Consider the following 57671-nt stretch of genomic DNA (forward strand, 5'->3'; position numbering starts at 1 on the left):
ACCGGCGAATCGTCTCTGTTGATACAGCAAACTCTCTCGCTAATTCTGAAACTTTTACTTTCCCTTTAAACTCTACCTTCTCAAGAATTGTTCGCTTTCTTTCTTCACCTACTACAGACATAGCCTCACCCCATTTATATCTACCTCATAAACTGCCTTACTTATACAAAGTTATAATTTTCTTTGTAAGTAGAAACCTCTTCATGAATATGAATACCACGCTTTTCTAATTCGTCAAAAATGATTTGTGGATTTTCAAAAGCTTCTTCAGGAGTAATAACACCGACTTTATTAACTACTCCTTTTGCAATTGACTCTGTAGCGACTCCGAATGGGATTCCAACATTTCTTGTATAAGCTCTTAATTTCTCCCAACCTACTACAGAACCGTCAGATAGCGGATGTGTATGATATAACACATGCCTTTGTTTTTGATTATTTTTCATACCTACTACTTCTACATGAAGTGCATAACCATAAAGCTCTGTTTCTTGTCCTTCTTTCGATTTTAGTAGATACTTCGAAATACAATCCATAATACCTATTTCTTCACCATTTATTTCAATTTGATCATTACGCAATATACCATAATCATATAAAGCACGAATGAGCTGCATATTTTGCTCAGGCCAAGTACCTCTCGTTTCTATCAGCCCAACACCTTTGTCCTCCAGCGCCTTCGCCAACGTAATCGTTTCTGAATGCGGGATTATATACTGCGTTGTTTTTCCGTAAGGCGCTGGTAATTCAATTTCTCTTGGGCGCGCAAACGGAGGTACTTGCTGAAATTCACCACCTTCATACACTGTACGCGATGGTAAATGTGGATCATATTCATATGTCGTTGTTTCTGTAATTGATGCTGAAAAAGCAATTGGGCGATATGAGCCATGGCTTACTCGAACTGACTCTACAGTATCTAGCTGATTTGCTGCATGCATAGCCATCATTTGTGTTACACCTGGCGTCATACCAAAACCAGGTAAACATGTTTTTCCGTTTTGAACAAATATAGAATGGGATTCATTCTCTTCACCAAATCCATTCAAGTTCACACCGTGACAGCCGGCATCTGCAATACAACGAGTGGACAATCCATTTAACTTTATCGTCGTGCCATCCATTACAATGTCATAGCCTTTCATTTTTGCAACAGTATCCTCATGATTTGTCACATCGACTTTTACAAAATCAACGCGAGGATCATTTAACCACTCTACTACTTTTCGGCCTTCCTCTTCATTAAAATCGGCGACCGTAATCGTCTCAAAAGATGAAAATTGAACTAAATCTACAATTGCTTCACGACAAATTTTACCTGCTCCACCTAAGCAAAATACTTTCACCCTATAACAACCCCTTTAGCAATACTATCAACTAAACGATTAATGTCTTCTTCATGTACATCACCGATATTTCCAATACGGAACGTATCTACTTTCGAAATTTTCCCTGGGTAAATAACAAATCCGTACTGCTTTAATTCGTTATATAATTGCTGAAATTCAAATCCTGCTTCTGGATAAATGAAAGATGTAATAATAGGAGATTGATATTTTTCATCTACTAGTGGCTTAAATCCGATTTCTTTCATTCTATTCACTAATAGTTTTTGATTGTTATAATATCGATTGTAACGTGCTCTTACTCCGCCCTCTTTTTCTAGTTCCAGGAGCGCTTGATAAAAAGCGTGTACAACATGTGTAGGTGACGTAAAACGCCATTTTCCATTTTGATTTTCCATCGTTTCCCACTGATCGTATAAATCTAAAGATAATGAACGTGCCTGTCCTTGACACTTCAACAATTCATCACGCTTTGCGATAACAAAGCCGAATCCAGGCACACCTTGAATACACTTATTCGCACTACTAATTAGAAAGTCAATTTGCATCTCAGCGATATCTATTTCAATACCACCGAAACTACTCATCGCGTCAACCAGTGTAACTTTTCCGTATTGTTTTCCCAATTTACATACGTCTACAATTGGATTAATAATACCTGTAGTTGTTTCACAATGAACAACTACAATATGTGTAATCTCTTTATCTTGTTGCAATAACTGTTCTACTTCTGCAATATTAGTAGGCTCCCACTCTTCTGTTTGACTGACCACCACATCTATATGTAACATCTCTGCCATTTGTACAATCCGCTTACCGTACGCACCATTTGTACAAACTAGCAGCTTTCCGTTTGTAGGAATAACAGAACCGATTACTGCTTCAACCGAAAACGTACCGCTTCCCTGCATTAAAACTGTTGTGTACTTTTCTTCTTCCTTTGTTGCTAACGATACAAGCCTATTTCTTACATCTTGCACCATCGTGTTATATTCAACATCCCACGTACACCAATCATATAACATAACTTCTTTTACAGTTTTTGTTGTCGTTAATGGTCCTGGCGTTAATAATAAGTAGTGATTTTCATTCATGATCCTATGCCCCTTTTATGAAATAATAAGTTCTTGTTTCTCGATATGTTCCATTACGTTTTCGAGTTCCTGCATCGTTTCAATCGTAAAATGTGCCCCATTTTCAATGAAACGATTACGAACTATCTCCATTTTTTCACGAAGCTCTAACAGATCCATATTCTCAACTTCCTCTTCCGTTAAACCGAGCTCACTACTGCCAAGAATTACACCAACTGTCCACATTCCAGCATTTCTACCCTCTTTCATATCTGACACGGTGTCTCCAACTTTTATCATATGATTCATTGGATATACACCAAGCTCCATCGCATTTTTATAGCACATCCACGGATAAGGACGCCCCGCTTGAACATCATCTGGCGTTACAAGAAAATCAGGTTTATATCCTTGTAGTGCTGCTTCTTTTTCTACAATGTCCATCATTTCTCTCGTATAACCAGTCGTTGAACCAATTTTAATTCCTCTTTCACGTAAAGAAGCAATCACTTCTTTTACTCCATTAATCGGCGACGCATAACGCGGTAAAATAGCGAAGAGAATCTCTTCAAATTCTTCATACATCTCCTGAATATCTGCTTCTGTTGGTAATTGTCCGAAAATACGATTCCACTCACTTGCAATACGAGGCATCTCTGTAAGTGCCCTTACATGATCTATTTTTAATAACCCCATTGGCTTACGGGCTTCTTCTGCTGTAATTTCAACACCGCGTTTATGGAAGATCTCCATAAATACTTCCAGTGGTGCAAAACATCCGTAATCAACCGTCGTACCAGCCCAATCAAAAATAACTGCTTCAATTTTCATTCTATTCATCACCCTTCTCACTTATCTTTTTTGCCATTGTGACGTTCGGTTACGAAGTGCTTTCGTTCCCCATTCATATACAACTCTTACTACAATATTTGTAACAACAATAAGTACACTCATTGCAGCTGCTGGTGCTACATTTCCTGCATCATCCATATTTACAATTGATACAGCAGCTAGTTTAAAATCAGCCGCATACAAGAACACAACTGCCGATACAGTTACCATTGAATTTACGAAGTAGTACATAACCATTTCTAAAATGGCTGGTAAACACATCGGTACCGTTACTCGAAAGAAAGTTTTATAAAACGGTATGCTCATCGACTGCGAAACAAGCTCAAACTCTCGGTCTAGTTTCTTTAAAGCCGTCGTTGCCGTAACGAATGTTACAGAGTAGAAATGAATGATATTTACTAATACTAAAACGGCAATTGTGCCATATAAAGCATGAAACGGATTTGTTATTGAAAGTCCTAGAATTTGAATTGTTGGTTGACTGAAGAAAAAGACATATCCTAATCCAAGTACTAATCCAGGAATCGCTAACGGTACAATTGAGAAGAAATAACCTACTTTTCTTAAAAATTGTAGCTGTTCTATTTTTTCAATCGCATAAGCGAACACAAATGTTAAAATCGCCCCGATAACTGCCGTAACGGCTGAGACAATTACACTATTTTTAAATGCTTCAAGTCCGTCTCCTGTCAAACTTGAAAAATTAAAATGCTCAAATGTAAAACTCATATTATATGGCCATACTTTCACACTTGCAGCAATACCAACTGCCACAAATAAAAGAATGATCATAAGCGTTACTACGCTACAATATACGAATGAAATAACATCTCTTTTCTTATTATTTATTATTCTGTAAGGTACTGCTTTTGAAGATAAGAGATTCGCCTGTTTCCTTTGCGTAATACGATCAACTGCAAATGCGAAAATAGCTGGGATTAATAAAATCATTCCGACAGTTGCGCCCATGGACATATTTTGCTGTCCAATTACTTGCTTATATACGTCAGTAGCAAGCACATTATATTGTCCACCAACAATTTTTGGTGCCCCAAAATCAGTGAAACTAAGTGTAAATACAACGAACATCGCACTAATTAATCCGTATTTCACACTAGGTAAAGTAACCGTAAGAAACTGCTTCACTTTACTTGCACCTAACATATTAGAAGCTTCATATAAACGATAATCAGAACCTTGGAAAGCAATTAATAAAATAAGGAATGCTTGTGGAAATGTATACATAACTTCAGCCATTACAATTCCTACTGGTCCGTATAACGGTATTTGTATTCCTTCAAATAAACCAAACATCCCTTTTGTTATTAATCCTTGATTACCAAATAAATATGTAAGCGCAATACCGTGCATCATCGTCGGTGCGAATAATGGTAATAATGCTACGTATTGAAATACGCGCTTTCCAAAAACATTGGTACGAGCAATCGCATATGCATAAGCGAACGCGAGTGTAACTGAAATAATTGTTGTAGCGCCCGAAATCCATATCGTATTTTGTAATGATTGTACTAGCGTTGGTGTTGTGAAATATTTACTGAAATTCGCAACACCAACGAAAGCTCCGTCTTTATCGTAAAAGGCTTGTGTAAATAGTTGTAATAGAGGCAATACAAGCATGATAAAAAATGAAAGAAGCATACCAATAATTAATAGTCTTTGTATCCACTCTTCTTTACCGATACGTCTTTTAATCTTTTTTTTCGCACTTTCCACCTTTAAATTTTCTAGCATCTCCATCTATACAATGACCTTCTTTCCATATGACAACATATGATTTTCTGAGAAAGAGATTTGAATTGGCTTTCCTTTTCTAATAGCAGTTTCCTCTACTTCTGATGCCAATATATCCACTACAATTTTCTCGTTATAAAGGTGTGTTTTCTCTTCTATAACCCGCACTTCCGTCCGGTATACAGAGCCGCGAAATTCCATGCTTTCTACAACTGTTTTAATACCATTATTTTGTACAACTGTTACATGTTCCGGACGAATTGCATGTTCTTCGTTATTTTTCGAAAAGAAATTAATAGAACCAATAAAATCTGCCACAAACGGATTGGCTGGTCTTTGATAAATCTCCTCTGGTGTTCCAATCTGCATAATTTCCGCATGATTCATTACAACAATTTTATCAGCCATCGTTAATGCCTCTTCTTGATCATGCGTTACCATAATAGTTGTTACTCCCACTTTTTCTTGCAAATCGCGCATTTCTCTACGCAACTTTTCACGCACTTTTGCATCTAAAGCTGATAACGGCTCATCGAGTAACAAAATATCGGGAGACAGAGCGAGCGCACGTGCAAGTGCCACTCGCTGCTGTTGTCCACCAGACATTTGAGCAGGATATTTATCTTTTACATTCAGCAAATCAACAAGTTCTAACGCCGATAGCGCCTTCTCTTTTACTTCTGCTTTTCCATATTTTTTTGTCTTTAAGCCATATTCAATATTTTCAAGTGCTGTTAAATTCGGAAATAATGCATACGATTGAAACACCATTCCGAAGTTCCTCTTTCCGGGAGGTAATGCTGTAATATCTTTTCCATCCACAGCTATACTACCTGTTGTTGCCTCTTCTAGCCCTGCTAAAATTCGAAGCAATGTTGTTTTCCCACAACCACTTGGGCCTAATAAACATACAAACTCATTTTTTTTCACAGTAAAAGAAATATCTTTTAACGCTGTAAATGCATCAAACTGTTTTTGAATGTGTTGAATTGATAAATATTCGCTCATTTTTTCTCTCTCCCACTCACTTACTTTTTCGGTTCTGCTTTTTGGCCAAACTCTTTTTCCCATTTTTCTAAAATTTTGTCACGATTTTCTGCTGCCCACTTAAAGTCATTCTTTTTATATAACTTTTCTGTCACATCTTTAGGGAATCCATCTGGAAGTTTATAATCATTTTTAATTGTCGCAAATCCATTTTTCTCGAAGTATAACTTCATTACATCATCAGTAATTGCCCAATCTAAAAATGCTTGCGCTAATTTATCATTTTTTGCATTATCTTTTTTAATAAGTGCGTTCGCTTCTACTTCCCAACCTAATCCTTCTTTCGGCAATACAACTTCAACTGGTGCACCTTTTTGTTTCTCTTTCAAAGCACTATAAACCATCGATACACCCACTGGATATTCACCTGCACCTGCTAATTTCGCTGGTTTTGAACCTGAATGAGTATAAGTTGCCATATTATCATGAAGTTTCTTCATGTAATCCCAGCCCTTATCTTCTCCCATAATTTGTAGCCATGCAGAAACTGTTAAAAATCCTGTTCCAGAAGAAGCTGGATGTGGCATAACTAGTGTTCCTTTATATTCTGGTTTCGTTAAATCTTCATATGATTCTGGCATCGGTAAATTTTTCTTCTTCAATTCTTCTTTATTCACAGCAATCCCCGTCATAAATGCAGTATTTCCTACCCATTTTTCTGGTTGCTTATCATCTTTAAATTGCGGAAGAACACGATCTGCTCCTTTTGGAGAGTATCCTTTTAACATATCTTTTTTATCTAAAGCTAATAGACTAGACGCTGCAGTTCCCCATACAACATCTGCTTGTGTATTTTTTCCTTCAGCTAGCAATTTCGCAGTAATTACTCCTGTTGAATCACGTACAATGTTCAACTTCACATCTGGATATTTCTTTTTAAAAGAATCAAGATAAATTGGTACAAGTTCTTCTTCGATCGCTGTGTAAACAGTTAATGATCCAGATAATTTATCATCTTTTACTTTCGCCCCAGCACTTTCTTCTTTCTTTGCACCACACCCCATTAATAACGAAAATACCATTCCAGTTGCTACAGCTTTAAAGATTGTTTTTTTCACTGTCTCTCTCTCCTTTTACAAATCTTATGTACAACTCAAATATAAACAACTAGTGTAAAAGCAGTATTAAACCAACATTAATCTTTTGTTTGTTGTTTGTTTTTGTGCAATACGTTGCTACTTCTATGTTTTTTCGCATTTTTCTGCCAATATCCAACGTGAAATTTACAAATAATTAAAAAAACCTTTATAATCCCACAAAAAAATGAGGCGTTTGTAAAAAACGCCTCATTTTTGTTTACCTTTTTTTGAATTACGATTTGCGTACTTCGCACTATTTTCTCCTTCATACTCTACTGCAAATTCTGCATCGGGTAAGCTTTCTTTCGGAGTTTTATTATTATTAATTGCTGCATTTTGTTTTACTTTCCTTTTTACCAACATACTCACCTGCTCTCACTAAATAACTTTCTATTCTAGTTTGAAACAACTTAAAGTAATTATTACTGGGAAGTGTTAACAAGTACATAAGAGCTTATATATGGAAATACTACATACGAACAAGCCATTACAAAAAGGAGCGATGACTTTGAAGGAGAAAGATACGATCCAATCGCCAATTTTAGACGAAACGCTCCCTCATCAAATGAATTTTCCATCTTTTAAAGGCACGGGCAAAAAGATGCAACAACCTTTTATAAATCAATATGATGTTGTAATTGGAGACAGTAAATACGATTCCACTAACAGTCCTCTTAATAATTGGAGTGATGAGGTAGATCCTGCCATTATGGCTGGGGAAGAATGGATACATCCTACAAATGATATTGGGTGGATTTCAGAAGAAAATCAAGAACTACTAAAAAACGAAGTTGATAAGAAAAATGATGCTTTTATGCATCCTCAATTTGGAATTAACGACTAAAAAACCATTCTACCTAACATAGGTAGAATGGTTTCATACTATCCAATAATAATTCTCTCTTTCGGATATTTATAGCGAGGTGGTTGCTCTCTTCCGCCACTAGCTAATATAAATGTTAAAATACCGACGCGTCCGATAAACATAAGTACAATGAGTACAAGTTTACCAACAGTTGTTAATTCAGGAGTAATACCTGTTGATAGTCCCGTTGTCCCGAAAGCCGAACAAACTTCAACTATTAAGTTCATAAGTGGTACATTTTCTGTAATGGATAAAATAAAGAGCGCCGAGGCACATAATAAAATCCCCATCGTCATAACGACAGATGCTTTCAACACATCCTCTTCATGTAGCTGACGTTTGAAAACTCGGACTGTTCTCCCGCCCCTTGCAAATGTATATAACGATAATATACTAACAGCAAATGTTGTTGTACGTATTCCGCCCCCAACTGAGCTTGGAGATGCTCCAATGAACATTAATATACTCATAAATAAAAGCGTTGGTTGTGATAATTCACGGATGTCCATTGTAGCGAGTCCACCACTTCGCGTCGTCACAGATTGGAATAGCGTATAAAATACAGTTTCATGCCATGACTTTCCTACTAAAAAATGATTTCGTTCTAATAGAAAAATCATAATTGTTCCAACAATAACGAGTGCAAAAAATGTCGTTGTCGTCAATTTTGTAAATAATGAAAAGCGAAATAGTTGCTGTCGCCTTTTACTAAGGAATTGCTTGACTTCCATTAACACCGGAAAACCAATAGCTCCTAAAATAATAAGCAACATATGAATCATTTGAACAATGTAATCTTTTTTATACGGAATAAGTGATTGTCCTGTTAAATCAAATCCTCCGTTCGTTGTTGCACTCACAGCGGCAAAGAAACCATGAAAATAAGCTTCTTGCCAAGTCGGGAAATATAGTAAAAATCTTGTACCTAACAGTATTGCTCCAATGAGTTCTATCGAAATAATTACAATTAAAATAGAACGCATTAATTCTACAAGGCCCGATAAATTTCCTTGGTTATGGTCTGCCATAATTAACCTTCTTCTTTGCAAACCAATCTTTTTACCCGTTATAATCCAAACGAATGTACCAAGTGCCATAATTCCTAATCCGCCTAATTGTAAAATCAAGGCTAAAACAATAATTCCTGCTGTTGTAAACGTATCTGAAATAGTAACAACAGAAAGTCCCGTAACACTTACAGCACTAACAGATGTAAACAGCGCATCTATAAATGTCCATTTCACACCAGGCTTCGTAACAAATGGAAAACTAAGTAAAATTACCGATACAACTACCGCTAGTAAATAAAATACAACGATAAGTTGCACGGGACGTAATTTTTGTAAAAACTTTTTTATATCTCTCATTCCATCACTTCGCTACCTTTTTCTATCGATTAAATAAAGAAAAATCATCACTTTCTTTATTTGTAAATAACTGCTGAAATAGTTTCGCAAATACCATTCCGTATACAGTTCCATTTCCCCCATACGGCAGTGCGTAATATAAATTATGTATTTCTTTATCTTCTTTTAAAATAGGGAGACCATCATGACTGCCACCAAATGCTGCTGCCCAATAGTACTCTGCCTGTATATTTTTATACTGTGGGAACATTTCTTTTACAATGTTAATAAGGATATCACGCTTATGCAATAATTTCGTATCGCCGATTGTTTGAATTTGCATCGCTTCATCTAATCCACCTACAATAATGCGGTTTTGATACGTTCGAAAATATAAGTAAGGCCGCGCTGTTTCCCAAATTAATGATTGCTCATGCCAGCCTTCAAAATGATTTAGCTTATTTGTCACAACGGCATAAGACGTTTCTACTGTTGTGTTTTTTTCTTTCTTTCCAAAGATTTCTTCATAACCTGTCGCCATAATAATATTCTTTGCTACGATTTTATTTCCTGTGTTCGTGTAACAAATCAAATCATTTTGGATTTGTTTAATATGTAATGCCTCTGTATGCTCATATATAGTAGCACCCATTTGTTTCGCTTTATGCAAAAGACTATGCGCTAATAAATATGGATTCACTTCTGCATCACCGTTTGTATATAACGCTGCTTGTTTTGCAAATGAATAACGCTTCTTAATATCAGACTCTGTAAAATATTCAACCGGAAACCCATAATGGCGTAACGTATTATATTCTTCTTGTAAAAATGAAATATCTTCATCTCTACTTGCATAATACAAACTATTTCGTGGAATAAAATGGGGATCAATATCGAGAGTTGGCACAACTTTCTCCATTGTTCTAAGCGCTTCATAACAAAGTCTATATGCTCGCACCCCTTTCTCTTCACCAAATGTATGAATAAGAGAGGTCAACGATTTATCATGAACAAATTGTAATAAACCTGTATTTGCAGCTGTGCTACCACATGCAATTGCTCTTTTTTCAATGAGCATAACACGCATTCCAATTTTAGCTAACGAATACGCTATATGAGCACCCGCTTCTCCACTTCCAATTACTAGCACATCACATATCATATCATTTTCTAACGTTGGATAACAAGGTACAGAAACTCCAGCACTCCAAAACAACTTACCAGTCATAAGCTTCATAATTATACTCCTACAATGTATTTTTCTCCTCCCTATGTTTCGTCATTTTCCATAAAAAAATCCAACTAACATACGCTAGTTGGATTTCTTCTTTTTAATTAGAACGCTCTTCAAGCCAATTTCCAACCGTCGGATATGTTTGCTTTACAGCCGTTCCACCATACACAATAGACATATGTCCTGTTGGTAAACATACATACTGTTTATCTGTGCTAGAAATATGATCAAGTAAAGCCTCTACTTGACATGGTAAAGCAATATGATCACGTTTCGCGGAAATATTTAAGACATTCGCCTTAATATTTGCAAGGTCTACCTTTTGTCCGCGAATAACGAGTTCACCCTTCACTAATTTATTATTTTGATAAAAATCACGAATCCATTGTCTATAAGATTCGCCTGGGAATGGAATACCATCACCAACCCATTTTTGAACTAACTTCCAGCTTTCGACGAAGCGCTCATTTTCTGAACGATCGACTAAAGCAACATATGGACCAACGAAGTTTGTAATTGGTTTTAACATCTTATTTCCGAAATCAATCATTTCTGGCGGAATATTTCCGAATGTATCAACCGCTTTATCTAAATTGAAATATTTCTCATCTAGTAAAGGACCGTATAATCCTGTTTCAGAGAAATCAAAAGGACTTGTCATAAAAATCAAGTTACGAATTGGCATGTGCGGATGAAGTGCTGCATAAATAGATGTTAATGTTCCACCCATGCAATAACCAAGTAAAGAAATCTCGTCCGATTTTGCAGTTCTCATTACTTTTTTCACTGCTTTTGCAATATAATCGAACACGAAATCATCAAATTTCAAATGACTATCTTCTAAACCAAATGTGCCCCAATCAAGCATATATACATCAAAACCACGATCTACTAAATATTCCACTAAACTATTTCCTGGAGTTAAATCCATAATATATGGTTTATTAATAAGAGCATATATTAATAAGATTGGAACTCTCTGCGTTTTTTCTTGTTTTGGAATGTAACGATACAGCTTCGTTTTATTCTTCGTCCAAATAACCTCTTTTGGTGTTAAACCAACTTGTGGTTCTGGTTCGCGTAATAAAATTTCGCTCGCTCTTTTCACACGACGATATGCTTTGCGATATTCTTCTGGGTACAACTCTAATTGCTTTTCCCATTCTGTTACGAATGTAGTCATTTTTTTATCCCCTTTTCGGTCGATTTCTTTCTAAAAAAAAGAAGTGCATTCCTGCTATGGATATGCACTTTTTTCTTACTTCATTACATGTATAATCCGCCGTTAATGTTTAATTGCTGACCAGTGATATACGCACCGTCACGGCATAGGTATACTACACCTTTTGCAATTTCATCAGCTTGACCAAAACGTTTTTTCGGGATTTTCGCAACGATTTTTTGACGCACTTCTTCTGGTACTTCTGCTACCATTTCAGTATCAATAAATCCTGGGCAAATTGCGTTTACAGTTACATTTGTTCTTGCAAGTTCTAAAGCTAATGATTTTGTAAATCCTAGCATACCTGCTTTTGCTGCTGAGTAATTTGTTTGTCCAAATCCACCAGCTTGGCCAATAATAGAAGAAATACTAATGATTCTTCCTTCTTCTGCTTCCGATATGTATGGAAGTACTGCGCTTGTCGTATTGAATACGCTGCTTAAGTTCACGTCAATTACGCGCTCCCAATCTTCACGATTTAATTTTTTGAATGTACGATCTCTTGTAATACCAGCATTATTAACAAGAATATCAACTTTACCAAAATGATTCACAGCTTCTTCTACAAGTCTGTTTGCATCTTCTACTTTAGAAACATCCGCTTGAACTGCATAAACGTCATGTCCTTCTTTTCCTAATTCATTTACTAAGTTTTCAGCTGCTTCTTTACTGCTGTTATAGTTAATAACAACTTTTGCTCCCTCTTGTGCTAATGCTACTGTAATTGCTTTCCCAATTCCTTTTGCCCCACCTGTTACGATTGCTACTTTGCCATTTAATTGAACCATTTCTTTTCCCCCTTAAATGAATTTGTGAACGATTGTTATGAATCATTTTGGTACTCATACTAATAGAGTCCATATATTAATTATGTTTCGTTGTTTATTCATGAAAAAGAGATTCTCCCTCTCTCTTTTACACGTTATAAACAATCGCTTTTATCATTTTTTATTTTCTGGCTTATTCGCAGGCTTTACTTCTTCTTTTACAGGTACTTGTAGTTTAGCTAGTACCGCATTTTGCTTTTCTAGTAATTCTAGAATTTGATCAACTTTCGTTTCTAACGTGCGAATATCTTGTTTTACTTTCGTAACATCACGCTTTAATGTAGGAGCTTGTCCTAATGAATCTACTTTCTCTTCTAGAACTTCCTCGATGTTATCAACTTTATTTTCTAAGTTAATAACAAGCGTAGCTACTCTAGCGATATCCTCTTTCGTTGGCACATTCACTTGTTCTAAATAACTTTTTGTCGTATCATTTAATGCTTTTTGATAAAACAAATTCAAGTCTAGAACGCTGCCCATCCAAGCAGAATATTCTTCTGTTTTAATTGTTTCATTGAGCGCTTTCCCCCAAAATGTTTCGGTTTGTTCATAAGCATTTTTCCATGCTTGCAATGGATCGAATTTTTGATCAATCACTTCGCCTACACTCCCTTTTTCGTTTTTGAAACAATTCAACCTATTCACTATTTTCTAATATTCCGAATAAAACTTCAAGTATATATTTTATTTTTCTTTATTTTCTAACAAATGTATTGACATTAAAAACAGATAGGTGTAAATTGCACTTATAAGCAAAAAATTCCATCTAACTGATTCATGAGGTGATGCACAATCATGCTACATAATGAACCAGAACACCCAGAAAGTTTGGAAAAAAACCAAGCGAAACAACCAAACTCCATGCCAAAAAACTTCTTAGTTCCTTTCTTACTTCTCTGTCTAAAAGACTGGAGTCTTCATGGTTACAAACTCATTCAAATGCTAATGGACATCGGCTTTTCTTCTGTTGACCAAGGTAATGTGTATAGAACATTGCGCAAGTTAGAAAAAGAAAATCTCATTTCTTCCACTTGGGATACAAGTGAAGGCGGGCCAGCGAAACGAATTTATTCTTTAACTGAATATGGAGAGCAATATTTATCAACATGTGCGACTTCTTTTGAACATTATCAAAATATGTTGCGGACGTTTTTCACGTTATACACCAATGCATTCTTTCCATTTTCTACTTCTCCAGAAAAGGATGAAAAGGATTCTTCATCTTCACCTGGTGGTAAAGCAGAGTAATCTGCGTTCACAATATGCAAAAAAACATTTGGAGGTCAAACAATGGAAACTAAGCCATACGAATTAGTCGATGCATTTTGGAAAAACTGGTCTCAATCTCTTTCCCTCTTCTCTTCAGCTGGGAAACAATTAGAGCAACTTACTTTAGAAACGTTAAAACAACAACAAGACGCTTTGCATAAATTAACATCAGGAGTAAATGAACTAGAAAAAGAACTACAACAATTCACAGCTCAGTTCAATAACCAATATACAGATTACGTGAAGCAATTAACTGGAAACTCCTTAAATGATCAAATTAACGAGTGGCAAGGGAAATGGAATGAGCTTTCTACTCAAATGCATCAACTTACTGTTTCTCCTACGAAAACATCTTTGTCTATTCTTACTCAAACTAGCGGTCAATTTGAAGAAACAACAAAACACTTTATTGAACAGCAACAATCGCAACGCGAAGAGGTTCAAAAACAGTTAGAAGTTTTTTTGGGAGAGTTCAAGTCCAAACAACTAGAACTCGCAAAGCAGTTCGAGGAAAACTCAAAAAATCTATTTACTTCCATCAAGTAAGAAAAATGTGGCAACTAACTGCAGCACAAACAAAACTCTTTCTTCCTCCTACTACATCAAGATGGCTTACATTTTTCGATATGGAAAAGAAGGAGGACAAAATGAATCCATTCCAAGAAGCACAAACTGTTCCGGAGCTTCGTTATGATGAGATTCAAGTCGGTGATCAAGCATCTCTAACAAAAACTATTACGGATGAGGACGTTATCAATTTTGCAAAATTGACTGGAGATGTAAATCCTATTCATATTTTAGACTCTTTTGCAAAAACGACAATGTTTAAAGAACGTATTGCTCACGGTATGCTCGTTTCAAGTTTTATTTCTACCGTTCTTGGAACGAAACTCCCAGGCAAAAATACGATTTATTTATCCCAAAACGTTTCATTCCGTGCTCCTGTCAAAATCGGCGATACACTTCGTGTAGTGGCAGAAGTCATTAAAAAACGGGATGATAAAAAAATCATTACATTACAAACAAACATCTACAATCAATCCGATGATATCGTCGTGGAAGGTACAGCGACAATATTGAAAAAAGAGTAGCAAATTTGCTACTCTTTTTTCTATCCAAGAACTTCTAAACTCACCGATTACTTCCGTGTATGAGCACGTCGTTTCCACATAAAATAACGGTACCAGTTCAGATAGTACTTAGCTGAACTGGACTACTTATAAGGATGTGTATCAACATGGTAAAAACAAACAAATTACTAGTTCCAGGTGCAGAACAAGCGCTTGAACAATTTAAATATGAAATTGCGCAAGAATTTGGTGTAAGCTTAGGATCTAACACAGCATCTCGTTCTAACGGCTCAGTTGGCGGTGAAGTAACAAAACGTCTTGTTGCTTTAGCTCAACAACAATTACGCGGATAATTATATAACATATGGCTTAGAGGCAGATATTCTCTGCCTCTTTCTTTTTTAACATACATAATAGTTCTTCTTCACATACTAGTAAGAGCAAATTGAAAGGAACGATATGTGACATGAAACGGATTAACATTAGCATGAGCCCTCCCCGTGTTCTTACATTATCTTTTATTACGCTATCAATTATTGGTACATGCTTATTAAAATTGCCAATTGCTACAACAACATCTATTTCATGGCTCGATGCCTTATTTACAACGGTTTCTGCTTGTACAGTTACAGGGCTTGGTGTTGTGGACACTGGAAAAGTATTTACCTTATTTGGCCAATGCGTAATTTTAACGCTTATACAGGTTGGCGGGCTCGGCATTATGAGCTTTGCTGTTTTAATTGCAATTATGCTCGGCAGAAAAATTGGTCTTCAAAACAGAATTTTATTACAACAAGCATTAAACCAAACAAATGTCGGTGGAATCATTCGTCTTGCAAAAGCATTATTTTTATTTTCTTTTGCTGTAGAATGTATCGCTACTTTACTTCTCTCTTTTGAATGGGTGCCAAAATACGGGATTGCCAAAGGTATATATTATAGCTTTTTTCACTCTATCTCTGCCTTTAACAATGCTGGCTTTTCTGTATGGAGCGATAATTTAATGTCCCACTCTCATAGCGTTCTCGTCAATCTTGTTATTTCTTCTCTCATTATTTTAGGGGGAATTGGTTTTACAGTGATTGTAGATATAAAAAGAAAGAAAAACTTTAAAAACCTTACATTGCACTCAAAACTTATGCTCTCTTCTACTCTAATCGTCAATATTATTGCTACAGCTTTTATTTTTATATTCGAGTTCCATAATTCAATTTCCATGAGAGGTTTTACACCCTTTGAAGAAAGTATGGCTGCTTATTTTCAAGCGGTTTCGACGCGCACTGCCGGGTTTAATACTGTTGATATCTCTGCATTATCAAAACCTTCCCTTTTATTAATGATGCTTCTTATGTTTATTGGTGCTGGCAGTGCTTCAACTGGTGGTGGGATTAAGTTAACAACTTTTTTAATTATGTTTTTAGGCGTATTTAAATTTTTGCATGAACAAGATGATATTGTCGTGTTTAAAAAATCCATTAAAGATACGCTCATTGTCAAATCTTTAACGATTACCATTATTTCAATTTCGTTTATTTTTCTTTCTATTTTAATTTTAAGCATCACTGAACGAGTTCCTCTATTAATGAGTGCTTTTGAAGTATTTTCAGCATTTGGAACTGTCGGCCTTAGCATGAATTTGACGCCACACTTAACAATCATCGGCAAAACAATTATTATCTTTATGATGTTTTTTGGAAAGATGGGACCTTTAACATTAGCCTTTTCATTTGCACGTAAAAAACAAAGGAAAATAAAATATCCAAACGAAGATATTTTAACAGGTTGACAACCGTATAAATTATCCATATAATGAGAGTACAATAGCATATCTCCAAAGGGGAGTAGCGTCCAAGAACTATTTCTTGGAAACAAAGTCGTCATTACGTAGAACTCAGTTCTTCCGGCTTTGTTGGCATTTTCATTACATATGTCTAGCAAGACCTTTGCCTATCAACGGCAGAGGTCTTTTTTGTTTTTACCAATTCCTTCCACCGTTGATGCGCAGGAGTATGGGGAAGCTAAACAGTGGGGAACTTCTTCACTTGTTTAGCATTTATAGAAATGAGAGGAGAATGTACATGGATGTATCATTATTATTGGAGTATGGTTGGGTATTACTCATCCTAATTGCACTAGAGGGGATTTTAGCGGCTGATAACGCTCTCGTTCTCGCAATTATGGTAAAACATTTACCAGAAGAAAAACGAAAGAAAGCACTATTTTATGGATTAGCAGGAGCGTTCGTTTTCCGCTTCGGATCACTATTTATGATTTCGTTCCTAGTCGATGTATGGCAAGTGCAAGCAATTGGTGCGATTTACCTTATGTTTATCGCGGGAAATCACTTATTTAAAACGTATGTTAAAAAGAATACACATGAAGAAACAGAAGAAAAAGAAGCAAAGAAAAAACAAGAGAACTTTTGGTGGACTGTATTTAAAGTCGAAGTTGCTGATATCGCCTTCGCTGTTGATTCAATCTTAGCTGCTGTTGCATTAGCAGTGACTTTACCGAAAACAGGATTAGGTACGATTGGCAGTCTTGATACAGGTCAATTTATCGTTATCTTTACAGGTGGACTTATCGGATTAGTTATAATGCGATTTGCAGCAACTGCTTTCGTACAAATATTAAAACGTAAACCAGGACTTGAAACTGCAGCATTCTTAATTGTAGGTTGGGTTGGTGTGAAATTAGCGATTTATACGCTAGCACACCCTGCTTTAGGTGTCCTTCCGCACTCATTCCCAGAATCTACTCCGTGGAAGCTTACATTCTGGATTGTATTAGTCGGAATCGCAGTTGGCGGTTGGTTCTTCTCAAAAGAGGTAGAAGTAAAAGTAGAAAAGAATTTAGACGAAAAAGCGCTGTAATTACAGCGCTTTTTCTTTTTTGTTTCAATTTCCTCTCTATTTTTAGAAAAAATTCCATTATACTACCTTTTGTAATCGCTTTCTTAATTTATGTATGTCCTTTTTGTGAAACATTGCACAAACTTATTGAAAACGAGAACAAATCCATGTACTTTATTCATATAAGGAGTATTTATAGACGATGTACTAAAGGAGCGTATTACTCATGCTAGAACAAGGATTAGACTATGTTGTAAAACTGGCTAAGAGCAAAAAGCAAATGATAGATACAAACCCAATGCAATATTTCATTCGTGCTGCACTTGCTGGTATTTATATCGGTTTTGTTATTGTACTATGTTTTAAATTAGGTAACTTTTTTCACATTGCAGATTCACCAGCAACATATTTAGCTTCCTCCATGTTTTTCGGAATTGCTCTCGTACTTATTATGTATGGCGGTGCTGAATTATTTACTGGAAATACAATGTATTTCACAGTGGCAACTTTACGAAAAGAAACAACGATTTCTGATACAATTCGTAACTGGGTTGCTTGTTATGCAGGTAACTTAGCTGGCGCTTTATTCTTTGCCTTACTATTTTACGCAACTGGCATTTTCGGAGCAATCGATCACGGTCATTTAATGAATACAGTCGTTGAAGGAAAAATGAACACACCTACAATGCAATTATTCTTTAAAGCGATTTTATGTAACTGGCTCGTATGTCTTGCCTGCTTCTTACCTTCTCAAGTAAAAGGTGATACAGCAAAAATATTGATGATAATGATGCTCGTTTTCACATTCTTCTTATCTGGCTATGAGCATAGCATTGCAAACTTATCATTGTTTGCCTTATCTTTAGTTTCACCACATCCTGATACAATTACTTTCGCTGGGGCTATTCATAACTTAATTCCAGTTACAATCGGTAACATTATTGGCGGATCGGTATTTGTTGGTATGGTATATCATTACTTAACAAAGAAAGCACCTGTTGCTAAACAAGAAGAAACTGAATTAGTAGCAGCTCAAACAGAGGAAATTATTCCTTTACAAGCACATATGAAACATTAGAAACTCTAAAGTGTCTGTTATCAAGACCTAATTTAAAAAAATATTATTAAATCAACCCCCTAACATATTATATGTGTCTAATATGTTAGGGGGGTTTAAATTAAATTAATCAAAAAATTGATTTAACTGTTGCATTAAACAAGAAATCTAACATATAGGGGTAGCGACACATTCCCATCAAGTTAATATTTTGCAGCACCCCCAGAACGCAATTTTAGACCCTCTTATAACAGAGAAGATTATTTTATCGTTTTTGGGGTGACCTCTTTTCTTAGCTTGATAGGTATACATCAGGATCCCATGCCTATCAACTCCAGAACAAGAACAAACCGATTGATATACCAATCAATTTGTTTTATTTACACATCTTCTCTTTTAAAAAGTCAATAAAAACAGATTTTGGTCTACCTTTTAAATAGATAAAATCAATACTAATATTAATTTTCACTGAAGGTGCCATTTCTACTCGGATCAACTCTCCATTTTCTAATTCTTGTTTAACACAATGTTCAGGTAAGAAGCTAATGCCCATCCCTTGTATCACTAAATTTTTCGCTGTTTCCATATTATCTACTTCTAAAGATATAGTCGGGCTCACATCATTACTTGAAAATAACCGATGAATCATGAGCCAATCCATTGATCCATAATCAAAGAAGATAAGGGGTTGTTTACTTACATGTTCTATCGTTACTTTGTCTTCTTTTAAAAGTATATGATTTCGTGGCACAAAAAGGCCAATAGGATCATTATAAAGACGAATTGATTCTACTTGAGGATGTGTTTCTGTTCGTACGATGCCAAAGTCAACTTCTTTATTAATAACCTTCTGTAAGATGTCTTGTGAATGACCAGTTACAATTTTCATCCTAACATCCTTAAATTCAGATTTGAAACTAGGTAAAATTTCAGGCAGGATATTATTAGATATCGATGAAGCACTCCCAATTACCAAGTCATATGGGATTGTTACTTGTTGCAACCCATACTTAGCTTCCTGATAAGATTGCAAAATTTTTTGTGCATGTGGGAAAAAATACTCTCCCTTTTCAGTTAAAGAAATCTTATTGCCCTTTCGATGAAAAAGCTTTATATTAATTTCACGTTCGAGTGATTGGATACGTGCTGTTACAGAAGGTTGGGTTAAATAAAGAGCTTCGGCAGCTTTATTGAAACTACCAAGTTGACAAACATATATAAAAGCTTCAATGTTTTCAATATTCATGTTTAAACGCTCCTTACTTTAGCTCTCTATCATCACTTACTATAACATGTACACGTAAAATCGTATGCATCAAACATCCATAAAATAAGAATGCAACAATTCTGCTGCATTCCCAACTTCTAAATTACACTTTTATTATTTCTTTCTCTTTTCTATTAGCTTTTTTAATAACCATTTTAGCTACAATTTCTGTTGGATCAATAACGCAAATATTTTCGGATGATTTCAATACAAGAGGAATCTCTGTGCAACCTGCTATAATGGCCTCAGCTCCGCTATCTTTCAATTTATTAGCAACCATTGAAAGATATAAAAACCCTGTTTCTAAATCTCCACTTTTAATAGCATATATTCCTTCCATCACTTTTTCTTGCATTTTTCTATCAGGCTCAATGACATCAATCCTGTAACGTTGACAACTGTTTTGGTATAGTTCCGTTTTAATCGTCCCATCCGTAGCTAACAAACCTACTTTTCTAAAATTATTTTCTTGCACAAAACGGGCCGTTTCTAAAGGCATATGCAAAATCGGAATATTAACAGATTTTTTAGCCGCTTTATAGAAAAAATGAGCGGTATTACACGCAATAACAAGAAAATCCGCACCAGCGTTTTGCAATCGCTGCGCTGATTGTACAATGTACGGGGTCGGATCTATTCCCTTTCCCAAAATAGCCGTTGTCCGATCAGGTATTTGAGAATAGTTATCTGCAATGATATGGATATGATCTTGATCTTTCATTGCAGGTGTATAAGAAATAATTTTGTTCATTAAATCAACAGTCGCCAAAGGCCCCATGCCCCCAATAATCCCAACAACTTTTTGCATTTTATTCACCACTTTAAACATATTTTGAATGATTGACTTAATTATAAGTTCCTTTTTAAGAGATGAATTATAGAAAGAATCTATACAACAATAGAAAATATGTATTGATAACTAATGTATAAGAGGATTTTGATATCGAATATTACTATCTAACAAGTGATGAGCAAGTATATGCGCTGGTTGATAACTGGTATACGAGTAGAGAGCTTATCGATACGTACAATCAAAAAGAATCTCATCTAATTCTGATTGGTGGGTTGCAGGCAAATCGAAAACTCTTCTTATTATAGTCCGTTTAAATTTTACTTTGGAGTTTTTAGCTCCCTACATATTTCACGATAATATGAGCTTCAATCTCCCCTTTTGCTTTCCCTCTCTCTATTCTTTGCTTCATCTTATGCAAACCGATGACATCATTTGTATGGAAGTGAATTTCATGAACATATAATCCTTCTTTACAAAAAGTTTCTACGAAATCGAGCCCATTACCCTGTCGCCACCCCATATTAAAATCAAGGGAAAGGATATTCACATCATGATTTCGAACGATTTGCATTGCAGATTCTACTGTAGTTGCCAAAACATATCCGTACGGGCAACTTCTTTGATCATCCATATATACATTCATTTTCTATCTCCTCTCTATTTTGCATATGTGACCAACATATAACATATTGCTCCAAGGCTAATAAAAGGTCCAAACGGCATTTGGGTTTTTATTTTTATACGTTTTAACGCTATACCTATTCCGAAAAAACAAAGACCAAAGCAAGATGCTAAAAATAAAGTTATAAAAACCCCTTTCACTCCCACTATAAATCCGAGTAACGAAAGTAATTTTACATCACCTCCGCCAAGACCATCTGGATGAATCCTTTGCATGCAATATAACAAAATGAATATAGTTCCACTACCAGCTAAACTATCTATCCAAGTAACTAACGGTACAAAAATACATTCTAAAATAAGCAAAAGCGCAAACCAAATTAAAATACGATTAGGTATTAACATATATACTAAATCTGTAACTGAAATTATAAGCAGTAAAGAGAAGAGCGATAAAATGATAATGAGTTCCTGTTCTATTCCAATTACATATACAGTAAGAAAAAATAAACTCCCTGTAACGAACTCAAATACTATGTACAAACTTGAGATTTTTCTTTTACAACTCGTACAACGCCCTTTTTGTATACAAAATGAAATGATTGGAATAAGTTCTTTCGGCTTTAACGTATACTTGCAGTAGTGACAATACGAACGCGGTGTAATAATAGATTCACCTACTGGAACCCTCATTGCGATTACCATAAAAAAAGAACCAAACACCATACCCACTAACAATGCATATAAATAAGTGAACATCCCTTCCTCTCCTTTCCAAAAGAACATAGCAAAAAAAGGAGAGAACTTCTACTTCATATTATCTTTATTCTATTAAAAAAGCAGGCCGTTTTCCGGCCTGCTTTCCCCTATTTTATACGATGAAATATACTGCTTTTAATGGTCCATGTACTCCGACAACAAGATTCATTTCAATATCTGCAGAGTTACTTGGTCCTGTTATAAAGTTAATACAAGATGCGACCGCTTCACCTTTTTCTACTCGAGAGTTCATGTGTTGAACTGCTTGGGTAATACGAGGTACAAGTGTTTCACGTGGAATAATAGCAAAATATACAGTCGGTAAAAAGTGTAAAGAACGACCTTGCCCTTTATGACTTTGTACGACAATCGTACCAGATTCAGCTAATGTATAATCACTAAATGCAATTCCGATATTTGCTTTTTCCGCTATACGCATATTCTCTTCTTTTTTCTCAGGATCCCATACATTTACTTCAACATCTTGCTTTGGAAGCTCTTCTTTAAATAAAGAGGTCAATCCATAGGAATCAAAACGTTCATCTGCTGATAATATAATAGGTCCTCCGCCGTTTTCAACGATTACTTTTTGAATATCTTCACGTAAACGGTCGTTTGTCGTTTCCACAACAGTTGTATGAATGTTTGTACATTGATTTTTAAATACTTCTAACAATTCTTCTTGTGAGTAATCTTTTAACGTTTCTACATTCACATTACTTTTCCATGCTGGACGTTCTACGCCTTCTGTTTTACGCGCGCGTCCAAGTTCTTTTGCGATATTATCTAGAAAGGACTCACGGTTTTGAATTAATCCTGTCATTATTTGTCCCCGCCTTTCTTATGATCTTTATACCAATCACGGAATCTTTCTTTACTTGGAGCCGGGAATTCACGAATATCTGTCCAGTTTTTAAGTGGCCCAACGCCTTTTGATACACGGTTGCCAGATGTAAATGGACTCATTGCTGCCGGTGCCATTTTTGATCCCATTTTATATAAAGCCGCTGAAGAAGCACCCATACTAAACATTTTCATTGCTAATTTTTCTGCAAGTGGAGCACGTCCCTCTTGCTCAACGATAACTTGACGATGTTTTAATAATAAATCATGCAATGGAATTTTTACTGGACAAGCTTCTGTACATGCTCCGCATAAACTAGATGCATAAGGAAGCTCTTTGTAATCGTCATACCCACCTAAAAGTGGTGTTAATACCGCACCAATTGGTCCTGAATAAATAGAACCATATGAATGTCCACCAACGTGACGATATACAGGACATACGTTAACACAAGCAGCACAACGAATACATTGCAATACTGAACGGAATTCTGATCCAAGAATTTGAGAGCGGCCATTATCAACAACGACTAAATGAAACTCTTCTGGTCCATCTACCTCTTCCTCTTGAATTGGTCCTGCTACTGTTACATAACTTGTTAATTTTTGACCTACTGCACTACGACATAGTAAACCAACTAAAACATCTAATTCTTCCATTGTCGGAACCATACGTTCCATACCCATTACTGCAATTTGAGTTTTCGGAATCGACATAACAAGATCGGCATTACCTTCGTTCGTCACTAAACAAAGAGAACCAGTATTTGCAACAGCGAAGTTACAACCTGTCACACCAATTTCTGCATCCATAAATTTCTCACGAAGCTGTTTACGAACAAACTTTGTCATTTCGTATGGATCATCTGAATTTTCATATCCAAGTTTTTCTTTAAATACATCACGAATTTGCGTTCTATTTTTATGAAGTGCAGGCGCAATAATATGTGATGGTGGATCGTTATCTACTTGCAAGATATACTCTCCTAAGTCACTCTCTAACACTTCACAACCAATCTCTTCAAGGGCATGATTCATACTAATTTCTTCAGTTACCATTGATTTTGATTTTACAACTTTTTTCGCTTGTTTCTTTTTCGCAACGTCTTGAATATACTTTGCCGCATCCTCTTTCGTTTTTGCAAAGTAAACGTGACCGCCTCTTTTTGATACATTTTCACTTAACTGCATTAAATAATAATCAAGATTCTCTAACGTATGTTGACGAATTTGTTCACCTAGTTCACGCCACTCTTCCCAGTTTCCTAATTCGTCCGCTGCTTTTAATCGATTTGTATATAATCTCGTTTGTGCAGAAGATACCGCTCCGCGCATAAACGAATCTTGAATTCCATCGCCTACGCGATCATTAAATTTTTTCTCACTGATTTTCATAGACATAGCTTATGTTCCCCCTTCATGAGCGACTATTCAGTACCTCAGCAATATGCATTACTTTTACTTCTTTACCTAAACGCTCAATACGTCCGCCAATGTTTAACAAACACCCACAATCTGCACCGATTAAATAATCTGCACCTGTTTCCATTACACTATCTACTTTTTCATCCACCATTTGCTCAGAAATAGGTGTCATCTTAACTGAAAACGTTCCCCCAAACCCACAACAATTTTGCTCGTTTGGCAGTTCTCTTACAGTTAATCCTTTTACGTTTGATAATAAAATCCCTGGTGCCTCTTTTACTCCGAGCAGGCGTGTCATATGACAGGATTTATGAATAGTAGCAATCCCTGGTAAACTTGCACCAACGTCTGTAACTTTTAAAACATCTACAATAAATTGTGTAAATTCATATGTTTTATCAGCAACCTTTTGTGCACGTTTAGCCCATTTTGGATCATCTTTAAAAACATGCGGATACTCATGAAACATTGTCGCACAAGAGCCAGATGGCGTGACGATATATTCTGCATCTTCGAAAGTTTCAATCATATGTTTCATCGCTTCTTTTGCCGCTTCTACATGGCCGCTATTATAAGCAGGCTGACCACAACAAACTTGTGCTTCTGGAAATTCAATTTCACAACCTAAACGCTCCAATACTTCAACTGTTGCTTTACCGACGTTTGTTTCAAACATATCGACTAAACAAGTAACAAATAAAGTAACTTTCATAACTATAATTCCCCCTCATTACAACTCCGCCAACAATCATACGGTCATCAGATGACTAAGATTAGAAGAAGTAGGCTCAACCATGGCCTATCCTCTCCCTCTTCCAAAGAAAACGCTTACTTAATCTCTCTCTATTTTATCAGAAAATTAGATTTTCAAAAGATTAAATTACGAATTTATATCGCTTTTACCTGTGACAATATGTTCTACATTTGTTAAATGATCTAGCATCGCTTGCTGCGCTAATTCCACATCTTGCTTTAACACCGCATCATATATAGATTGATGCTCCTCTAAAAGTCGTTCTGATGTTGTTTGTTCACCATATAAAATAATGCGTCTTGATTCACCAATTGTTTCAGCAATCATCTCTGAAACATGATTCATGAGCTCAAGTAAGATGCTATTATGCGAAGATTGTGCGATTCCCATATGGAACTGAAAGTCTGCTTTTTCACCAGCTTTTTCATCTCCAATGCTTTTTGCCATTTCATCTAACCAATGTTTCATATTTTGCAAATTATCATCCGTACGTTTTGCCGCAGCTGCTCGAACTGCCCCCACTTCAAGCACCTTCCGTACTTCTAATAAATTCAAAATATCCTCTTTCTTCATTAATAACTTATTATTTAATGATTTTGTTAATGAAGAAGAATCGAAATTCTTTACATATGTACCTTCTCCTTGTTTCATTTCAATTAAGCCCATTGCTCTGAGCGCACTTAGCGCTTCACGAACTGCAGATCTGCCAACTTGAAACTGCTCTGCTAATTGATGAACAGGGAGTAGCTTGTCACCAGGTTTTAACGTACCATTTTTAATCATTGTTAAAATAGCTTCAGATACTTCTTCGTAAATTTTTTTTGGTTTAATAGATTTGTACTCCAGTTAAATCACCTCAGTATCTTCCAAACAACAATTGTAACGTTTTATAAGAAATTAACATCCATAACTATTTTAGAACGAATTAGTAAGAAGTACAAATGTTTTGTTCATAAAATAGTCAAATTTTTGATATTTGTTCGATATTAATTAATATATTTCCGTGTAACTATAAAGAGCATGTCTCCGAAATTAGAACATGCTCTCCTCATCTTGTACTTTTAATTTAATAATAACTGTCGTTCCCTTACCTTTTTCACTTTCTATTCTCCACTCACCATCATGTATATGAACAATTTGCCTTACAATTGCAAGGCCTAAACCTGTTCCACCGTGTTGACGACTTCTCGCTTTATCTACTCGGTAAAAGCGTTCCCCGAGATTTTCTAAATGCTCTGTATCAATACCTATTCCTGTATCTTTTATGTGCAATTCACAGGAATCATCAATTTGTTTTAATGTTATTATGATATCCCCGTTTTGATTTGTATAACGTATCGCATTATCTAACACATTATGAAGTACTTGTTGCATGCGATCATCATCAATCATTACGATAATTTCAGGATTTAAATTCGTTGAAATACGAAGTTTTTTTTCTATAAACTGTAACTCATACGTATCAAGTACGTCTTCAATAAGCTGTGAAAAAACGATAGGTTGTTTCTTTAGAGGAAAGTGTTCACCTTCTAGCTGCGCTAAATCTAATAAATCATGAACGAGGCGCTGCATGCGATCTGCTTCTTTATGGATGAGTTGCGTTACTTTTCCCTGCTGCGGCCCCTTTGCCACACCGTCTAAAATAGCTTCACTATATCCTTTAATATAACTAAGTGGTGTTCTAAGCTCATGCGAAACATTAGCTAAAAACTCCTTACGCTTTACATCTTCTGTTTCTAAAGAATTTGCCATTTTATTAAAAGCTTTTCCCAATCGTCCGATTTCGTCTTCTGAAGAAATTGTAATCCGCTCTGAGAAATCTCCAGTAGCCAAATGATTTGCAACCCGTTCCATTTGCGAAAGCGGTCTTGTAATAGCAATAATAATTTTTCTACCAATCCATATTGTAATTAGAATCATAGCAAGTGCTAACGGCGCTAAAATAAGGCCCATATCAAATATTAAATCTTTTATACTTTTTAAAGGAATATAGGAGTATACAATACCAACTAATTTTTTATTATCTAAAACAGGAATGACAACACCCATAATATTGCGATTAAAATGTTCTTCATACCCTATCTTAGTCACAGTTTTCCCATCTAATAGTGACTGTCTATCCCCTTCACTTATAAGAGAATGATGGTGCACATCGAAAGGCAAACATGCACTTAAATCACGCGGATTATACACGAAAAGAACATCTGAACTAGATATTTGATCGTATGCTCTTACTTTCTCTTCAAAAGTGGATACTCCTTCATGTTTATCATATTGCGTAGCAAGACGCTTCCCTTCCATTACTAATGAATCTTTTAAATTTTCCACGTATAGCTTTTCATATGAGTATAAAGATACAAAATAAAGAAAGGAAACTGTTACACATACTGCACATACTACTGTAAGCCAAAGCTTTTGTACCATCGTAAACATACGTTACACCTCAAATTTATAACCTACACCCCAAACGGTTTGAATGTAGTTTCCACTTTCTCCGAGCTTTAGACGCATCGTTTTCACATGCGTATCTACTGTTCTTGTACTTCCTGCATAATCATATCCCCATACCTTTTCAAGCAATTGCTCCCGACTAAATACTTGTCCATTATGTTGGCAAAGAAAATATAGTAAATCAAACTCTTTAACTGTAAGTGACACTGCTTGTCCATCCGTCTCAATTCGTCTACTTTTTTCATTAATAAGAATCGGTCCAAATTGAATCTCTTCTTGCTGTTCTTGCTTTGTATATCGTCTTAAAACAGCTTCCATACGAGCAATTAATTCCCCAGGACTAAACGGCTTTACAATATAATCATCTGCTCCCATACGTAAGCCGTTCACCCTATTCCACTCTTCACCTTTTGCTGTTAAAAATATAATAGGTACATCCGACGTTTTTCGAATCTCTTTACAAACTGAAAGCCCATCCATCTCTGGCATCATAATATCTAGTACAACAAAATCGTAATGATCCGTCTCTAATTTTCGAAGTGCCTCTTTTCCATTTTCAGCTTCTCCCCACTCGTATCCGGAGTTATCTAAGTACATTCCGACAAGTTGCCTCATATCACTTTCGTCATCTACAACTAGCACTTTATATTTACTCATTGTCCTTCCCCTTCTCTCTCTATGAGTTGAAACGGTCCTTTTCCGACTTTAATTGTTTGTTTTATTTTCATATTCTTCATATCCATTACGCATACTTCATCGCTATCATAACTAGCTACATATCCTTCGACACCGCTTTTCAAAAATGCAAATGGATTAGATCCTACTTCTGCAAATCCTACCTCTTGATACGTACTTGCATCAAACTTTCTAAGCGTATTCGAACCGTGACTTAGCGCATATACATACTTATCATCCTTTGTTATATTCACTGGCATAAACGGAGCATGTAAAGAACGTACCATTTCTCCGCTCTGTAATGAATACACTAATACTTTCTCATTCACTTGACTTCCATCACCATGTCCGCCAATCCATATTTCTTTCCCATCAGGACTAATCGTCGCTCCTGTTGATGCTGGGGGAATCATAAAGGATTGGATAGCCTCTTTTTTCTTTGTATCAATTGTTGTTAGTTTCGTATCATAAAAATTTAGTACAGATAACTGATTATGATGCTCTACCATCGTTATCGGTCCTTTTCCTGTTGAAACACCCCCTGTCTCTTTCCCTTCTATCGTAAAGAACCTTACCTTTTGAGCATTTTGATCGGCAGCAAATAATTGTTTTTTGTCTTCTGATACGACTACATTCACAATTCCTTTTCCTGTCTTATATTTGTCCACCTGTCTTCCTTCTGTTAGTGAGTATACATACATATATTCTAACTGCTTGCCGTATACAAGTATTTCCTCATTATTTGGAAGTAGTGCAATTCCTGCCATCGGTTCATTTAATTCCCATGTCGTGATTAACTTTTTAGATTTTTTATCAATAAAACTAATACTGCCTTCTTTTATATTCGTTGTTATAATAACATTTTTATCTTTAGCAATTGGTGTATATGAACTTCCTTGACACCCTACTAATAGAAATAAAAAACAGAGAAGAAAAATAAACTTTCTCAAAAGATTCCCTCCATCTTCGGATGATTTCGTTATAATTGTAAAATAACAAATAAATGTGTGGAAAATGTGAAATCTTCCTTTATTAATAAACTTACATATATAATGTACAACAAATAGAATTTGAGGTGTGCAAATTATGCTTTTTCCTGATTTAGCGAATAAAATTGTACGGGAAGTACGCAGACTGATTACAGAAAATATTATTATCATTAATATACAAGGTGTTATAATCGCAAGTACAGATGCGGAAAGAATCGGTCAATTTCATGAAGGCGCACTCCGCTGTGCGAAACAAAAAAAGACTGTCATTATTACAAAAGAAGATGAAAGGCGACTGCAAGGCGTAAAGGCGGGGATGAATCTTCCTTTGCTATTCCATGATGAAGTAATCGGTGTTATTGGAATCACAGGAGAACCTGAAAACATTTCCCAATATGGAGAAATATTACGTAAAATGACCGAACTATTAATTCATGAAAATTACTTTTTAGAACAGCTAGAACTTGAGCACCGTTCTTATGAAGCATTTGTTTTTGATTGGCTTCAAAATACAGACTGGTCTCCAAGTTTTTTCGATCGTGCAAAAACACTTGGTATTGATTTATATAAGAAGAAACAACTTATTTTGTTCTCTATCGATCAAAATGACACGATGCTTCAGCGTAAAATTTGGCAACACGTACGCAATATATTAACAAAGGAGCATCTATTTGTTCGCTGGGGAAATGATCGATTCATCTTATTTACGGTGATAAGCTCCAAAGAGCAAACTTATCAATTTTTAAAACGATTAAAACAAGACTGTGAAACTTTATTTTCTATTACTTTATATATCGGGATTGGGCAAACAGTTACGCCAAGCAATATGAACTTATCGTACGAACAAGCATTACAAGCTCTTTCAGTATCACTTGAAACGAAAAAAATAGTATTTAATGAAGATTTACGTTTAGAAATGTGCTTACAAGATATTTCTACTGAAACACGGGAACAGTTTCTAGAGCGTACCATCAAAAACTTAGTATCATCTCCTGAACTTATGCACACTTTACGTTTATTTATTGATTATAACCAATCCTATAAGCAAACAGCTCAGCAATTACATATACACATTAACACATTGCATTACAGGTTAAAAAAGATTGAGGAACATACAGAACTTGACCCAAAACAATTCAAAGATTTAAATATTTTATACTTTGCACTTCTATTATTAGATAATCACACAAAAAAGAACGATAAAATAGATTAATCTTTAGATGATTACACATAGAAAGAATCCCCTGACTTTTTTATCATTATAATGAAAGCACTGTTACAACGTTTTTATTATTACTAAATACGTTAACAGTTTGAGGGGGATTTCCAATGTTAGAAAAGCAAATTATTGATTCATTCGTATCCATTGTTGGCGAAGATAATGTAGATACATCCAATATGGGGCGTTTAACTTATAGTTATGATGCTACTCCAAACTTCCAAGCGATGCCTGATGCAGTCATTGCTCCTCGTAATACAAATGAAGTAGCAGACGTGTTAAAAGTGTGTAACACTCATAGAATTCCTGTATATGTTCGCGGGTCTGGAACAAATCTTTGCGCTGGAACGTGTCCACTTGAAGGCGGCATTGTCCTTATTTTCCGCCATATGAACAATATTTTAGAAATTGACGAAGAAAATTTAACAATTACTGTACAAGCTGGTGTTATTACACTTGATATTATTAAAGCAGTAGAAGAAAAAGGTTTATTTTATCCACCAGATCCAAGCTCTATGAAAATTTCTACAATCGGCGGTAACATTAATGAAAACTCAGGTGGATTGCGTGGGTTAAAATATGGCGTAACACGTGATTATGTAATGGGACTTGAGCTTGTCTTACCAAATGGCGATATCATTCGCACTGGCGGTAAATTAGCAAAAGATGTAGCTGGTTACGATTTAACTCGTCTATTTATCGGTTCTGAAGGAACACTTGGTGTTGTTACGGAAGCGATATTAAAACTTGTTCCTATGCCTGAAACGAAGAAAACAATGCTCGCACTATATGAAGATATTAACGAAGCTGCACGTGCTGTTTCTTCTATTATTGCAAATAAAATCATTCCTGCGACACTTGAGTTTTTAGATCAACCGACAATTGAAGTTGTAGAAGAGTTTGCACAAATCGGTTTACCAACTGACGTGAAGGCAATTTTATTAATTGAACAAGATGGACCGCCCGAAGTTGTCAATCGAGATATTGAAAAAATGGCTAACGTTTGTCGTTCTATGAATGCAGTCGATGTTCGCATCGCAAAAGATGAAGCGGAAGCAGATGCCCTTCGTACAGCACGTCGTAGTGCACTATCAGCACTTGCGAGACTAAAACCTACTACAATATTAGAAGATGCAACGGTACCACGTTCACAAATTGCTCCAATGGTTGAAGCAATTAATGCAATTGCAAAGAAATATAATATTCCTATTTGTACTTTTGGTCATGCTGGTGACGGCAACCTACATCCAACTTGTATGACAGATGCTCGTAATGAAGAAGAAATGCACCGAGCTGAACAAGCTTTTGCTGAAATATTTGCGAAAGCAATTGAACTTGGTGGCACGATTACTGGTGAACATGGTGTTGGCGCGATGAAAGCTCCTTATTTAGAAATGAAATTAGGTAAAGAAGGTATTGCTGCTATGCAAGGAATTAAACAAGCCTTCGATCCAAATAACATTATGAATCCAGGTAAAATGTTCGCGAAAGACTCTCGTAAAAGAGTGGTGGTTGAGCGATGACCACATTAAATACAGAAAACATTCAAAAGGAATTTAAAGAACGATTAAGTGAAGATGAACTACTAAACTGTATGCGATGCGGCTTTTGTTTACCGACTTGCCCTACTTACATTCAATCTGGATATAAAGAATCACATTCACCACGCGGGCGTATTGCATTAATGAAAGCCGTCGTCGATGGCTTAATTGAGCCAGATGAAGATATTGAAAATACATTAAATGTTTGCCTTGGCTGCCGAGCTTGTGAGCCTGTTTGTCCATCTGGTGTGAATTATGGACATTTATTAGAAGAAGCTCGTGATATTATAAATCAAAATAAAAAGTTCTCGGTGCCCGTGAGAGCTGTTCGTAAAGTTGTATTTGAAGGACTATTCCCTCATCAAAATCGAATGAGAACATTAACAGGACTAATCGGATTTTACCAGCGTTCTGGTTTACAAACGCTAACACATAAAACAGGTATTATGAAGTTATTCCCTGAAACACTTGCAACGATGGATCTCGTTTTACCAAAAGTCCCTAAAATGAAAGCAATGAAAAATCGTCCTGAATTTTTACCTGCTGAGGTGACAAAGAAGAAACAAGTTGCCTTCTTCACAGGTTGTTTAATGGATACGATATTTTTAGAAACAAATAACGCAACGATGAAACTTCTTCAGTTAGCTGGTTGTGATATCGTTATTCCGAAAACACAAAGTTGCTGCGGGGCGTTACATGGGCATGCTGGTGAAAAAAGTGGAGCAAAAGAATTAGCAAAACGAAATATAAAAGCATTCGAAGATTTAAACATCGACTATATTATTACGAATGCAGGTGGTTGCGGAGCTTATCTCGTAGATTATGATTATTTGTTAAAGGATGATCCTAAGTGGGCAAAGCGAGCAAAGCAGTTTGTTTCTAAAATTAAAGATATTACCGCTATACTAGTAGAATTAGATTTCCATAAACGTACTGACTTACGACTCACGCCACAAATCATTACGTATCAAGACTCTTGTCATTTACGCAATGTTATGCGAACATCTTCTGAACCTCGTATGTTACTAGAAGCCATCCAAGGCGCGACATACCGTGAAATGAAAGATGCGGACCGCTGCTGTGGTTCTGCTGGTATTTACAACATTGTTCATTCAGAGTTATCAATGGAATTCCTAGATTATAAAATGGACTGTGTACATGAAACAGATGCAGCAACGATTGTTACTGCAAATCCAGGTTGTTTATTACAAATGAAATTAGGCATTGAACGGGAAGGTCTTTCTCATAAAATGAGAGGAATTCACATCGTAGATTTATTATTAGAAGCAATTGAAACTAACTCGTAACATACGTAATAATAGGAAAACGGCTATCTCCTTCGTCTATGTAAAGAGATAGCCGCTTTTTTGTCTGCTACAACATTAAAAATATGTTACTTTATTATAAAAAAGAACAACAGAAACATTACAGTTTTGTAAAAATCAATCCATTATATTCCTCTGAAAATTGCTCAAACCATTGATACAATAGGATTCTTCATTTTCTATTTAGGTAACTTTATCCAAAACCCCCCTCTTAAAACGAAGTATAAAAATGCTGAAAATTCCTTTTATACTCTATGTTTCTCTTATTTCCGCCCTTTTCTTCCTCTAGGATAAATTAGGTAATTTTGAAGTCTATGAATTTTTTTCCATCTTTTTTCTTGTAAATTGTATGCTACGATGAATTTGTCAGTCAGACAGGCTGTCAAAAACAAATCGTGTGAAAACAAATTAAAACTTTATATAGGGGGACACACATCATGAAAAAGCGTGTTTTATTATCTGTAGCTGCTGCAACAGCTCTTACTTTAGGAGTATCTTCTTTAGATGCACAAGCTGCAACAGTACAACCATCTAACATAAAGGTTCAAAATATTCAGCATTCAAAAATGATGATGAAGCAAATGAGCCAGCAAGAATTACAAGCATTCTTACAATCTATGGGAGTTGAATCATTAGCACAATGGAATCAAGGACAATTCCAACAAGATTGCTTCATTCCTGGTCAACAGCCTACTGAAAATGTTGTAACTGAGCAACCAACAGCTAAGCCAGAAACTCAAAAGCCTGCTGAACAAAAACCAGCTGAGCAAAAGCCTGCTGAGCAAAAGCCTGAAGCTCAAAAGCCTGCTGAAAACAACAATACTCAAAAACCTACAGAACAAAAACCTGCTGAGCAAAAGCCTGCTGAAGAAGCAAAATCTTTAAGTGAGTTCGAACAACGTGTTGTTGAATTAACAAACGCTGAGCGTACAAAACAAGGCCTACCAGCACTAAAAATCGATACTGAATTAAGCAAAGTAGCGCGCATTAAATCTGAAGATATGCAAAAAAATAACTACTTTGATCATAACAGCCCTACATACGGGTCTCCGTTTGACATGATGAAGAAATTTGGTATTTCTTATACATCTGCAGGTGAAAACATCGCTCAAGGCCAACGTACACCTGAAGAGGTAGTACAAGCTTGGATGAACAGTGCTGGACACCGTGCAAACATCTTAAATAATAGCTTCACTCACATCGGTGTTGGTTATGTAGAAAGCGGTAACTACTGGACACAACAATTTATTACGAAGTAAATAGATTAAAAGAGTCTTCTCATTAGGAGAAGACTCTTTTTTAAATTTCATAACTTTCTATTATGTACGAATATAAAATGTAGAACATAAATAAAATAGACCCGAAGCTTATCACACTAATTAATACATAAAATCCCCATTTTAGGCTCAAAAGCAATGAAAATAATATGCTACATGCCATCACTTGAAAGATTCGCCTACTAACTAAACGGATTTTTTGTAATTTGATTGGTTCTTTCTCTGTATCCTTCACCTTTTTAAACACTTTACTAAGCATAAAAAGAAACATACTAATTCCAATCGTTAGTCCTGTCTGAAAGAATATAATACTTCTCAAATTAATAAAAAGAATAAGCATATGGATAAACAACATAAATAAAGTAATACTCTTTATAAATCCGCTTACACTAAAATGCTCTCCTTCGTTAAACTTATATATATTATGTGAAATAATATACACAAATCCATGTAAAAAAATAATAAGGACAGGCAGAGATAACACGACAACTTGTTTACTTATAAACTCATTCGCTACACCATTCTCGTTCCAATGCACTGCCATACGAGTTGGTAAATATGGATAGATGCATAGAGTAAGTAAAAGACAAGCGAAAAATATTCCTAGCACGTATTTATATTTGACCAAGTGATTCTCACCTCTCTTTTCTCTTAACGGCTTCGCCTCTTTTAGAGAAATCCCTGCAAAAATCTACCTTTTTCAAGTTTAAACTTACACTTTACCCGTTTTCTCTTTCAAATTTTTTCATTGTATTGTTTAAATTTGCAGGGAAAGGTACGTCAACCATGATCTCTTCTTTCGTAATTGGATGTAAAAAATTAATCTTCATCGCATGTAGCGCTTGATGAGACATGTATTTTGTTTGTCCACCATATAATACATCCCCTACTAACGGATTTCCATTATAGCTCATATGAACACGAATTTGATGTGTTCTACCGGTTTCTAACTGTAACGTTACGAGCGTAGCATTTTGTTTGTTAAAATATTTCTCTACTTTATAATATGTTATAGCTTGGTCTCCCTTTGGAGAAACGCGGCGCCTTGTAGCGTGATGTCGATCTCTTCCGATAGCTGCATCAATTGTCCCTTGCTTCTTTTTTACTTTTCCTTCAACAAGTGCCGCATACGTTCTTTTAATTTTCCGTTCCATTAATAAACGATCCATAATTGCACCCGCAATTCTATGTTTTGCGAATACAACACCACCTGTCGTATCTTTGTCTAACCTATGAATATGGCGAACCTTAGTCTCTAAACCTTGCATTTGAAAATGAAAAGCAACAAGATTGGCAAGTGTTCCCGTCCCATCTTTTTCAGATGGATGTGTATCCATTTGCTCGGGCTTATTTACAATGAGTACGTGATCGTCTTCATACACTACATCTAATTCACCATATTCTGGATTTACGCCGTACTCCTCCTCCATAAACATATGAACTTGTAACTTATCTCCTTCTTTTAAAAGTTCATCCCATCTCCTCTGTTCTCCGTTAACCGTAATACCTTTTTCCATACGAAGCTGATGTAATAATTTTTTTGGCACTTCCCATTCTACTTTTAACAGCGATTCAATGCTTATACTATTCCATATCGCTGGAACCGTAATTTCACACCATTCGCCCTTTTTCTTTGTCTCCATACTGTATCACCTTATTTCTATTGATTCTCTCATTGTAACGGAAAATACACTTTGATGCACCGCCAAAAAGAGAAGACAGTCTTATAATAGACTGCCCCTCATGCTCTAATCCTTTTCATTTCTTGCAATACTGCTTCAGCCTTTTGTTCATACGATAAATCTTTAAAGAAATCTGCCAATCGTTTATAGTCGTTGTACGTATCTAATAAGTCGTCTATCTTCTCTCCTTTCATAACTTGCTGCTTTTGCTTCATTTTTACTGGATAACGATACCCCGATACTTCTTGTATTTTGTAATACTCATCCTCTACTTGAATGACCTTTACAAGTTCCTCTTCTTCCGCATCCATCGTATACCCATCAAATTCTCTAAGCAGTTCATAAATGATATGAGTCCATTCATCTTTTGGATAAAATCCTTTTTCTAACCGATAACCGACAATGCGATACATATGTCCATCTTTTTCAGCAAACTGTACTGTATCATTTAGCTTAAACTTAAAATAACGAAACATTGCCTTCACCTACTTGTATGTAATGTTCTTATCACATACTATTTGCAAAATATAGGCCTTGCTATTCATAAAAAAAATACTCACCTTATAGATGAGTATTTTTTAGGACGATTTTTCTTTTTTCTTTCGGAATGGTAACCACCAGTTCCAATCTCCAAACAATTTCATTAAACTTGGTACGAGCATAAGGCGAATAATTGTTGCATCAAGAAATATCGCTAATGCGACTCCAATACCCATCTGCTTTACTGGCAAAATATCAGTAAAGGCGAACGCACCGGTAACAACAATCATAATTAAAGCAGCGGATGTAATGATGCGACTTGTCGAGACAAGCCCTTCTAGCGTTGCTTGATCGTTATCTCCAGTTTCCTCATATAACTCATGGATTCGTGAAATAAGAAATACTTCATAATCCATGCTAAGCCCAAATACGAGGCCGAAAATAAAGATTGGTAATACAAATAAAACTGAACTCTCATCTAATCCGAAATGACCACCTTCAAATAACCAAATAACAATTCCAATTGTTGCACTTAAACTAAGTACATTCATAATAATCGCCTTTATTGGAATGAGTATCGAACGGAATGCGAATAATAAAATGACAAAGGTTGACCCAAATATAACAGACATACCAATTGCAACTTTATCTTTAATTTCATCTTCCAACTCTTGTTGGAACGTTGTCATCCCGCCTAAATAATAAGTAACATCGTTTTCTTTATAATTCTTTTTGAAATCACGAACCCATTGTTTTGCAGTTTCTGTACTTGGCTTCGTATCCAGAAAGACTTCCATTGTTGTTTTATTTCCTTTCGTATACGCTTCAAATACAGGAACTATTTTCGCCGCTTCTGGTGATTGTAACATTCCCGCAACTTGATCTGCTTTCATTCCATTTAGCACGTCATATACACTTGTCACCTTATATACTTGCTTGTCATCTTTTAACTTTTGAACGACATCTTCTACCTTTTGTAAGCTTTCTTTTTCCGTTATATCATCCTTCGTCTCTACTACTAAAGTAACATCGGCGTGTGTTTTGACCGTCTTATTAAAGGCTTCTTCATACTTCTCAAATGCAACTCTCGTATCACTCTTTTCTGGTAATGCTTCAACACCAGGAAACTGCAAATTAGCTGTACGTAGTGGTAATAAACAAATAACAATAAATGTTGTAACAGCAACAATCATTACGATTGGATGTTTCATTACAAACTGTGCAAATTTACGCCATACATTCGATGGAGTAGGTGCTACCTGATTCTTTTTTAATATTCTTTTTCCGATTAAAGATAACAGTGCAGGAAGGAGTGTGAGTGAAAATAAAATACTCATAATGACAACAATCATCCCGCTAATGGCAACAGATTGAATATAGTCTATCTTAAAGAAAAATAAACCGGATAAACCGACGAATACACATAACCCTGAAAATACGATAGCGCGTCCCGCGGTTTGATACGTAATCGCGATTGCCTCTTTCACTGTTCTCTTCGCAACTTCCTCTCGAAAGCGATTTACAAATAACAGTGCAAAATCAATTGATAATGCGAGCCCAATCATCGGTGCAACATTTAACACGAAAATAGATAACTCTTTATCAACGCCGATAAAATATAAAATCCCCATCGTACTAATTACACTTAATATCCCATTTAAAATCGGTAAAATAGACGCAAGCAGACTACCAAATGAGAATAATAGTACGAGAAAAGCAATAGGTAAACCGATCATCTCTGCTACTTTTAAATCATTTTGTGTTCTTTCATTAATCTCTTGATTAATTTTCGGATACCCTGTCGGTGTTACTTTTAATACTGCACTACTTTCTTTCTTGATTTCATCAGCGAATTGCAATGTCTTTTCCATTCGATCTTTATTTGTTTTCCCGGAAAATAAAATCGTCGCATAACCGATATCATCTTGTAGCATCACTTTATTTTCTATCGGATGATGGAAAGACTCATACGTTTCTTTCTCTTGAATATGTTTTATAATTCCCTCTATACCTTTTTGAAACTCCTCATGTGAAGCATCCTTGTTCTTCTCAAAAATGAGTAAAAGTGTATCCTGAGACTGCTTAAAATCTTTATCTAAAATTTCTTTCGTCTTTTGATAATCCCCTTCCGTTTGGAAACCATCACCACCTAATACTCCCGGAAGCTTTGGAGCAAAAATACCGAGCGCTATTGCGAGTAGTAGTAATACGACGATTACTGTATAACGAAATTGATACAAAAAAGCGCCTAACTTCCCCCACTTATCAATTTTATGTACATTGGTCTTCACACATTTTCACCTACTTTATATAATTCACTTATTATTTATACTGTATCACATCTCCCTATAAACAAAAAACGTCTAGGAAAACTATAATACTAGTTTTTCTAGACGTTTTTTTATCTCTCGTTATTAAGTCCCAATCTCTCGGTAAGCAAACGATGACAATAAATTGCAATGATTAACAAAATGCCACCTGCGCAGTAACCAGCTAAAATATCAGTCGGGTAATGAACATTTAAAATAACTCTACTTAATCCAATCCATACAATTAATATGCCCATCAAAATCGTAATACCACATTTTCCAGCTATACTTTTCAAATTTGCAGCAATGATATAGGCAAGAAAACCGAATGTTATGATAGATAGCATTGCATGTCCACTTGGGAAGCTATACCCAAGTGCGTCAAGTGCCTCATTTAATGATGGACGGTCTCTTTTCACAATTTCTTTTATTCCCTTATTAACAAGATGCGTCGTTAATATAGCCATTGGATACACAATCATTGCAGCATAATAACGTTTCTTCCAAAAAACAAGCAAACTTATAACAAGCGTAGTTATGATCCCAATCTCAGATCCCATCTTTGTAAAGTATGAGAAAAATGTAAGAGAGCTTTCCGTTTGTAACCCTTTTACTAATCCGCGGACATATGTATCCATCATTGTAACACCACCTACATGTACCCTCCAAGCGATGATACTAAATAAAACAAATAATAAAACGATACACATTCCCTCATACTGATGTAACTTCTTCTTCAATCGATTTCCTCCTACTATGAAAAAATGCGATTTCTACTTTAGAAACCGCATTTCCTTACTTATTTACCTTTTGTTTTTAACTCTGTCCAGTAACGATCATAGTCTTTTAACTTATCGTCTACATCAACAAGCCATTCTGTACGATTTAATTCTTCTGGTGATAAGAAGATCATATGGTTATCACGATATTCTTTACTATGAAGAGGACGAGCTTTTTCATTTGGATTACTATAACCAATTGACTCATAGTTTTTCACACTTACTTTTTCATCTAATAAGTAGTTCATAAACTTCTCTGCAAGTTCTTTATGTTTCGCACCTTTTGGAATCGCTAACGTGTCAGCCCAAATTGTGCCGCCTTCTTTTGGTACAACGTATCCTACATCTTTGTTATCTTTCGCGATAAATGCTGCATCTCCAGACCAAACTGTTCCGATCCACGCATCTTCTGTAATGAATTTTTGTTTAATATTATCTGTATCAAATGCTAATAAGTTTGGAAGTAGCTTCTGTAAATCATTAGACGCTGTCTTTAACTGTGCATCCTCTTTTGTACTATTAGAGAAACCATTTTTCTTAAGTCCCATTCCTAATACTTCACGAGAATCATTTAATAAAGTAACATGTCCTTTATATTTATCGTTCCATAAATCCGCCCAGCTTGTAGGTGCTTCTTTCACATACTTTTTATTGTATGCAATGCCTGTTACACCCCAAGTATATACTAGAGAATACTTATTCTCTGGATCAAACGCAGGTGTTTTAAAGTTAGAAACAAGATTCTCGATGTTCGGGATGTTCTTCTTATCTAAAGGCGCTAATAAGTCCATCTTCGCCATCGTTTTCACCATGTAATCAGATGGCTGAATTAAATCATATGTCGCGCCACCAGCTTGTAATTTTGCAAGCATTTCTTCATTACTTGCATATTTATCATAGTTAATTTTCACGTTATATTTCTTTTCAAAATCTTTTAAAACTTGCTCATCAAAGTTGTCAGCCCAACTATAAATATTCAATTCTTCTTTCTTCTCACCACAGCCCGCAAGTACACCTGCAACAAGGCCGAAGCTAATAGCTGCGCCAGCTAATGTCTTCATCAATTTCATTGATTTTTTACCTCCTCGTTCTTTCTATATCATTCATATTATAAAGGAAGGTGTCCTCCAGAGTTTTCTTCACCGTCTGCACCTTTATTACGGAAAATTTCCGATAGCACCATTAATCCTACAATTACAACAATTAATATTGTAGAAAGAGCATTAATTTCAGGTGATACTCCTCGCTTAACCATACTATAAATGTATAATGGCAATGTTGTTGATCCTGGTCCTGATACGAAGAAACTAATTACAAAATCATCAATCGATAATGTGAATGTTAATAATGCGGCTGAAATAACTCCTGGTGCAATTGCTGGAAACGTTACATAACGAAACGTTTGCCACGGCGTTGCTCCTAAATCGTTTGCAGCCTCTTCTAAATCACGTCCCATACCAGAAAGACGTGCCGCTAAAATAACAACAACAAATGAAATACTGAATGTAATGTGTGCAATAATAATTGTTGTTTTTCCAAGTTCCATACCTAATTGACTAAATAGGATAAGTAAAGATAATCCCATTAAAATATCAGGAATTAAAATTGGTAAATATACAAGACCGTTAATGGCACCTTCATAACGATATTTGTAACGGTGTAATGCAATAGCAAAAATCACACCAAGAACTGTCGTCACAATTGTCGTTATAAGAGCAATCGTAATACTATTTACAAACGCATCAATAACATCTTGTTTTTGAAATAAATCTGTATACCAATGGAGTGTAAAGCCCTCCCATTCCGCATTAATGCGAGAATCGTTGAAGGAATATACCATTAAAACCATCATTGGAAAATACAAAAACAATAAGATTAACCAAGAATAAGAAACTAAAAACTTCTTCATTTTTGCCTATTCCCCTCCGTTTCCATCATATTTATATACTTTCGTTGCACGATAATATAAGTAAATTAACAGAACAGAGAATAGAACAACAATCATAGATAACGCGGAACCAAACGGCCAGTCACGTGAGCCTAAGAATTGGTTTTGAATTACGTTTCCGATTAATGCTACTTTCGACCCACCCATAACGTCTGATACAACAAACATTCCGATAGAAGAAACGAATACTAAAATAGAACCAGTTGTAATCCCTGACATCGTCATCGGTACTGTTACATTCCAAAATGCCTTTACTGGTGTTGCTCCTAAATCATAAGCTGCCTCTAGCTTACGCTTATCAAGCTGCTCAATTGCTGCATACACTGGTAAAATCATAAATGGTAATAAAGAATATACCATTCCGAGTATTACAGAAGGTGTATTATATAGCAGATTTAAAGGTTCACTAATGATACCTAGTTTCAATAGCAATGTGTTTACAAGTCCTTGTGAACGTAAAATAACAATCCATGCGTATGAACGAACAAGAAAGTTAATCCAGAACGGAATCGTTGCCAATAATAGAAGGATAGAACGATATTTACGATCAACAATTGTAATTGTATAGGCAAATGGATAACCGATTAATAAACATATTACTGTAGTAATAACAGCTATCTTCACTGTTTCCCATAACGTCCCCATATATAATGGATCAAACACACGCGCTATGTTATCTAATGTAAATTTCATCTCCACTGTCCCGTATGCTCCGCGCTGCATGAAGGCAAATGCTAATACGAACAGCAGTGGAATTAGGAAGAAGAGTAACAGCCATACGACTGTAGGTAATGCGAGTAATTTCCCTTTCTTCAATTTAAGGTCACCTCGTCCTCTTGCTCCCAGCCTACATATACATTATCCCCAATGCTCCACTGCGTTGCTTCTTCAGCAGTTTGGTATGCCATTAGTAATTCTGCTGTTTTCTCCTCACGTACATATAGCTTTTCCATATTTCCAACAAATTCAATATCTTCAATATGTCCAAGGTGGTATTCTTTTAAAATTGGCTCTTCAACCGAGCGAACTTTTACATTTTCAGGGCGAACTGCTACGTAGTTTTCCCCATTTTTCACGATATTATTTTCACCGATGAACGTCGCAACAAACAATGTTTTCGGTTGATTGTAAATTTCTTTAGGCGTGCCGACTTGTTCGATATGCCCTTTATTCATAACGACAATACGATCACTCATACTCATCGCTTCTTCTTGATCGTGCGTTACATATATGAACGTAATTCCTAAATTACGTTGTAAGTTTTTCAATTCACGTTGCAAATCTTTTCTTAACTTAAAGTCAAGCGCTCCAAGTGGCTCATCTAATAGTAAGACACGTGGGTTGTTTACAATTGCTCTTGCAATTGCTACACGTTGCTGCTGTCCACCAGAAAGCTTCGAAGGTTTACGATTACGGAACTCAAGTAACTGCGTTAAACGCATTGCCTCTTCCGCACGTTCTTTCTGCTCTGCTACTGATACTTTTTGCATTTTCATACCGAAACAAATATTTTTTTCAACATTCATATGTGGGAATAGTGCGTAATGTTGGAACACTAAATTCATATGACGCTTGTATGGCGGCAAATCGTTAATCTTTTCATCATCTAATAAAAGATTCCCTTTAGTTGGCGTTTCAAATCCTGCGATCATACGAAGTAAAGTCGTTTTCCCGCAACCACTCGGTCCTAAAATTGTTAAAAATTCTCCTTCTTTAATATCTAAAGAAAGAGGGGGGATAATCACTTGATTTCCAAAATGTTTTTCTACTGCTTCAACTTTAATAATCTTTTTCATTTTCCCGTCCTATCTACCTTAAATTTTAATTTTTATATTCATGAATAAATATTTATGTTCTATAGACTATTTTTTGTTTCGATCCAAACAAAAATGGTTGTTTAGCAGCGTTCTCTTCTATTCTTTATGTAGTATGTTTGATTCATTTTCGCATGATACATATGTCGAACAGAAAAACCCCTTCAGTTGCGAAGGGGTTTTTATCATACGGCTACGCCTACTGATAAACACCATCATCATTTTAACAACTTTCGTATGAATTTTAAAGCACTTTTTGTAGAAGAGTAACGAATTTTCATATCGAATGCTGTAGATTGGGACAAAATGCTTTTATAATGGGAAAAAGTCCGAAAACTTTGTTCACCATGATAGCTACCTAACCCACTGCTCCCAACGCCCCCAAAAGGTAAATATGGCGTTGCAAGATGATAGACAACATCATTAATACAGCCTCCGCCATATGAAATATTACTCGTCACTTTCTTTTGCACTTCTTTATCTTCAGAAAATACATATAGCGCTAATGGCTTTGGATGCTGTTGAATCGTTTCAATTACCTCTTCAATTTTTTCATATTCTATAATTGGTAAAATCGGTCCGAATATTTCATCTTCCATAACAGCACTTTCCCATGTAACATTCGTTAACACTGTCGGCTCAATTTGCAATGTTGCTTTCTTATAATCCCCGCCAATCACAGGTTTACCGTCTTGCAAAAATGTACATAAACGTTCAAAATGACGCTCACTCACAATTCTTACGTAATTGTCATTTTGTAAAGGCTCTTTTCCATATTGCTCCGTGATTTCATGCCGTAATGCCTCGATTAGCTGTTCTTTCACTGAAGAATGAACGTACATATAATCAGGTGCCACACACGTCTGCCCAGCATTTAAAAACTTGCCCCAAACGATACGTCTTGCAGTTACATCTAGCTTCGCATCTTTATGCACAATACATGGACTTTTCCCGCCAAGCTCTAACGTAAGAGGCGTTAAATTTTTCGACGCTGCTTCCATCACAACTTTTCCAACACCAACACTACCTGTAAAGAAAATATAATCAAACGGCTCCTTTAAAAGTGCAGTGCTTTCCTCAACACCGCCTTCTACTACCGATACAAGCTCTTCTGGGAATAATTCTTCTACCATTCTCGTAAGCACATTTGAAACGTTTGGTGTTAACTCTGACGGCTTTAAAACGACTGTATTTCCGGCTGCCAATGCTCCTACAAGTGGTGCAATTGCTAACTGAAACGGATAGTTCCACGGTGCGATAATAAGCGTCACACCATACGGTTCTGGCACTACTTTCCCCTTTGATCCAAAATGAGTCAGTGCTGTTCGAACTCGCTTTGGCTTACTCCAAGAGGAAATGTGCTTCATTTGAAACGAAATCTCTTTTAGTACATATCCAATTTCTGTTGTAAATGATTCGTGAACTGATTTATTCAAATCCAATTTCAATGCTTGAAAAATCTCATCCTCAAAACGCTGAATTCCTTCATAAAGCTTCTTCAAACTATTCTTTCTCGTTTCTACACTTCTTGTATGCCCTTTGTAAAAATATTCCTTTTGTTTATTTACAATAGAGGAAATACTCATTCACTCACCTTCTCCCACTATTTTTATCCAATTCTTTCATTATTTATATAGACTTCATATGTAACAAATTTCTATTCGTAAAGTTACATTATATATGACTTTTCCAGCTATATAAAATTCATTGCTCACAAAAAAACTACCGAAAGAAATTCTCTCGGTAGTTTTACTGTATTAACGATATAAACGAACAGCACCTGCAGAGTTATCATCAGCTTGTCCTACTACTTCAAACTTCAGACCAAGCTTCGGTAAAATACGTCCTGCATCTGGAATTTGCTCATTAATATACTTTTTAGAGTCATCAAACTTCGGTACTCCTGGTAATCCATCGTATACGAATGTTCCACGCGTTGGAGATACAACTTTCCAAGCTGGCGTTTTGTCGAATGAGAACGCCGAATCAGCAATTTGGAATCGCGTACTGCTCTTAAATGTTGGTTTGCCATTTAAAGTTCCTGCAATTGCTTCTGGATGAGAGTCAACTACACCAAGGAAACCATGTCCTGGATGTACGCCAACCCAGTTATCTGTGTAAGCTGAATCCGCATACCATACAACCATACCAGTGTTATATACTGGACCGCGAGCAAATTTCAATGCGTTATCTGAACCCGCATAGTTTCTCCACTCTACATAGTAGTTATGCTTTTTCTTATCCATTCCGTTAGATGCAACGAAACCGTCCAATTTGAATTGTGGTGTACCTTCTGCATCATCAGAGAATGCAACATTTCCATCTACAGTTAGTGACGCATTATCAAGTGCAAATCCATTTAACGCCAATCCACCGTCTGTAATATATTCAAATACTAGTTTCACTTTCTTACCTTTGAATTGACTTAAATCATATGATTTATCAACCCATTTTCCATTTGTCGTAGCTGCATTTCCACTATTTGCTTTCTCACCAATTCTTTCAATCAACGTTTTTTGTCCATCTTCTGTTACAGCGTGTACTTCAAGGAAATCGTACTCTGCTTCGATTTCATACAATGACTTATAATCGAATTTTGCAGTCGTTGCTTTCGTTAAATCGAATAGTGGCGTTTCCATCGTTGTATGAAGGTCATCACCTTTTGTGCTGTAGTAATACTGTTTACCAAATGCAGGCTGAATTCCTTTTACCTCTTTATCTGGTAAGTTAACACGAATCAAACCTGGACGATCTGACTTCGTAACACTTTGGTCTAAGTATGTTGCTAGACCGATACCTTTATTTAATTTCTCGTAATCTACTTCTACGATATTCGCCCAGTTACCACCGATTGTTTTTTGGAAAAACTCTTTATTTTGTGGTGAAAGACTTGTAGGTGTTGTTCCTGCAATTTTACCAGCCCAGCTACCGCCACTCATAATAGACCAAGCTTCAACCGGCTCACCCTGACCGCTATATTGTGTATCATACTCATCTGGAAGACCTAAATCATGGCCGTATTCATGTGCGAATACACCAACTGCGCCATCTTCTGGTTCAATTGTGTAGTCGAATGCTGCCATCTTTCCGCCCCAATATGGAACTTTCGCTTGTGTACCTGCGATTGGGAATGGATTTGGTCCAACTGTCCAGCGATGTGACCAAATTGCATCATCACCTAATTTCCCCCCGCCAGCTTCTTGTCCAACGCCCGCATGAATAATCATTAAGTGATCAATTAAACCGTCCGGTTGATTTTTATTTCCATCACCATTTACATCGTATTGATCAAACTGATCAAACTGTGATAAGTCAAGTCCGCTATCTACAGCTGCTTTTAATGCATCTTTTACTAGATCACGTGGTCCTTTTGGTCCTTTATTATCATGACCTGTACCAGCATCAGCACCGTAATCAGCTGCTTTACCAGGAACCGTTAACCATTTTGTAACTGTTCCATCCACTGTGTAACTACCACCTGATTGCTCTTCATAATATTGTTTAAACGTTTCAATTTTACTTCCATCATCTAGTGTAAACGGCTCGTTACCGAATAACATTTTTTCATAGTGTTCTTTATTAAAGTCGTTGGAATACATGTAACCAGGCTCTTTATCAATATTGTTATGTTTGAAATCAGCGTACTCTACAAGCAAAACAAGTACTTTATCTTTACGAACTTCACCGTTATATTCTTTTTGTTTAGCAGGTGAAGTTGGCACTTTCCCATTTAAGCCGCCTCTAACTGGACTTGTTCCTGTTGCAGTCCCGTTTGCTGGTTGCTCTGATTTTTCTTTCGTATCTGTTTTTGCATCTTTCACTTTCTTTAAAAAGTCAGATGCTTCTTTCGTAAGTGGGTCCCCATTTGTCGCTTCTTTTCCAGGATTTTCTCCCTTTTTCTTCTCTACATACTTCTCAACAGCTTTCTTTGTTTCTGTCTCTGAAGCAGATGAACCAATTACCCCACGTTTTTTCAGTGCATCTGCTAATCTCTCTTCTGGGATTAAATGATCATCAACTGGACTTGTAGCTGTCTTGTTCTCCGGCGTTTCAGCATATGTAGGCTGACTTCCAGCACCAAGTGACAAGCCTAGAACAGCTGTCAAAGCAATTGATGATAACACTTTAAATGGTTTCTTTTTCATCCCTTATTTCCTCCCCTAATATAAAATATGTATTACAAATTAAATTTTATTAAAAATTCAATATTTTTTCAATATTTAGTTATATTATGTAATTTTTTTAATATATTTGTAAAAATTTCATAGTTAATATACGAATATATCATGATTCAACAATGTTTTCTGAAAATATTGAAAAGTTTTGACGAAAACCTTATACTTTCCATAGAGGGAATTTAATGGGGATTTTATCTTTGTTTCATCTACACAATATTCGATAATTTGACACATAAAATATAAAAGTCGGTTAATTATCGTCTACTATGTAGCAGCAATTATGACCAATAATTAGGGAGGAATTACACTTGTACAAAGATAAGGCTGACTCACTAGATCAAGAATGGATTGATTTAATACTTGAAGCTCTAGATGCTGGCATTGCCCTGCAAGATATTGAACACTTTTTTCAACGTATGAAGCATACGAGCCAGGCTCAATAGCCTCGTTCTTTTTAACGAATTTTATGTTATAATAATGACATCATAAGACGACTACATATTGATAGAAAGGTGCGCAAATATGATAGGAGAACGTATAAAACGCCTTCGTTTACAAAAAGGTATTTCACTAACAGAACTTGCCGAAAAAGCTGGTGTTGCTAAATCTTACATTAGTTCTATAGAACGAAATTTACAACAAAACCCTTCCATTCAGTTTCTTGAAAAAATCGCAACAGTTCTACAAATTCCAGTTGATACTTTACTTCACGATGAAACAACTACGGAAAGTCATCTAGACTCCGAATGGACACAGCTCGTTAAAGATGCGATGAGCTCTGGTGTCTCAAAAGAACAGTTTCGTGAATTTCTCGAGTTTACACAATGGAAGAAAAACCAAAAATAATACATAGTAAGGAGTGCTTAAAACGGCACTTCTTTTTCTTTATAAAAAAAAGCGGGGGATACCCGCTTTTGATTTATTATTTTTCTTCGCCATCTGTTTGGCTTGCGTTGAATGTCCATTCTAAGTTCAATGAATCGCCTTGGAATTTATTTTGATCTTTACCATCATCTTCGAATACAAATTGTACCCATAGATAGTCTTCTGATCCAGCGTCTAAGCCACCTTTTTCACCCCACTCTGGAGCAAATATATCTTTAGCTACAAGATCAGGATCAGCATTTTGTAAATCCGCTAAAGTTGTTTCATATACAGGCTCACTTTGCTTATCCCAGTTCCAAATGAATTTCACTTTAATGTGCTTACCAAAATCTTCACCAGCATTATCGTTTTTTGCATCTGTAATGCTGTACTTTGTCGCTAGTTTAACATCTTTAATAGCTAATGTTCCTTTGTTCTGTAATAAGAACTCTTTCTTAACTGAATCCCCTGGCTTTAGGTCTTTAATATCAACGATTGTTTTAGGGTTTAAAGCAAGATCTAACGTCCCAGCTGCAAATGTATTGTTCGACACTTCTTTGTCGCTAAAGAATGCGAATGTTCCTCCACCAATTAAAGATAACCCCAGTGCTGCTGATGCAACTCCCATACCTAATTTTTTCTTTAGACTCACAATAAATTCCCCCTAGCTATTTTTTGTATTTTTACATGCTTATTTCTTATTTCAAATAAGAGGTGTAACTAAAACTATATTAGCTTAGCTAATATTTGTTCTTTTTTGAAAACCTCAAGTTCATTATAACGAACGAAACTATATAAACACAACATATTTTTTGATTATTTTTATTTCTCAACATTTTTTATTTTTCCCAGAAAATTATTGAGAAATAAAATAAAACTTTCATCAGTGTTTTTTGTCCATCCCCACTAATTATTAACCTCCACCAAATAGCGTGCGGCCAACTAACTTCCTCGCATTCGTTGAATTTTTTGGCCCTTATACCTTCGAAAAAAACAAAGCAAATAGATGAGTAGTAGGGCTCTCTCATCTATTTGTCTTATGATTGTATTTATACCTTCCGAAATGCTGCTGTATTTTACTTGCTATTCCTACTTCTTCTGTTCTTCTTGTTTCTTACTTTCCTCTAGCTTTTTCGCTTCTTCTTGCTTCTTACTTTCCTCTAGCTTTTTCGCTTCTTCTTGCTTCTTACTCTCTTCTAGCTTTTTCGCTTCTTCTTGCCCCTTACTTTCCTCTAGCTTTTTCGCTTCTTCTTGCTTCTTACTTTCTTCTAGCTTTTTCGCTTCTTCTTGCTTCTTACTCTCTTCTAGCTTTTTCGCTTCTTCCTGCTTCTTACTCTCTTCTAGGTTCTTTTGCTTTTCTGTTTCATCTACTAATAATTTCTCAAAGGCTTGAATTTGTTTATCAATTACCTGTAAATTAACCTCTTTATCAACATACTCACAGTTTTCTTTCACTATATGAAAACCAGCATTCACATAAGAGAATACTTGCTTAGTGGATTCATTTTTATTTTCCTTTAACTCTTCTTTCACTTGGTTATACGGATTTTCTATTGATACATATACTTTTTGTAACAGTTCTCTCTCCGCAACAATTTTCTCACGTCCTTGTTTCCACGTAGCAAGTGTCTGTTCTAGCTCTTGAGTGGAAGTGAAAGTTAATTTTGATTTCATCTCTTCATACTCATGCAAAATAACTTCCTTATGCTGATTAGCTTGATTTGTTAACTGATCAACTGTTTTTGGAAAAATACTTGCTGTAGAAATAGTAGCCTGCACTTTCGTCTCATGAGTGAAAGCTGCTTCGGTATAAGTTATCATTTGAGAACCTAAATAAAAAGTAAAAGAGCACAAACATGGCAATATAAGCATCTTTTTGAATTTGCGAGGTGTCTTCAGCATTTTAATCTCTCCTATCGAACAACTTGTTCTTTATCAAGAACTATATCTTTATTATAATAAAGTGAATTACAAAATGAAATATAAATTATGTTTCTTTTTACATTTCCCGTTCAGCATAAAAAGAGACTACTTTTGATAGTCTCTTTTCAGTATGATTATTTCTTCTCCACACCATCGCCTTGTTGTGCCTCAAATGTCCATTTTAATTGAAGTTTATCACCTTGGAATTCATTTTGAGCTTCATTTTTATTTATGAAGTGGAATTTCACTTTAAATGAATCACTAGTTCCTGCTTCAATACCTTTCTCAGGCGACAGCCAACTTACTAAATCATTTTCTGCAGCAGTCAATGTTTTACTCTTCAACTCTTTTAATGTCATTCTCTTAATTACGTCCTCTTGTTTATCAATATTTTTTAAGAAAACTACTTCAATGTCTTCACCAAAGTCTCTCTTATTATCCTTCTTCACATCTTCTACATCATACTCTGTATTTAATAATACTTTTTTAATATCTAATGTACCTTTATTCTCTAATGTAAACTCTTTTTCAATTGTATCACCTGGTTTTAAATTATCCACTTTCACAATTGTTGATGGGTTCAGCGCTAAATCCAATGTCCCAGACGCAAATGTATTATTTGACACTTCTTTATCGCTAAAGAATGCAAATGTTCCTCCACCAACTAATGCTGCTCCTAGTACTGCTGATGCGATGCCCATCCCTAATTTTTTCTTTAAAGTCATGTCCAAATCTCCCATAATATATATATATATTTGTTAATTTCCTAGTAGGAAATTATAACTAAGATAACTAGACGGATTGTTCTACTTTTTTATCTTTCTTTTCTCCGTCGATGCTACGAATAGCGCCAAAAATAGAAATCGCGGAATAGCAAAGCAAAAGGACTCCTGGAATAATAAGAAGTAATGCTGCTCCCGCTTTTGAACTCGCATAATTCAATCCATAACCAAGGTATGGAACTGTAATATCTGCATATTTTCCGATTACATTCTCTGCAAGTACTGGTGCTAAATCTGGTCCGTTGTTGTTATCCCCTTTTGTTTCATACATTACTTTTCCATTTATATCTTTCACACCGATAATACGGTGAGTGACAATTTTGTTATCTTTCTCTTTAAACGTAATAACATCACCTTTTTGATATTTAGAACCATCTTTCGTTGGCTCTATCGCAATGATTGACCCTGTCAAAAATGTTGGCTCCATCGATCCTGACAAAACGCTCTTAAATTGATATCCCATCACTGTTGGATCACCACCACTCGCTTTTGAAGAAATAACTACAAAAGCTAAACAAACCATTACCGCAAATAAAACAAATGAGATAACGTTGCTAATTACCTTCCAAATTAATTTCATCATCTCTCTCCCTCTCCGTTGTTTTATATTATTTGAAGTATGCAATATCCATATTAGTTCTTTAACAAGAACACAACTAAATAATATAACGAACGATAGAGGAATGCAATAAGAAAATTTACAATTATTAGTTATTTATAAGAGGTATATTAACGCAAAAAGACCGTGACAAAATCTCATCACAGTCTCCATATTAGCTATTTACTTCTCTTCTGATTTCACCCCTTGGTTATTTCGGCGCAGCACTACATATAAAATCGCTCCAAATAATACAATCGCTCCTACACCAACACTTATCACTTTCACATTTGATCCCTTTACTTCAGGTTCAACTGTATCTTTTTCAGGTATCGCAAAAGTAACATCTTCTTTTGAAAGAACATTTATCGTCGCAATTGTTTGATTATTTTTCGTAATATCAACTGCACCAACTACCTCACCACGGTGGATTCCTTTCTGATACAACGAATCTTTATCTAATGAAGCGGCTCGGAAAGTCGTTCTCACATTTTTCCCTTCATCTTTCTTAAGCATAAGTTCTACACTTTTTTCAAGTTCACTATCAATATCTTTATTTAAATACGTTGTCTTTTGATGCCAACTATGTTTATCTAGTACAGTTTGCTTTGTAAATTGCCCAAAAGAATATTCCGCCATCTGCTTCAAATCTTCATAAATTTCAGGTCTTTGAGAAGCCATTACTACATTTATAATACGATTACCATCCTTCTCATTTAATAAAACGAGCGTATTGCGCGCTTCATTTGTAAATCCTGTTTTACCACCCATGCTATATGGATTTTCAAAATAAGTAGACTTATTAAAAATAGACACCGTCTGGCTAGACGTCGTAACCGTCGTCCTTTTCGTATTCATCGCTTGTAAAATCTCAGGATATTTCTGCACCCCTCTTGTAATCATGGCCATATCATATGGCGTCGTATAATGATTTGGATCATGCAACCCATTCGGCGTTACAAAATGGCTATCTTTCGCCCCTAATTGTTTCGCCTTTTCATTCATCATATTCGCGAAATTTTCAACACTTCCTCCAATACGCTCCGCAATCGCATACGACACATCATTCGCACTCAGCACCATTAAAATCATAAGTGCAGTATTTCTATTAATAGTCTCACCAGGTTGAAACTCAATCTGATAATTACTCTTCTCTTGATCTAATGCTAATTGTGAAAACGTAAATTGATCCTCTGGCTTCGTATGCTCCATCAGTAAAATCGCCGTTAACACTTTCGTCATACTAGCAGGGAACGCACGATGATGTGCATTTTTGTCGTACAACACATCTCCTGTTTTTGCATCAATTGTAGTCGCAAACTGACTAAAAACATTCGGTCCTTCCGCAGGCGGCGGTGCCACTTGCTCCGGATTTACTCCAATATTCGTCTCAGCATATAACGTCATAGGTGTCAAAAAAAATAAACAAATAACCGTAACAAAAACCGAAATTTTCTTAAAATTTACCATATGACTCTCCCTTTTTCCTTTACTTTCACATTTTATAACATAGCTCTACCAATCTATATGTAATTTGTATTAAATTGGAAGAATATTCACTGTTTTTTACTATATCACATTTTTACGATGAGGACCATAAATATACAACAAAAAATAAGAAGGAATTACTCTTTCTTATCCTTCTCATCAATCAACGAATCTATTAACTTTTGACCAGCTTCCTCGGCTGTAATCTCATCCGTCATACCCATAAACGACCAACCTTTAGAATCGACCCACTCAACGAACTCTTGCAAAAACTCATCATGCGTCACATCCACATCAAGGATCGATCCATTAATCGAAATCGTTCTATTTCTAGACACACGCATCTTGAACGTTTTTCTTACCATTACAATAATTCTCCCTCTACTCCTGAATATTTATAAATATCTTGTACTTCATTTATACATGATTTCTTGAAAATTGTAAAAAGGATATATTGGCCAAATTGCATACTGAAAATGAAAATCTATTATTATATAATTCTCAAACTACATTCATTTGGTCATAAATTGCATAATACATCCATATAAAAAACAAAACAACTTACATTTTATCACTTCAAATACATATGACTTTAGTACAATAAAATAGAATATACTAGAAAAAACTTAAAATGAGGAGGAACTCCATGGCGCGTTGCACGTATTGTAAAACGAAGTGGAAAGTAAAAGATGTATGGTCACTTCTCATAACATTTGAAAAAGATTGTCCGTATTGTTTCGGACGGCAATATATGTCTAATGATACCTTTCATCACGCTAACGCCGCTTTACCTTTGCTATTCTTATGTCCTTTACTTGTTGATCTAAGTGACGAAAATCCTTTAGATAAATATCGAAAATAATATAACCGCTACATTCAAAACCTACTTTCTATTCAGTTCTCTCCTTATTAATTCTCCCTTTATTCACTACTAATATACTTGCACATGTTCCCTCTTTAAAAACTTACTATAAAAATATTGTAAAATTTCAGTTAATTATATATAATTGCTTTAGCATAATGATTAAAGATGCTACTATATAAGCATTTTTAAAGATCCCGTAGCTCAGCAGGGAGAGCGCCACCTTGACAGGGTGGAGGTCGTGAGTTCGAGCCTCTCCGGGGTCATACTTTTAAAAACCGTGTCAAATTAACGTTTGATGCGGTTTTTATTTGTTTGCTTTATATTCTATAAAGTCAGTGGTCACAGAATTGGTCACATTCCCTACAAAATCTCTTCTATTTTGTTAACTGCATCCTCTTGCATCGTTGGCAATACATGCGAGTAAGTATCTAATGTGATTTTGATATTACTATGACCTAACCGCTCAGAAATCACTTTTACATTTACACCTTTGGCTAATAACAGAGTTGCATGTGTATGACGTAAATCATGAAATCGAATCTTTGGCACAGCTGCTTTCTGACTCAGAACGTTTAAACCTCTTCTAACATTAGCAGGATTAATTGGTGTTCCAGAAGGAGTACACATCACCAAGTCATTGTCGTGGTATTCCTCACCTTGGCTCAGCTTCTCCTTCAATACAACTGCTCTGTGTTTCTTTAGCTTTGCTACTACTGTTGATACAGGTAGTAGTATTTTTCTTTAACTTGATTTCGTCTTTCCTCCAATGGAAAACGTCTTTCCATCGCAATTCGCTCCCAATGATTTCTCAATATCTTTTATACTCTCAATTCCATCTTGATAGTGTATTGCTGCATTCATTTTGTCTTCCAAAGTAAATTTATTCATAAAGAAACTGCCCCCTTCCTCATTGTTTGAGGGATGGTGGGCAGTTTGACAACCACCAGAAGGTTTGTGAGTAGTGAATTTGTCGCCTCATTTTATCCTTCTTCCTTATGTGTCACTCCCGTAAATATTTGATCCCATATTTCATGATTTTGATTTCCATCCATAGGAATCCCTATGCTACATGTATATTGTAAATTCCAATTATATTCAATTACTTTATGTTCAGATATCGGATTTAAAATTAAAATTCGAAATTCACCTGGTATCATACTAGATAAAGTTTTTTCTAATAATTCCGCTTCTTCATAAGTACCGCCAATTCGAACAAATAAAATTATATTAGATGTTTGTAATTTATTTAAAAATCTTTCTATTCTTCGATTGATTTTTATTTTGAATTCTGGATACGTAACCCAGTTCTCTGGAGTATTTTCTTCTACTGAGAAATCATGTGCAGATTTTATATTATATCTTATATCTGTTAATAATAATTTAGTTCCATAAGCATGATAACCATCAAATTTCATTGTTTCCTTTTCCATAAAACCTTCAAATTTATTTTGTAATAAATGAATTACACCCGTTAAAGAAAATGATATCATCCAATCTATTACACCTGCATATGGTCTTAAATTATAATGATTTAATTTTCCAGCTACAAAGCATTGATTACCTAAACTAAAAATAGCATCATAATTTTGTTGAATATCTATTAATTTCATTATTTATTTCCTCCTAAACTATTTTATATTTAAATAATGAAAACTTTTTTTGTTGATGTATCAAATAATACATATCTCTCCCCATTTATGTGTTCAAAATTAACAATTGAATATTTATTACTAAAAATTTCTACCATACTATTTCCACAAAGAATTTCAAATATTATCCCCTCACGATATTCTCTCCAGGTTATTAATTCACCATATATCATTATTTATAACCTCTTTTAAATTTTATTAACTGCCAATTTATAAATAACTAGTAATACATTTTATTCAATATTCTATTAAATGTTCTTAAATGAGCTAGTGACAGCTTAGTTTTCATAGAACACAAAGTAAGGTTAAAACACACAGTAGAATTAAGAACCATCTATTATCATGATTTTACCAACACCAATTGATCTAGATAATCAATTTTGAAGTAGGGTTCTTACTGCCTGTTAATGTACAGGGGCATCTTTTGGTAAAAGTATTTGGTAATACTTCCTTCCATTGAAATCAATCACTATCAAAATAGCTAATGTTCGTTACAAAAATGATGGTTTTTGGTAACAAATTCACTTATTTTATATGATTTGAAGTGTTTACTTTGCGGTTCATAGCAAGAACCCTGTCATTATCCCTTTAAGAGTTATTAGGATAGCTAATGGTTTACAAATAAAAAATTATTCATTCATACAATCACCTCCTATAGATACTTTCCATAGGAGGTGATTAGCTTTGGTTTTTCTTATTGATGACTTAAACAAATCTATGTTATAAATGCTCATGGCATTATACGTTGGATTGCAAAAAGGATGTTGGACTTTAAAAGTGCAAATAAATATCTCACTTTGAATTTGGTTCTGGTACAAATACATAAAAAGTAACTTAAAGTTACACATCATTACTTGTAGGGCCTAATTTCTTTTGTATAATATGTATTTAGTTAAACTAGCTGCTTTGTTGTGTCAAATTAATTTTTGCTTCAAATAATTCACACCTTTTGAAAAACACATACGATATCACATATTCTTTTACAATAAGAGTGTTGGTCATTAGAGCATCCTCAAAGGTTGCTCTATTAAATTAAAACTTCTATTTAATCTGTTCACTATTTTATGAAGTGTACATATGCTAACACAACTAGAAACAGCCGTGTTATGACAGTGCACAAAAAACTTTGTACACTATTTTTCATTTACATTACTTAATTAAAAAATAATATTTATCTATATTATTTATTTCTAATAAAAAAATATTAAAAATATAGGATACAAGACTTTCTCTGGACCAGTTAAGCCTTGTATTCCTTTATTTGCTTTATAATCTAAAATCTTCTTAATTCAATAACGATTTTGTGTTAAGATTGTAAAAAATCAGAAAGAATTAAAGTTGTTAACCCTTAATTACTTGGACTTACAGTATAAGATACGTTTTCATTAGGAATATATACTTTATTCTCTTTTATTTTTATAACAAACCCCTTACTGGTTATAAAGCCTCACTTCATTAATTGCTTCATATAATCATTAAAAT

Annotated in this window: 57 protein-coding genes, 1 tRNA gene, 1 pseudogene and 1 riboswitch (1 of these 60 only partly in view); of the genes and pseudogenes, 16 read left to right on the top strand and 43 right to left on the bottom strand. The window is 35.4% G+C overall.

The genetic code is table 11. From position 1 onward, the window contains the following. The 8 genes from BAU27_RS04670 to BAU27_RS32230 form a co-directional block, all read right to left on the bottom strand. Nucleotides 1–121, bottom strand: the beginning of a protein-coding gene (locus BAU27_RS04670; protein ID WP_071770227.1) for a DeoR/GlpR family DNA-binding transcription regulator. The gene continues 662 nt to the left of window position 1, outside the view; 121 of the gene's 783 nt are visible here — the first part of the coding sequence; its start codon is at nt 119–121; its stop codon lies beyond the left edge, outside the window. Nucleotides 122–161: 40 nt separating this feature from the next. Then, on the bottom strand, nt 162–1346 hold the full coding sequence (locus tag BAU27_RS04675; protein ID WP_071770228.1) for a saccharopine dehydrogenase family protein: 1185 nt from the start codon (nt 1344–1346) through the stop codon (nt 162–164). Further along, on the bottom strand, nt 1343–2440 hold the full coding sequence (gene phnW, locus BAU27_RS04680; protein WP_071770229.1) for a 2-aminoethylphosphonate--pyruvate transaminase: 1098 nt from the start codon (nt 2438–2440) through the stop codon (nt 1343–1345). Before phnW ends, BAU27_RS04675 begins: the two co-directional genes overlap by 4 nt. A gap of 15 nt (nt 2441–2455) precedes the next feature. Continuing rightward, on the bottom strand, nt 2456–3250 hold the full coding sequence (gene phnX / locus BAU27_RS04685) for a phosphonoacetaldehyde hydrolase (RefSeq protein WP_071770230.1): 795 nt from the start codon (nt 3248–3250) through the stop codon (nt 2456–2458). Between the two features lie 21 nt (nt 3251–3271). Next, on the bottom strand, nt 3272–5029 hold the full coding sequence (locus BAU27_RS04690; RefSeq protein ID WP_071770231.1) for a putative 2-aminoethylphosphonate ABC transporter permease subunit: 1758 nt from the start codon (nt 5027–5029) through the stop codon (nt 3272–3274). After that, nucleotides 5030–6031, bottom strand: coding sequence for a putative 2-aminoethylphosphonate ABC transporter ATP-binding protein (locus tag BAU27_RS04695; RefSeq protein WP_071744756.1), 1002 nt, complete (start codon nt 6029–6031; stop codon nt 5030–5032). It lies immediately after the preceding gene. Nucleotides 6032–6051: 20 nt separating this feature from the next. After that, on the bottom strand, nt 6052–7128 hold the full coding sequence (locus BAU27_RS04700; RefSeq protein ID WP_000750898.1) for a putative 2-aminoethylphosphonate ABC transporter substrate-binding protein: 1077 nt from the start codon (nt 7126–7128) through the stop codon (nt 6052–6054). A 228-nt stretch (nt 7129–7356) separates the two neighbouring features. Further along, nucleotides 7357–7512: a hypothetical protein gene (locus BAU27_RS32230; protein WP_000960560.1), complete on the bottom strand. Its 156-nt coding sequence runs from the start codon at nt 7510–7512 to the stop codon at nt 7357–7359. Between the two features lie 97 nt (nt 7513–7609). On the opposite strand from BAU27_RS32230, the gene BAU27_RS04715 reads away from it, so the two are divergent. Next, on the top strand, nt 7610–7993 hold the full coding sequence (locus tag BAU27_RS04715; protein ID WP_071770232.1) for a DUF3905 domain-containing protein: 384 nt from the start codon (nt 7610–7612) through the stop codon (nt 7991–7993). Between the two features lie 38 nt (nt 7994–8031). On the opposite strand, the gene BAU27_RS04720 is transcribed toward BAU27_RS04715, so the two are convergent. From BAU27_RS04720 to phaR, 5 genes are all read right to left on the bottom strand, one after another. Beyond that, nucleotides 8032–9381 carry a TrkH family potassium uptake protein gene (locus BAU27_RS04720; RefSeq protein WP_071770233.1) on the bottom strand — a complete coding sequence of 450 codons (1350 nt, stop codon included), beginning with the start codon at nt 9379–9381 and terminating at the stop codon, nt 8032–8034. 22 nt (nt 9382–9403) lie between these two features. Beyond that, nucleotides 9404–10597, bottom strand: coding sequence for an NAD(P)/FAD-dependent oxidoreductase (locus BAU27_RS04725; RefSeq protein ID WP_071770234.1), 1194 nt, complete (start codon nt 10595–10597; stop codon nt 9404–9406). A gap of 94 nt (nt 10598–10691) precedes the next feature. Beyond that, on the bottom strand, nt 10692–11777 hold the full coding sequence (gene phaC, locus BAU27_RS04730; RefSeq protein WP_071744751.1) for a class III poly(R)-hydroxyalkanoic acid synthase subunit PhaC: 1086 nt from the start codon (nt 11775–11777) through the stop codon (nt 10692–10694). 83 nt (nt 11778–11860) lie between these two features. Continuing rightward, nucleotides 11861–12604, bottom strand: a complete 744-nt coding sequence (locus BAU27_RS04735) for an acetoacetyl-CoA reductase (protein ID WP_002117312.1) — start codon at nt 12602–12604, stop codon at nt 11861–11863. A gap of 153 nt (nt 12605–12757) precedes the next feature. Then, entirely contained in the window at nt 12758–13240 is a 483-nt protein-coding gene (gene phaR / locus BAU27_RS04740) for a polyhydroxyalkanoic acid synthase subunit PhaR (RefSeq protein WP_000566960.1), read from the bottom strand. Between the two features lie 198 nt (nt 13241–13438). On the opposite strand from phaR, the gene phaQ reads away from it, so the two are divergent. The 7 genes from phaQ (at nt 13439) to BAU27_RS04775 (ending at nt 18912) form a co-directional block, all read left to right on the top strand. After that, nucleotides 13439–13891: a poly-beta-hydroxybutyrate-responsive repressor gene (phaQ, locus tag BAU27_RS04745; RefSeq protein ID WP_071744750.1), complete on the top strand. Its 453-nt coding sequence runs from the start codon at nt 13439–13441 to the stop codon at nt 13889–13891. Nucleotides 13892–13933: 42 nt separating this feature from the next. Beyond that, nucleotides 13934–14458: a polyhydroxyalkanoic acid inclusion protein PhaP gene (phaP, locus tag BAU27_RS04750; protein WP_000448600.1), complete on the top strand. Its 525-nt coding sequence runs from the start codon at nt 13934–13936 to the stop codon at nt 14456–14458. A 101-nt stretch (nt 14459–14559) separates the two neighbouring features. Continuing rightward, nucleotides 14560–15003, top strand: a complete 444-nt coding sequence (locus BAU27_RS04755) for a MaoC family dehydratase (protein WP_001067920.1) — start codon at nt 14560–14562, stop codon at nt 15001–15003. Nucleotides 15004–15149: 146 nt separating this feature from the next. After that, nucleotides 15150–15335 carry an alpha/beta-type small acid-soluble spore protein gene (locus BAU27_RS04760; RefSeq protein ID WP_000241212.1) on the top strand — a complete coding sequence of 62 codons (186 nt, stop codon included), beginning with the start codon at nt 15150–15152 and terminating at the stop codon, nt 15333–15335. Between the two features lie 113 nt (nt 15336–15448). Further along, entirely contained in the window at nt 15449–16768 is a 1320-nt protein-coding gene (locus BAU27_RS04765; protein WP_071770235.1) for a TrkH family potassium uptake protein, read from the top strand. A gap of 38 nt (nt 16769–16806) precedes the next feature. Beyond that, nucleotides 16807–16981, top strand: a riboswitch (yybP-ykoY riboswitch). Between the two features lie 79 nt (nt 16982–17060). Beyond that, the gene (locus tag BAU27_RS04770; protein ID WP_071744748.1) at nt 17061–17855 is read left to right on the top strand and encodes a TerC family protein; all 795 of its coding nucleotides are present in this window, start codon (nt 17061–17063) and stop codon (nt 17853–17855) included. Between the two features lie 205 nt (nt 17856–18060). Then, nucleotides 18061–18912 carry a formate/nitrite transporter family protein gene (locus tag BAU27_RS04775; protein ID WP_071770236.1) on the top strand — a complete coding sequence of 284 codons (852 nt, stop codon included), beginning with the start codon at nt 18061–18063 and terminating at the stop codon, nt 18910–18912. 355 nt (nt 18913–19267) lie between these two features. On the opposite strand, the gene BAU27_RS04780 is transcribed toward BAU27_RS04775, so the two are convergent. The 11 genes from BAU27_RS04780 to BAU27_RS04830 form a co-directional block, all read right to left on the bottom strand. Further along, nucleotides 19268–20137, bottom strand: coding sequence for a LysR family transcriptional regulator (locus BAU27_RS04780; protein ID WP_071770237.1), 870 nt, complete (start codon nt 20135–20137; stop codon nt 19268–19270). 124 nt (nt 20138–20261) lie between these two features. Continuing rightward, complete coding sequence (gene cuyB, locus BAU27_RS04785; protein WP_001174730.1) at nt 20262–20966, bottom strand: cysteate racemase; 705 nt, start codon at nt 20964–20966, stop codon at nt 20262–20264. 316 nt (nt 20967–21282) lie between these two features. After that, on the bottom strand, nt 21283–21594 hold the full coding sequence (locus tag BAU27_RS04790) for a cyclic-phosphate processing receiver domain-containing protein (protein ID WP_071770238.1): 312 nt from the start codon (nt 21592–21594) through the stop codon (nt 21283–21285). 14 nt (nt 21595–21608) lie between these two features. Next, nucleotides 21609–22331 carry a prepilin peptidase gene (locus BAU27_RS04795; protein ID WP_071770239.1) on the bottom strand — a complete coding sequence of 241 codons (723 nt, stop codon included), beginning with the start codon at nt 22329–22331 and terminating at the stop codon, nt 21609–21611. Nucleotides 22332–22443: 112 nt separating this feature from the next. Then, on the bottom strand, nt 22444–23154 hold the full coding sequence (locus tag BAU27_RS04800) for a LutC/YkgG family protein (RefSeq protein WP_071770240.1): 711 nt from the start codon (nt 23152–23154) through the stop codon (nt 22444–22446). Further along, a complete protein-coding gene (locus BAU27_RS04805) occupies nt 23154–24575 on the bottom strand; it encodes a LutB/LldF family L-lactate oxidation iron-sulfur protein (protein ID WP_000061921.1) in 1422 nt (473 codons plus the stop codon). Before BAU27_RS04805 ends, BAU27_RS04800 begins: the two co-directional genes overlap by 1 nt. Before the next feature lie 16 nt (nt 24576–24591). Continuing rightward, on the bottom strand, nt 24592–25311 hold the full coding sequence (locus BAU27_RS04810) for a (Fe-S)-binding protein (protein WP_071770241.1): 720 nt from the start codon (nt 25309–25311) through the stop codon (nt 24592–24594). Nucleotides 25312–25479: 168 nt separating this feature from the next. Next, on the bottom strand, nt 25480–26169 hold the full coding sequence (locus tag BAU27_RS04815; RefSeq protein ID WP_255257118.1) for a FadR/GntR family transcriptional regulator: 690 nt from the start codon (nt 26167–26169) through the stop codon (nt 25480–25482). 216 nt (nt 26170–26385) lie between these two features. After that, complete coding sequence (locus BAU27_RS04820) at nt 26386–27786, bottom strand: sensor histidine kinase (protein ID WP_071770242.1); 1401 nt, start codon at nt 27784–27786, stop codon at nt 26386–26388. Between the two features lie 3 nt (nt 27787–27789). Then, on the bottom strand, nt 27790–28461 hold the full coding sequence (locus BAU27_RS04825) for a response regulator transcription factor (protein WP_071770243.1): 672 nt from the start codon (nt 28459–28461) through the stop codon (nt 27790–27792). Beyond that, a complete protein-coding gene (locus BAU27_RS04830; protein ID WP_071770244.1) occupies nt 28458–29429 on the bottom strand; it encodes a YncE family protein in 972 nt (323 codons plus the stop codon). The genes BAU27_RS04825 and BAU27_RS04830 overlap by 4 nt, the downstream gene beginning before the upstream one ends. A 136-nt stretch (nt 29430–29565) precedes the next feature. Here BAU27_RS04830 and BAU27_RS04835 point away from each other — a divergent pair, with 136 nt between their 5' ends. From BAU27_RS04835 to BAU27_RS04850, 4 genes are all read left to right on the top strand, one after another. Beyond that, nucleotides 29566–30681, top strand: coding sequence for a CdaR family transcriptional regulator (locus tag BAU27_RS04835; protein ID WP_071770245.1), 1116 nt, complete (start codon nt 29566–29568; stop codon nt 30679–30681). 116 nt (nt 30682–30797) lie between these two features. Next, nucleotides 30798–32210, top strand: coding sequence for a glycolate oxidase subunit GlcD (gene glcD, locus BAU27_RS04840; protein WP_071744737.1), 1413 nt, complete (start codon nt 30798–30800; stop codon nt 32208–32210). Beyond that, complete coding sequence (locus BAU27_RS04845) at nt 32207–33535, top strand: (Fe-S)-binding protein (RefSeq protein ID WP_071770246.1); 1329 nt, start codon at nt 32207–32209, stop codon at nt 33533–33535. Before glcD ends, BAU27_RS04845 begins: the two co-directional genes overlap by 4 nt. A 455-nt stretch (nt 33536–33990) precedes the next feature. Further along, on the top strand, nt 33991–34812 hold the full coding sequence (locus BAU27_RS04850) for a CAP domain-containing protein (protein ID WP_071770247.1): 822 nt from the start codon (nt 33991–33993) through the stop codon (nt 34810–34812). 40 nt (nt 34813–34852) lie between these two features. Here the strand turns inward: BAU27_RS04850 and BAU27_RS04855 are convergent, their stop codons facing one another. The 11 genes from BAU27_RS04855 to inhA1 all read right to left on the bottom strand — a co-directional run bounded on the left by BAU27_RS04855 (nt 34853) and on the right by inhA1 (nt 47987). Beyond that, the gene (locus BAU27_RS04855) at nt 34853–35458 is read right to left on the bottom strand and encodes a DUF1648 domain-containing protein (protein ID WP_071744734.1); all 606 of its coding nucleotides are present in this window, start codon (nt 35456–35458) and stop codon (nt 34853–34855) included. 91 nt (nt 35459–35549) lie between these two features. Continuing rightward, nucleotides 35550–36473, bottom strand: coding sequence for an RluA family pseudouridine synthase (locus BAU27_RS04860; RefSeq protein WP_071770248.1), 924 nt, complete (start codon nt 36471–36473; stop codon nt 35550–35552). A 98-nt stretch (nt 36474–36571) separates the two neighbouring features. After that, nucleotides 36572–36988 carry a histidinol dehydrogenase gene (locus BAU27_RS04865; RefSeq protein WP_071744732.1) on the bottom strand — a complete coding sequence of 139 codons (417 nt, stop codon included), beginning with the start codon at nt 36986–36988 and terminating at the stop codon, nt 36572–36574. 102 nt (nt 36989–37090) lie between these two features. Next, nucleotides 37091–39283: an MMPL family transporter gene (locus tag BAU27_RS04870; protein ID WP_071770249.1), complete on the bottom strand. Its 2193-nt coding sequence runs from the start codon at nt 39281–39283 to the stop codon at nt 37091–37093. 110 nt (nt 39284–39393) lie between these two features. Further along, nucleotides 39394–40041 (bottom strand): phosphatase PAP2 family protein, encoded by a 648-nt coding sequence (locus tag BAU27_RS04875; protein ID WP_071770250.1) that lies wholly within the window; start codon nt 40039–40041, stop codon nt 39394–39396. 59 nt (nt 40042–40100) lie between these two features. Further along, nucleotides 40101–41150 (bottom strand): polyamine ABC transporter substrate-binding protein, encoded by a 1050-nt coding sequence (locus BAU27_RS04880; protein ID WP_071744729.1) that lies wholly within the window; start codon nt 41148–41150, stop codon nt 40101–40103. A gap of 38 nt (nt 41151–41188) precedes the next feature. Then, the gene (potC, locus tag BAU27_RS04885; RefSeq protein ID WP_071744728.1) at nt 41189–41989 is read right to left on the bottom strand and encodes a spermidine/putrescine ABC transporter permease PotC; all 801 of its coding nucleotides are present in this window, start codon (nt 41987–41989) and stop codon (nt 41189–41191) included. A 6-nt stretch (nt 41990–41995) separates the two neighbouring features. After that, on the bottom strand, nt 41996–42844 hold the full coding sequence (gene potB, locus BAU27_RS04890; protein ID WP_071744727.1) for a spermidine/putrescine ABC transporter permease PotB: 849 nt from the start codon (nt 42842–42844) through the stop codon (nt 41996–41998). Then, on the bottom strand, nt 42841–43824 hold the full coding sequence (gene potA, locus BAU27_RS04895) for a spermidine/putrescine ABC transporter ATP-binding protein PotA (protein ID WP_071770251.1): 984 nt from the start codon (nt 43822–43824) through the stop codon (nt 42841–42843). Before potA ends, potB begins: the two co-directional genes overlap by 4 nt. A gap of 236 nt (nt 43825–44060) precedes the next feature. Continuing rightward, the gene (locus BAU27_RS04900; protein WP_071744725.1) at nt 44061–45428 is read right to left on the bottom strand and encodes an aldehyde dehydrogenase; all 1368 of its coding nucleotides are present in this window, start codon (nt 45426–45428) and stop codon (nt 44061–44063) included. A gap of 171 nt (nt 45429–45599) precedes the next feature. Further along, a complete protein-coding gene (inhA1, locus tag BAU27_RS04905; protein WP_071744724.1) occupies nt 45600–47987 on the bottom strand; it encodes a M6 family metalloprotease immune inhibitor InhA1 in 2388 nt (795 codons plus the stop codon). A gap of 341 nt (nt 47988–48328) precedes the next feature. Here inhA1 and BAU27_RS04910 point away from each other — a divergent pair, with 341 nt between their 5' ends. Together BAU27_RS04910 and BAU27_RS04915 are read left to right on the top strand one after the other, a co-directional pair. Continuing rightward, nucleotides 48329–48463, top strand: a complete 135-nt coding sequence (locus BAU27_RS04910; protein ID WP_002011474.1) for an anti-repressor SinI family protein — start codon at nt 48329–48331, stop codon at nt 48461–48463. 79 nt (nt 48464–48542) lie between these two features. Beyond that, a complete protein-coding gene (locus BAU27_RS04915; protein ID WP_071744723.1) occupies nt 48543–48866 on the top strand; it encodes a helix-turn-helix domain-containing protein in 324 nt (107 codons plus the stop codon). Nucleotides 48867–48942: 76 nt separating this feature from the next. On the opposite strand, the gene calY is transcribed toward BAU27_RS04915, so the two are convergent. The 6 genes from calY to BAU27_RS04945 form a co-directional block, all read right to left on the bottom strand. After that, a complete protein-coding gene (gene calY, locus BAU27_RS04920) occupies nt 48943–49536 on the bottom strand; it encodes a biofilm matrix protein CalY (RefSeq protein ID WP_071744722.1) in 594 nt (197 codons plus the stop codon). A gap of 437 nt (nt 49537–49973) precedes the next feature. Then, nucleotides 49974–50786 carry a DUF4047 domain-containing protein gene (locus BAU27_RS04925; protein ID WP_071770252.1) on the bottom strand — a complete coding sequence of 271 codons (813 nt, stop codon included), beginning with the start codon at nt 50784–50786 and terminating at the stop codon, nt 49974–49976. A gap of 155 nt (nt 50787–50941) precedes the next feature. After that, nucleotides 50942–51532, bottom strand: coding sequence for a TasA family protein (locus tag BAU27_RS04930; protein WP_071744720.1), 591 nt, complete (start codon nt 51530–51532; stop codon nt 50942–50944). A gap of 67 nt (nt 51533–51599) precedes the next feature. Then, entirely contained in the window at nt 51600–52169 is a 570-nt protein-coding gene (sipW, locus tag BAU27_RS04935) for a signal peptidase I SipW (protein ID WP_071744719.1), read from the bottom strand. A 201-nt stretch (nt 52170–52370) separates the two neighbouring features. Next, nucleotides 52371–53657, bottom strand: coding sequence for a D-alanyl-D-alanine carboxypeptidase family protein (locus BAU27_RS04940; RefSeq protein ID WP_071770253.1), 1287 nt, complete (start codon nt 53655–53657; stop codon nt 52371–52373). 155 nt (nt 53658–53812) lie between these two features. After that, the gene (locus BAU27_RS04945; protein ID WP_000251863.1) at nt 53813–54040 is read right to left on the bottom strand and encodes a hypothetical protein; all 228 of its coding nucleotides are present in this window, start codon (nt 54038–54040) and stop codon (nt 53813–53815) included. A gap of 281 nt (nt 54041–54321) precedes the next feature. Between BAU27_RS04945 and BAU27_RS04950 the strand changes: the two genes are divergently transcribed. After that, complete coding sequence (locus BAU27_RS04950; RefSeq protein ID WP_044741019.1) at nt 54322–54537, top strand: hypothetical protein; 216 nt, start codon at nt 54322–54324, stop codon at nt 54535–54537. 193 nt (nt 54538–54730) lie between these two features. Next, a tRNA-Val gene (locus BAU27_RS04955) sits at nt 54731–54803 on the top strand. 97 nt (nt 54804–54900) lie between these two features. Here BAU27_RS04955 and BAU27_RS04960 read toward each other — a convergent pair. Both BAU27_RS04960 and BAU27_RS04965 read right to left on the bottom strand, forming a co-directional pair. Continuing rightward, a pseudogene (locus BAU27_RS04960) lies at nt 54901–55326 on the bottom strand (site-specific integrase); the annotation flags it as partial. 194 nt (nt 55327–55520) lie between these two features. Then, nucleotides 55521–56150: a DUF1796 family putative cysteine peptidase gene (locus BAU27_RS04965; protein WP_071770254.1), complete on the bottom strand. Its 630-nt coding sequence runs from the start codon at nt 56148–56150 to the stop codon at nt 55521–55523. Between the last annotated feature and the right edge of the window lie 1521 nt (nt 56151–57671).

The organism is Bacillus sp. NH11B, assembly GCF_001884205.1.
Classification (GTDB): Bacteria; Bacillota; Bacilli; order Bacillales; family Bacillaceae_G; genus Bacillus_A; species Bacillus_A proteolyticus.

Excerpts from the sequence above, each read along its gene's own strand:
- phnW (WP_071770229.1), bottom strand. The coding sequence starts at position 2,440 with ATGAATGAAAATCACTACTTATTATTAACGCCAGGACCATTAACGACA.
- phnX (WP_071770230.1), bottom strand. The coding sequence starts at position 3,250 with ATGAAAATTGAAGCAGTTATTTTTGATTGGGCTGGTACGACGGTTGAT.
- BAU27_RS04690 (WP_071770231.1), bottom strand. The coding sequence starts at position 5,029 with ATGGAGATGCTAGAAAATTTAAAGGTGGAAAGTGCGAAAAAAAAGATT.
- BAU27_RS04695 (WP_071744756.1), bottom strand. The coding sequence starts at position 6,031 with ATGAGCGAATATTTATCAATTCAACACATTCAAAAACAGTTTGATGCA.
- BAU27_RS32230 (WP_000960560.1), bottom strand. The coding sequence starts at position 7,512 with ATGTTGGTAAAAAGGAAAGTAAAACAAAATGCAGCAATTAATAATAAT.
- BAU27_RS04715 (WP_071770232.1), top strand. The coding sequence starts at position 7,610 with ATGGAAATACTACATACGAACAAGCCATTACAAAAAGGAGCGATGACT.
- BAU27_RS04720 (WP_071770233.1), bottom strand. The coding sequence starts at position 9,381 with ATGAGAGATATAAAAAAGTTTTTACAAAAATTACGTCCCGTGCAACTT.
- BAU27_RS04725 (WP_071770234.1), bottom strand. The coding sequence starts at position 10,597 with ATGAAGCTTATGACTGGTAAGTTGTTTTGGAGTGCTGGAGTTTCTGTA.
- phaC (WP_071744751.1), bottom strand. The coding sequence starts at position 11,777 with ATGACTACATTCGTAACAGAATGGGAAAAGCAATTAGAGTTGTACCCA.
- BAU27_RS04735 (WP_002117312.1), bottom strand. The coding sequence starts at position 12,604 with ATGGTTCAATTAAATGGCAAAGTAGCAATCGTAACAGGTGGGGCAAAA.
- phaQ (WP_071744750.1), top strand. The coding sequence starts at position 13,439 with ATGCTACATAATGAACCAGAACACCCAGAAAGTTTGGAAAAAAACCAA.
- phaP (WP_000448600.1), top strand. The coding sequence starts at position 13,934 with ATGGAAACTAAGCCATACGAATTAGTCGATGCATTTTGGAAAAACTGG.
- BAU27_RS04755 (WP_001067920.1), top strand. The coding sequence starts at position 14,560 with ATGAATCCATTCCAAGAAGCACAAACTGTTCCGGAGCTTCGTTATGAT.
- BAU27_RS04760 (WP_000241212.1), top strand. The coding sequence starts at position 15,150 with ATGGTAAAAACAAACAAATTACTAGTTCCAGGTGCAGAACAAGCGCTT.
- BAU27_RS04765 (WP_071770235.1), top strand. The coding sequence starts at position 15,449 with ATGAAACGGATTAACATTAGCATGAGCCCTCCCCGTGTTCTTACATTA.
- BAU27_RS04770 (WP_071744748.1), top strand. The coding sequence starts at position 17,061 with ATGGATGTATCATTATTATTGGAGTATGGTTGGGTATTACTCATCCTA.
- BAU27_RS04775 (WP_071770236.1), top strand. The coding sequence starts at position 18,061 with ATGCTAGAACAAGGATTAGACTATGTTGTAAAACTGGCTAAGAGCAAA.
- BAU27_RS04780 (WP_071770237.1), bottom strand. The coding sequence starts at position 20,137 with ATGAATATTGAAAACATTGAAGCTTTTATATATGTTTGTCAACTTGGT.
- cuyB (WP_001174730.1), bottom strand. The coding sequence starts at position 20,966 with ATGCAAAAAGTTGTTGGGATTATTGGGGGCATGGGGCCTTTGGCGACT.
- BAU27_RS04790 (WP_071770238.1), bottom strand. The coding sequence starts at position 21,594 with ATGAATGTATATATGGATGATCAAAGAAGTTGCCCGTACGGATATGTT.
- BAU27_RS04795 (WP_071770239.1), bottom strand. The coding sequence starts at position 22,331 with ATGTTCACTTATTTATATGCATTGTTAGTGGGTATGGTGTTTGGTTCT.
- BAU27_RS04800 (WP_071770240.1), bottom strand. The coding sequence starts at position 23,154 with ATGACAGGATTAATTCAAAACCGTGAGTCCTTTCTAGATAATATCGCA.
- BAU27_RS04805 (WP_000061921.1), bottom strand. The coding sequence starts at position 24,575 with ATGTCTATGAAAATCAGTGAGAAAAAATTTAATGATCGCGTAGGCGAT.
- BAU27_RS04810 (WP_071770241.1), bottom strand. The coding sequence starts at position 25,311 with ATGAAAGTTACTTTATTTGTTACTTGTTTAGTCGATATGTTTGAAACA.
- BAU27_RS04820 (WP_071770242.1), bottom strand. The coding sequence starts at position 27,786 with ATGTTTACGATGGTACAAAAGCTTTGGCTTACAGTAGTATGTGCAGTA.
- BAU27_RS04825 (WP_071770243.1), bottom strand. The coding sequence starts at position 28,461 with ATGAGTAAATATAAAGTGCTAGTTGTAGATGACGAAAGTGATATGAGG.
- BAU27_RS04835 (WP_071770245.1), top strand. The coding sequence starts at position 29,566 with ATGCTTTTTCCTGATTTAGCGAATAAAATTGTACGGGAAGTACGCAGA.
- glcD (WP_071744737.1), top strand. The coding sequence starts at position 30,798 with ATGTTAGAAAAGCAAATTATTGATTCATTCGTATCCATTGTTGGCGAA.
- BAU27_RS04845 (WP_071770246.1), top strand. The coding sequence starts at position 32,207 with ATGACCACATTAAATACAGAAAACATTCAAAAGGAATTTAAAGAACGA.
- BAU27_RS04850 (WP_071770247.1), top strand. The coding sequence starts at position 33,991 with ATGAAAAAGCGTGTTTTATTATCTGTAGCTGCTGCAACAGCTCTTACT.
- BAU27_RS04860 (WP_071770248.1), bottom strand. The coding sequence starts at position 36,473 with ATGGAGACAAAGAAAAAGGGCGAATGGTGTGAAATTACGGTTCCAGCG.
- BAU27_RS04865 (WP_071744732.1), bottom strand. The coding sequence starts at position 36,988 with ATGTTTCGTTATTTTAAGTTTAAGCTAAATGATACAGTACAGTTTGCT.
- BAU27_RS04880 (WP_071744729.1), bottom strand. The coding sequence starts at position 41,150 with ATGAAATTGATGAAGACATTAGCTGGCGCAGCTATTAGCTTCGGCCTT.
- potC (WP_071744728.1), bottom strand. The coding sequence starts at position 41,989 with ATGAAGAAGTTTTTAGTTTCTTATTCTTGGTTAATCTTATTGTTTTTG.
- potA (WP_071770251.1), bottom strand. The coding sequence starts at position 43,824 with ATGAAAAAGATTATTAAAGTTGAAGCAGTAGAAAAACATTTTGGAAAT.
- BAU27_RS04900 (WP_071744725.1), bottom strand. The coding sequence starts at position 45,428 with ATGAGTATTTCCTCTATTGTAAATAAACAAAAGGAATATTTTTACAAA.
- inhA1 (WP_071744724.1), bottom strand. The coding sequence starts at position 47,987 with ATGAAAAAGAAACCATTTAAAGTGTTATCATCAATTGCTTTGACAGCT.
- BAU27_RS04915 (WP_071744723.1), top strand. The coding sequence starts at position 48,543 with ATGATAGGAGAACGTATAAAACGCCTTCGTTTACAAAAAGGTATTTCA.
- BAU27_RS04925 (WP_071770252.1), bottom strand. The coding sequence starts at position 50,786 with ATGCTGAAGACACCTCGCAAATTCAAAAAGATGCTTATATTGCCATGT.
- BAU27_RS04930 (WP_071744720.1), bottom strand. The coding sequence starts at position 51,532 with ATGACTTTAAAGAAAAAATTAGGGATGGGCATCGCATCAGCAGTACTA.
- sipW (WP_071744719.1), bottom strand. The coding sequence starts at position 52,169 with ATGAAATTAATTTGGAAGGTAATTAGCAACGTTATCTCATTTGTTTTA.
- BAU27_RS04940 (WP_071770253.1), bottom strand. The coding sequence starts at position 53,657 with ATGGTAAATTTTAAGAAAATTTCGGTTTTTGTTACGGTTATTTGTTTA.
- BAU27_RS04945 (WP_000251863.1), bottom strand. The coding sequence starts at position 54,040 with ATGGTAAGAAAAACGTTCAAGATGCGTGTGTCTAGAAATAGAACGATT.
- BAU27_RS04950 (WP_044741019.1), top strand. The coding sequence starts at position 54,322 with ATGGCGCGTTGCACGTATTGTAAAACGAAGTGGAAAGTAAAAGATGTA.
- BAU27_RS04965 (WP_071770254.1), bottom strand. The coding sequence starts at position 56,150 with ATGAAATTAATAGATATTCAACAAAATTATGATGCTATTTTTAGTTTA.